Raw genomic sequence first — 55,414 nt, 5'->3', positions numbered from 1 at the left:
CTTGTGCTGCGAGTCGGCGACCGTGACCTCGACCCGCTGGAACTCCTTCAGCTCGCTGTAACCGGTCGTGGCCATCGCCCGCCGCAGCGCTCCGAAGAAGTTCATCGAGCCGTCCGGGATGTGCGACGGGCCCGCCAGGATCTCCTCGATGGTGCCGACGGTGCCGAGGTCGACCTTCTTGCCGCGCGGCAGCTCCTCGTTGACGGCCTCCATACCCCAGTGGTGGCCGCGGCCCGGCGCGTCCGTGGCACGGGCCAGCGGGGAGCCCATCATCACGGCGTCCGCGCCGCAGGCGATCGCCTTGGGGAGGTCGCCGGACCAGCCGACGCCACCGTCGGCGATGACGTGCACGTATCGGCCGCCGGACTCGTCCATGTAGTCCCGGCGGGCCGCGGCCACGTCGGCCACGGCCGTCGCCATCGGGACCTGGATGCCCAGCACATTGCGCGTGGTGTGCGCGGCGCCGCCGCCGAAGCCGACCAGGACGCCCGCCGCGCCGGTGCGCATCAGGTGCAGGGCGGCGGTGTACGTGGCGCAGCCGCCGACGATCACAGGGACGTCGAGCTCGTAGATGAACTGCTTCAGGTTCAGCGGCTCGTGGGAACCGGAGACGTGCTCCGCCGAGACCGTCGTGCCGCGGATGACGAAGATGTCCACGCCCGCGTCCACCACCGCCTTGGAGAACTGCGCCGTGCGCTGCGGGGACAGCGCGGCCGCGGTGACCACACCCGAGTCGCGCACCTCCTTGATGCGCTGCCCGATCAGCTCCTCCTTGATGGGAGCGGCGTAGATCTCCTGCAGGCGCCGGGTCGCGGCGTCCACGTCCAGCCCGGCGATCTCGTCGAGCAGCGGCTGCGGGTCCTCGTACCGCGTCCACAGGCCTTCGAGGTTCAGGACACCGAGGCCGCCGAGTTCTCCTATCCGGATCGCGGTGGCCGGGGAGACGACCGAGTCCATGGGGGCGGCCAGGAAGGGCAGCTCGAAGCGGTAGGCGTCGATCTGCCAGGCGATCGAGACCTCCTTCGGGTCGCGCGTACGACGGCTGGGGACGACGGCGATGTCGTCGAAGGCGTACGCCCGGCGGCCGCGCTTGCCGCGCCCGATCTCGATCTCAGTCACGATGTGTGGCCTTTCCCTGATGCGTTCAGCGTCTTCCAGTATCGCCGACGGGTACGGCGAGGGCGGTCCCGGATGCTCCGGGACCGCCCTCACGCGCGCGTGGCTTTCAGCAAAGGCTCACTTACGGCTGTAGTTCGGCGCCTCGACCGTCATCTGGATGTCGTGCGGGTGGCTCTCCTTGAGGCCCGCCGAGGTGATCCGTACGAAGCGGCCCTTGGACTCCATCTCGTCGATGGTGGCCGCGCCCACGTAGCCCATGGTCTGGCGCAGCCCGCCGACGAGCTGGTGAAGGACGCTGGACAGCGGGCCGCGGTAGGGCACCTGGCCCTCAATGCCCTCGGGCACGAGCTTGTCGTCGGCGGCGACCTCGGCCTGGAAGTAGCGGTCCTTCGAGTACGACTTGCCCTGACCGCGGGACTGCATGGCACCGAGCGAGCCCATGCCGCGGTACGACTTGAACTGCTTGCCGTTGATGAACTGCAGTTCGCCGGGCGACTCCTCGCAGCCCGCGAGCAGCGAGCCCAGCATCACGGTGTCGGCGCCGGCGGCGAGCGCCTTGCCGATGTCGCCGGAGTACTGCAGGCCGCCGTCGCCGATGAGCGGGATGCCCGCGGGACGGGCGGCGAGGGAGGCCTCGTAGATGGCGGTGACCTGCGGGACGCCGATGCCGGCGACCACGCGCGTGGTGCAGATGGAGCCCGGTCCGACACCGACCTTGATGCCGTCGACACCGGCGTCGATCAGTGCCTGGGCGCCGTCACGCGTGGCGACGTTGCCGCCGATCACGTCGACGCCGACGCTCGACTTGATCTTCGCCATCCAGCTGAGGGCGTTGCTGTTGTGGCCGTGCGAGGTGTCCACGACCAGGAAGTCCACACCGGCCTCGGCGAGCGCCTGGGCGCGCTCCAGGGCCTCGGGGCTGGCGCCGACGGCGGCACCGACGAGCAGGCGGCCTTCGGAGTCCTTGGCGGCGCTCGGGTACTTCTCCGCCTTGACGAAGTCCTTGACGGTGATCAGGCCCTTGAGGACACCGGAGTCGTCGACGAGCGGCAGCTTCTCGATCTTGTGCTTGCGCAGCAGGTCCATGGCGTCGGTGCCGGAGATGCCGACCTGGCCGGTGACCAGCGGCATCGGCGTCATGACCTCGCGCACCTGGCGGCTGCGGTCGGACTCGAAGGCCATGTCACGGTTGGTGACGATGCCGAGGAGCTTGCCTGCCGGGTCGGTGACCGGGACGCCGCTGATGCGGAACTTGGCGCACAGGGCGTCGGCCTCGGCGAGGGTCGCCTCCGGGTGCACGGTGATCGGGTCGGTGACCATGCCGGACTCGGACCGCTTCACCAGGTCGACCTGGTTGACCTGGTCCTCGACGGAGAGGTTGCGGTGCAGCACCCCGACGCCACCGAGGCGGGCCATCGCGATGGCCATGCGGGACTCGGTCACCTTGTCCATGGCCGCCGAGAGCAGCGGGATGTTGACCCGGACGTTGCGGGAGATGCGGGACGAGGTGTCGACCGCGTTCGGGAGCACCGCGGACGCGCCCGGCAGCAGCAGCACGTCGTCGTAGGTCAGCCCGAGCGTCGCGAATTTCTCGGGCACTCCGTCGACGTTTGCAGTCATGACACCTTCCCCAAATGGCCTTGATCGGTGCGGATGTCCATGCTAACGGGAAGCAAGGGCGTCACATTCCACGGATTCCACGGTGCGGACCCGCTCCGGGCTTCGTATGTTCGTACGGAAGCGGCGCACCGCCCGTTCAGGAGCGTGCCCTACTGCTCGGCCAGCGCTCGCAGCCTGCTCAGCGCCCGGTGCTGGGCCACACGGACCGCACCGGGTGACATTCCCAACATCTGACCCGTCTCCTCCGCCGTCAACCCCACGGCGATCCGCAGCAGCAGCAGTTCGCGCTGGTTCTCGGGGAGGTTGGCCAGCAGTTTCTTGGCCCATTCGGCGTCGCTGCTGAGCAGCGCCCGCTCCTCGGGGCCGAGCGAGTCGTCGGGCCGCTCCGGCATCTCGTCGGACGGAACCGCCGTCGAACCGGGGTGGCGCATGGCCGCGCGCTGCAGGTCGGCGACCTTGTGCGCGGCGATGGCGAAGACGAACGCCTCGAAGGGGCGCCCGGTGTCGCGATAGCGCGGCAGGGCGAGGAGGACGGCTACGCAGACCTCCTGCGCGAGGTCCTCCACGAAGTGCCGGGCATCACCCGGGAGACGGGACAGCCGGGTGCGGCAGTAGCGCAGGGCCAGCGGATGGACATGGGCGAGCAGGTCGTGCGTGGCCTGCTCGTCCCCCTCCACAGCACTGTGGACGAGCGCACCGATCGCCCCATGGGGATGAGCCGCCTCGTCGTCGCGCATCGGTCCATGGTGCCCTGGCGTCGTTGGATCCGTGGCATCGCGCTGGTTGTTGTGCACCGAAGCGTTATGAGCAGGTGCGCCGGAACTCATACCCTGCGCCCTCCCCTTCCGCTCGACCGACTCGTCCCCGAGAGACTCCACATCTCCAAGGATGCGGCATCCGCCACGAAACAAGCAGCGGGACGTTGAAGGGGCCGCTCGTCCGCGCCCCGTCAGGGGCGCGGGGAACTATGCGACCAGCCACAACAGGCCCGCACCAATACGACGACCGATCCGACCGACCAGGTTCCTAACGAACCAGGCCCCACCGGAATCCGAGCGCCACGGCGTGCGCCCGGTCCGAAGCACCGAGCTTCTTGAACAACCGCCGGGCATGCGTCTTGACGGTGTCCTCGGAGAGAAAGAGCTCACGCCCGATCTCCGCGTTGGAGCGACCGTGACTCATGCCTTCGAGCACCTGGATCTCACGCGCGGTGAGCGTGGGCGCCGCGCCCATCTCCGCCGACCGCAGCCGACGCGGGGCGAGCCGCCAGGTCGGGTCGGCGAGCGCCTGCGTCACGGTGGCGCGCAACTCCGCGCGCGAGGCGTCCTTGTGGAGGTAGCCGCGGGCACCCGCGGCCACCGCGAGGGCGACCCCGTCGAGGTCCTCCGCGACCGTGAGCATGATGATGCGCGCACCGGGGTCCGCGGACAGCAGCCGGCGCACGGTCTCGACGCCGCCCAGACCGGGCATGCGTACGTCCATCAGAATCAGGTCCGAACGGTCCGCGCCCCAGCGGCGGAGGACTTCCTCGCCGTTGGCCGCGGTCGTCACGCGCTCGACGCCGGGCACGGTCGCGACCGCGCGGCGGAGCGCCTCTCGGGCAAGCGGGGAGTCGTCGCAGACGAGGACGGATGTCATGGCCGTCCTCCGCAGCTGATGCACGTCACCTTGAGCCTCCAGGCTGGTACGAAATCGTCACCTGTGCGGTCGACCGACTCGGACGCCTGTCCGAGCGCTTGTGTTTTCAACCGCCTCCGCACTCTCAACGACGGTCACCCGAAAGAGTTACGGGGCTGCGCACTGTCTTCGGCACTCTACGTGAGGGCGCGGACACGGTGCAGACATGCACCGCGGACCCACAACGTTTCATCACAACCCATGCCCCATTCAGACCCTTTTCTTCCCATTTCCTGGTGTCTGAGGCTAGATTCGCAATGAGTCATATTTTCATCTCCTTAGATCGTAGATGTACGGTCGTGGACACCGTATCCGCCCAGAACGGCTACAAGGGGTCACGCAATGGCAGATTTCTCCCGCCTTCCCGGACCGAACGCGGACCTGTGGGACTGGCAGCTTCTGGCCGCCTGTCGCGGGGTGGACAGCTCGCTTTTCTTCCATCCGGAGGGCGAGCGCGGTGCGGCCCGGAGTGCTCGCGAGAACTCGGCCAAGGAGGTCTGCATGAGGTGCCCGGTGCGCGCGCAGTGCGCGGCGCACGCGCTTGCGGTGAGAGAGCCGTACGGCGTGTGGGGCGGGCTTACCGAGGACGAGCGCGAGGAGCTCATGGGGCGGGCGCGGCACCGGCTGGTGTCCGCGTCGTCCGTGGGAAGCGGCGCATCGAACAACTGAAGGAACGTTTCTCCTAGAAGGGCACGCACGCGCGTGCCCTTCCTTGTTTTCCGCGTACCGGCGTACGGGCCTACCGGTCGGCCGCGCGCGCCAGTTGCTCCAGCGTCGCCGCCACCGCAGGGACCCGGGCCAGATCCGGCAGCGTGAGCGCGACGATCTCCCGCCGGACCGCCGGTTCCAGCGTCACCGTGCGCGCACCTCGAGGCCGTACCGACTCGACCGCGAGCTGGGGCAGGACGGCGACACCGAGGCCCGCGCCCACCAGGCCGACGACCGCGGGGTAGTCGTCGGTCGCGAAGTCGATGCGGGGCGTGAAGCCGGCGCCCTCGCACACCTCGACCAACTGGCCGCGGCAGCGCGGGCACCCTGCGATCCACGACTCCCCGGCCAGCTCCCCGATGGACACGGAATCCGCGCGCGCGAGCCGGTGCCGCTCCGGTACGAGGGCGACGAGCCGGTCGGTCAGCAGGGGCCGTACGACGAGGTCGTCCCACTCGTCCCCGCCCCCGGCCCCCTCGTACCGGAAGGCGAGCGCGATGTCGCAGTCGCCCTCCCGCAACAGGCCGACGGACTGCGGTGGTTCGGCCTCCTCCAGAAAGACGCGGGTGCCCGGGTGGGCGGCGCGCAGCGCGGCGAGGGCGGTGGGGACGAGGGTGGAGCTGCCGCTGGGGAAGGAGACCAGCCGGACGCGCCCGGCCCGCAGGCCGGCGATGGCGGCGACCTCCTCCTCCGCCGCCGTCAGCCCCGCCAGGATGCCGGCGGCGTGCCGCACCAGCGCCTCGCCCGCCTGCGTCAGCCGCATCTCGCGTCCGCTGCGGATGAGCAACGGCGTGCCCACGGACGTCTCCAAGGCCTTGATCTGCTGGCTGACGGCGGGCTGGGTGCAGCCCAGTTCACGCCCCGCGGCGGAGAAGGAACCGGTCGCGGCGACGGCGCGCAGAACACGGAGATGTCGGGCCTCGATCACGCTTCGAGGATAAGCCCTGCTTTGATACGGCGCCGAATAATGCATGGCAACTTTGGGTTCCGGTCCCCTACCGTGCCGCCATGGAGCTTCTGTCGGTGAATCTGGGCCGCGCCAGGGCCGTTGCGTACACGGACAACCCGGAGGGTGTCACCGGTATCGACAAGCGGCCCGTCGACGGACCCGTGCGGGTGGCCGCGCCCGGCCCCAAGGGCGTCGGCGGGAGCGCGCTCGCCGGGGACGCGGTGTGCAAGAAGCAGCACCACGGCGGCGACGACCAGGCCGTGTACGCGATGGCGCGCGAGGACCTGGACGAGTGGGAGGGCGAGCTGGGCCGCTCGCTCGCCAACGGCGCCTTCGGCGAGAACCTCACGACGCGGGGCATCGACGTCTCCGGCGCGCTGATCGGCGAGCGCTGGCGCCTCGGCCCCGAGGTGGTGCTCGAGGTCACGAGCGCGCGCATCCCGTGCGGCACCTTCCAGGGCCACATGGACGAGAAGCGGTGGGTGAAGCGGTTCACGCAGAAGGGAGCGCCCGGGGCGTATCTGCGGGTGGTCCGGCCGGGCGAGATCCGGACCGGGGACCCGGTCGAGATCGTGCACCGGCCGGACCACGACGTGACGGTCGCCCTGGCGTTCCGGGCGATGACCACCGAACGGCCGCTCCAGCCAAGGCTGCTGGCGGCGGGTGAGGCACTCCATCCGGAGCTGCGGAAGTGGGCGCTCGAGTATGTGGAGAAGCACGGCGCCTGACGACGTCCGCCGCAAGCGGACGCTGTCGGTCCCGGTCATTAACCTTGCGCCATGACAACGGCATTGATTACGGGATCGACCGCGGGCATCGGTGCCGCGTTCGCGCGCCGGCTGGCGGCTGACGGGCACAACCTGGTGCTGGTGGCCCGCGACACCAAGCGGCTCCAGGAACAGGCGACCGAGCTCCACGACCGCCACGGCATCGAGGCCGAGGTTCTCACCGCCGACCTCGCCACGGACCCCGGCATCGAGGCGGTCGCCGCCCGCCTCCGCGACCGTAAGTCCTCCGTCGACCTCCTCGTCAACAACGCCGGCTTCGGCAACAAGGGCCGCTATCTCGACGTCTCCATGGCCGACGAGCTGAAGATGCTCAAGGTGCACTGCGAGGCGGTGCTGCGGCTGACGTCGGCGGCGACGGAGGCGATGCGGGAGCGGGGGCGCGGGGGTGTCGTGAACGTCGCGTCGGTGGCGGCTTTCGTTCCTCGGGGGACGTACGGCGCCTCGAAGGCGTGGGTCGTGCAGTTCACACAGGGCGCGGCGAGGGATCTGGCGGGGAGCGGGGTCCGTCTGATGGCCCTGTGCCCGGGCTTCGTGCGGACCGAGTTCCACCAGCGGGCCGGGATGGGCACGGACAACATCCCCGGCTGGATGTGGCTCGACCCGGACAAGCTGGTCGCCGCGGCCCTCGGTGACCTGTCCCGCGGCAAGACCCTGTCGATCCCGGATCCGCGCTACAAGGCGCTCATGGGGTTGGTGAAGGTGGCGCCCCGGGGGTTGCTGGGCGGGATCACGTCGAGGACGGGGCGGAAGTACGGGCCGCAGTAGGGTCCGAAAAGGCGGACAATGGTGCTGTTCGAACCGGACCCAGGGGGGCCGGAGGTGATCGCGTATGACGTTCGTACAGCTCATCGACTGCAGGACCAGCCGTTTCGACGAGATGGACCGGCTGATGGACACATGGGTCGAGCAGACCAGGGGAAAGCGGACCGCGACGCATGCGGTGGTCGGCAAGGACCGGTCCGACGCGTCGCACTTCGTCGAGATCGTGGAGTTTCCCTCGTACGAGGAGGCGATGCGGAATTCGGGGCTGCCGGAGACGGGGCGGATCTTCGAGGGCATGGTCGCCCTGTGCGACGAGACGCCCACCTTCATGGATCTGGACGTGGTGCGGGACGAGCAGCTCAACCCGGCGACGTCACGGCAGTTCTTCGAGCGGGCCGGGCGGTCCGACACGGACGCCGTGTTCGAAGGGTTCTCCGACGACTACCTGGAGCATGACCCGGCCAACCCCGGCGACGTGGATCTGGAGGGTTCGCGCCAGGTGTACGAAGGGTGGCGGCAGGCCTTCGACCTCGCCTTCCGGGTCGACGACCAGATCGCCCAGGACGACCGGGTGTGCACCCGCTGGACCCTGGCCGGCCGGCACAAGGGCGATTTCCTCGGGATTCCGGCCACCGGCCAGAACATCACCATGACCGGCACCACCTGGCACCGGTTCCGGGACGGGATGATCTGCGAGGGCTGGTGGCAGTACGACCGGGCCGGGCTGCTGGAACAGCTGGGAGTACTCGGGGAGTGACCCGCGAAGGGGAGGGCCCCGGTCCGGCACTCAGGTGCGGAACGGGGCCCTTTGCGAGCGTGAGCTCAGTGGGAGTGGCCGTGGCCGTGACCACCGGCGGCCGGCTCCTCCTCTTCCTTCTTCTCGACGACCAGGGTCTCGGTCGTCAGGAGGAGGGAGGCGATGGAGGCGGCGTTCTCCAGGGCGGAGCGGGTGACCTTGACCGGGTCGATGACGCCGGCCTTGACCAGGTCGCCGTACTCGCCGGTCGCGGCGTTGAAGCCCTGGCCCTTGTCGAGCTCGGCGACCTTGGCGGTGATGACGTAGCCCTCGAGGCCGGCGTTCTCGGCGATCCAGCGCAGCGGCTCGACGACGGCCTTGCGGACGACGGCGACACCGGTGGCCTCGTCGCCGGTCTTGCCGAGGCCGCCCTCGAGCACCTTGGCGGCGTGGACCAGAGCGGAGCCACCACCGGAGACGATGCCCTCCTCGACCGCGGCGCGGGTCGCGGAGATGGCGTCCTCCAGACGGTGCTTCTTCTCCTTCAGCTCCACCTCGGTGGCGGCGCCGACCTTGATCACGCACACGCCACCGGCGAGCTTCGCGAGGCGCTCCTGGAGCTTCTCGCGGTCCCAGTCGGAGTCGGTGTTCTCGATCTCGGCCTTGATCTGGGCGATGCGGCCCTGGACGGCGGCGGAGTCACCGGCGCCGTCGACGATCGTGGTGTCGTCCTTGGTGACCGTGACACGGCGGGCGGAGCCCAGCACGTCCAGGCCGACCTGGTCGAGCTTGAGGCCGACCTCCTCGGAGATGACCTCGGCGCCGGTCAGCGTCGCCATGTCCTGCAGCATCGCCTTGCGACGGTCACCGAAGCCGGGGGCCTTGACGGCGACCGCGTTGAAGGTGCCGCGGATCTTGTTGACGACCAGGGTCGACAGGGCCTCACCCTCGACGTCCTCGGCGATGATCAGCAGCGGCTTGGAGGCACCCGCCTGGATGACCTTCTCGAGCAGCGGCAGCAGGTCCTGGATCGAGGAGATCTTGCCCTGGTTGATCAGGATGTACGGGTCGTCGAGGACGGCCTCCATACGCTCCTGGTCGGAGACCATGTAGGGCGACAGGTAGCCCTTGTCGAAGGCCATGCCCTCGGTGAAGTCCAGCTCCAGACCGAAGGTGTTGGACTCCTCGACGGTGATGACACCGTCCTTGCCGACCTTGTCCATCGCCTCGGCGATGAGCTCGCCGACCTGGCTGTCCTGGGCGGACAGACCGGCGACGGCGGCGATGTCGGACTTCTCGTCGATCGGGCGGGCGGTCGCGAGGAGCTCCTCGGACACGGCCTTGACCGCGGCGTCGATGCCCTTCTTCAGGGCGGCCGGGGAGGCACCCGCGGCGACGTTCTTCAGGCCCTCGCGGACCAGCGCCTGGGCCAGCACGGTGGCGGTGGTGGTGCCGTCACCCGCGATGTCGTTGGTCTTGGTCGCCACCTCCTTCACCAGCTGGGCGCCGAGGTTCTCGTACGGGTCGTCGATCTCGACCTCACGGGCGATCGTGACACCGTCGTTGGTGATGGTGGGAGCGCCGAACTTCTTGTCGATGACGACGTTGCGGCCCTTGGGGCCGATCGTCACCTTGACCGTGTCGGCAAGCTTGTTGACGCCGCGCTCGAGGGCGCGACGGGCGTCCTCGTCGAACTTCAGGATCTTCGCCATGGGAGCGTGAGCCCTCTCGGAAATCTAGGTGAAAAGAGACTGCGCCCCGGGCGCCCGGCTTGTTAGTGGTCGGGGGGCCAGGGGCGCAGCTCAGAGAAATGCTGGGGTGAATTACTTCTCGATGATCGCGAGCACGTCGCGAGCCGAGAGGACGAGGTACTCCTCGCCGTTGTACTTCACCTCGGTGCCGCCGTACTTGCTGTACAGCACGATGTCGCCGGTCTGGACGTCGAGCGGCAGGCGCTCGCCGTTCTCGAAGCGGCCCGGGCCCACGGCCAGGACGACGCCCTCCTGGGGCTTCTCCTTGGCGGTGTCCGGGATGACCAGGCCAGAGGCGGTGGTCTGCTCGGCGTCGAGCGGCTGGACCACAATGCGGTCCTCGAGCGGCTTGATGGCAACCTTGGAGCTGGTGGTCGTCACGATCCGACCTCCCCCTTCGGAGATCACGGGGTTGACTGTCTGAGGTGGCGACCAGGTGGATCCGTCGTCGCGGGTGCCGGACCTGCCCGTCGCTGTGTTGGCACTCTCCAGGGGGGAGTGCCAGACCCGAGACTATGACCGTGATTAGCACTCGGTCAAGCGGAGTGCCAATTCGCGGCGCGGCTGAGCGGAATTCGGGTGCGCGTGGGTGGGGGTTGCCGTTCTGGGGGCTGCCGCCCCCAGGCCCCCGCTTCGGCCGAAGGGCCTCGTCCTCAAACTCCCCCAGAGGGGGCACCCCCAGACAGGCTGAATTGCTACAGGTAGTCCTCCAAGCGACCCACTGTCAGCCCTCGGCGCTGGATCTCCCGCAGCAATCTCAGGGTCGGGCCCGTCGCCTCTCCCGATGCCACCGAGACGATGTCTCCCGCCCGCAGCGGCCGCTCCGGCGCGCCGCCCTCCGCCGACACGCTCCACAGCACCACCGCCGAGAGTCCGCAGTCCGCCGCCGCGCGCAGGGTCATGCGGTCGTACGTGCCGTAGGGCGGCCGGAACAGCCGCGGCCGGATGCCGAAGCGGGAGCGCACCTTCTCCTGCTGGCCGCAGATCTCGGCGCGCTGGCCGGGGTACGGCAGACCCCGCAGGGCGGGGTGGTCGAGGGTGTGGTTCTGGATGCTCGCGCCGACCGACTGCAGGCGCGCGAAGTGGCCGTACCCGGGGCCGACGACGCTGTCCGTGAGGAACATGGTGACGGGCAGCCGCAGTTCACGGACCATGTCGACGAACCGCGAATCCCTCTCGGCACCGTCGTCGTAGGTGAGGAAGACGACCTTGTCGGACGTCCGGACACGTCTCACGACCGGCGGCAGGCCGCCCCGGCGCACCGACGGGCGCGCCGCCGCGCGCGGGGGCGCCTGCAGCGGGGCCACGAGGCCCCAGTGGCGGTACGGCCGGCCGTCCGCGCCGTCCGGCACCTCCGCCCCGTCCGGCCGGTCCGGCCCCACCCGCTGCGCCGCCTTCTTGCCCAGCCGTTCGATGGGATCGACGGACTGGGCACAGCCGGTGAGCAGGGCGGCCGCAAGCGCCGCGGCGACCAGCACCCGCGCTCTCACAGGTAGTCCTCGAGGCGGGCCACCGCGTACCCCTCGGCCGTGACCCTGTTCAGGAAGCGGCGGACCATGTCGGGCATCGTGCCCTTCCAGTCCCCCCGGCCCCGGAAATGGCTCAGCACGATGTCGCCGGGGTGGAGGTCCTGGTCCTCCTCGCGGTACTCCCAGTGGTCGACGTAGACCTCTTCGTTCCAGATGGGCGCGTACCTGATGCCGCAGGACCTGGCCGCTCGCAGGGTGTCCTCGTTGTAGTTGCCGTAGGGCGGCCGGAAGAGCGTGGGCCGCCTGCCGAACCGCTTCTCGATGACGTCCTGCATCCCGCAGATCTCGCGCTGCTGGCGGGCGTAAGACAGCGCGGGCAGGAAGGGGTGGTGGAGCGTGTGGTTGTTCAGTACGACCCCGGTGTCCCGCATCCTCGCGAAGTAGGCGTAGTCGTCCTTGATCAGGTAGTCGCTGAGGAAGGCGGTGTACGGGATCTTCAGCTCGCTCATCATCCGCAGGAACGCGGGGTCCTTCTCGGCGCCGTCGTCGATGGTGAGGAAGACGATCTTCTGCTCGGTGGGAACCGTGGTGAAGACCGGCGGCAGCCCCTTCTGCTCATGGCCGTCGACCTCGAAGCCGGGGCGGGTGGTGATGCGGGGCTTGGTCGCGGGCGCCAGTGGGGCCGTCAGCGGGACCCTCGTCAGGCCCCAGCGTCTGGCGGCGGCGATCCGGGCCTGCTCGGCGCGGAGTCGGGCGGCCCGGATGCGGGTCTTGTCGGCCTGGAGGTCGGCGGCGGGGGCCGGGGGTGCGTGGAGGGGCCGCTGCGGCCGTGCGCCGGTGCCGGCCGGGTCGGCGCAGCCGGAGACCAGGGCGGCCACCGCCAGGAGGACGAGGCCGCCACGGATCGACACCGACACCACCAACGCCCCATTTTTATACTTTTGTCCTACTGTTCCCATGGGGATGGATCCTCGCAGGTCACGGCCTCGCACCCGGGCCGACACCGCCGCCGGAAGCGGACCGTCCACCGACTGGCCCACAATGACCCGGTGAACGACCTCGCCCCCCTCCTCACCCCCGAAGGCCGTGCCCTCCTCGACGAGGTGCGCGGCACCGCCCCCGCCGACGAACTCGCCGTCGCCACCCGGCTGCGCCGCGGGCATCCCGCCGGACTCGTCTCCGCGGCGCTCGGCCAGGCCCGGTTGCGGCAGCGGGCGGCGGCCAAGTTCGGGGCCGAGGACGCGGAGCGGATGTTCTTCACGCCGAACGGCGTCGAGCAGTCGACCCGGGCGAGCGTGGCGGCGTACCGCGCGGAGCGCCTGCGGGCCCTGGGCGTCACCTCCGTCGCCGACCTGTGCTGCGGGATCGGCGGGGACGCGATCGCGCTGGCCCGGGCCGGCATCCGGGTCCTCGCGGTCGACCGGGATCCGCTGACGGCGGCGGCCGCGCGGGCGAACGCGGACGCGCTGGGGCTCGCCGGCCTGATCGACGTACGGGAGGCGGACGTCACGGAGGTCGACACGGCCCCGTACGACGCCGTGTTCGTGGATCCGGCGAGGCGGGGCGGGCGGGGCCGCATCTTCGATCCGGAGGCCTACTCGCCGCCCCTGTCGTGGGCCGTCCGGGCGGCTCTCGAGGCCCCGCACGCCGCGCTGAAGGTCGCGCCCGGCATTCCGCACGAGGCGGTTCCGGCGGAGGCCGAGGCGGAGTGGATCTCCGACGGCGGGGACGTGAAGGAGGCGGTGCTGTGGTTCGGCACCGCGCCGGGGGCCGTGCGGGCCACGCTGCTGCCGGGACCGCGGACCCTGCTCGGCCGGGGGCTCCCCGACCCCGAAGTCCGTTCCGTGGGGCGGTACTTGTACGAGCCGGACGGCGCCGTCATCCGGGCCCATCTGGTGGCCGAGGCGGCCGGGGAGCTCGACGGCGGGCTGATCGACCCCACGATCGCCTACGTCACCGCGGACACACTGCGCGAGACCCCGTATGCCACGGCGTACGAGATCACCGACCAACTCCCCTTCGGTGTCAAGAAGTTGAAGGCGCTGCTGCGGGAGCGGGAGGTCGGGATCCTGACCGTGAAGAAGCGCGGGTCGGCCGTCGAGCCGGAGGAACTGCGCCGCAAGGCCCTTCCGAAACCGCAGGGTCCGCACTCCGTGACGGTGTTCCTGACCCGGGTCGCGGGGGCGCCGACCATGCTGATCGGCGCCCCCGCGAGGGCCGTCACCGGTGCTGGAGCGTCCTGAGCGGCTCCGGGTGCGGGTCGGCACCGACCGGGCCCGGCCGCGCCGTGGTGGCGGACCGGCCGTCGCCGACGCGCAGGGCCCGGCTGCTCGTCCGAGTGCTCGCAGGGTCGTCGCCCTCGTACGCCGTGTCGAAGACCTGTCCGCTGTTCGCGGCGATCGAGGCGCCCCGCGGAGTGCCGCCGTGCCGCGGTGCTCGCCGCGTTCGGCGACAAGTCACTGACCGCACTCCCGCGCCCGCTCCAGCAGCAGTTCGCGCTCGCGTTCGTTGCGGGTGAGCGCGGCCGCCCGCTCGAACTCGGCCCGCGCCTGCGTCGTACGTCCGAGGCGGGCCAGGAGATCGCCCCGCACGCTCGGCAGCAGGTGGTATTCGTTCAGGGCGGGTTCGTCGGTGAGGGCGTCGACGATCTCCAGGGCCGGGCCCGGTCCCTCGGCCATCGAGACGGCGACCGCGCGGTTGAGTTCGACGACCGGGGAGGGGGCGCGGGCGGCGAGCAGGGCGTAGAGGGTGGCGATGGCCGGCCAGTCGGTCTCCTCGTAGGTGTACGCGTGCGCGTGGCAGGCGGCGATGGCGGCCTGGAGGACGTAGGGGCCGGGGGCGCCCGCGGCCGTGGTGTCCGCGCGGCCCAGGGCCTTGATGCCGCGGGCGATGAGCATGCGGTTCCAGCGGCTGCGGTTCTGGTCCTTGAGCAGGACCGGCTCGCCGCGCGGTCCGGTGCGGGCGGCCGTGCGGGAGGCCTGGAACTCCAACAGGGCGGCCAAGCCGTGTACTTCGGGTTCCTTGGGCATGAGGGCGGACAGCAGACGGGCCAGCCGCAGGGCGTCCTCGCACAGGGAGGGGCGCAGCCAGTCGTCGCCCGCCGTGGCCGCGTATCCCTCGTTGAAGATCAGGTAGATGACGTCCAGGACGGAACCGAGGCGGGCCTCGCGGTCGGGGCCGTAGGGCACCTCGAAGGCGATGTTCTTCGTGGCGAGGGTCCGCTTGGCGCGCACGATGCGCTGGGCGACGGTCGCCTCCGGGACCAGGAAGGCGCGGGCGATCTCGGGGGTGGTCAGGCCGCCGAGCAGCCTCAGGGTGAGGGCGGTGCGGGCCTCGGCGGACAGCACCGGGTGACAGGTGGTGAAGACGAGCCTGAGCAGGTCGTCGTCGATGTCCTCGGGGTCGGACGGCTCCTCCGGCGGGGCGGTCTCCGACAGGTCCCGGCCGATCTCTGCCAGCTTGCGGGCGTAGTTCTCCCGGCGCCGGACCAGGTCCACGGCCCGTCTGCGCGCGATGGCCATGAGCCAGGCGCCCGGGTTGTCGGGGACGCCGTCGCGCGGCCACTGCTCGAGTGCCGCGACCAGGGCGTCCTGGGCGAGCTCCTCGGCGATGCCGACGTCCCGGACGACACGGGTGACGCCGGCGATGATGCGCGGCGACTCCATGCGGAAGACGGTCTCCACGACGGTCTCCACGGAGGAGCGTGCGTCGGTGGTGGGGGGCTGTGAGGTCACAACCCCCCATTCGACACCCGTACGGTCCCGCAGCCAAGGAAGCGGGCTCAGCCCTCCGCGATCTCCCGCACCTCGCAGGTGACCGTCCAGTGCTCCTCGTGCACCTTCAGGAAGCGCTTGGTCCACTCGATCGCCTCGGCCATGTCCTTGGCCTGGACGATGGCGTACCCCCCGACGACCTCCTTCGCCTCGGTGAAGGGGCCGTCGGTCACCGACAGCTGCCCCTTCTCCCAGCGCACCCGGGCCCCCTGCGCGGTCGGCGTGAGCCCGGCGGTGTCGAGCAGTACCCCGGCCTTCGTCATCTCCTCGATCAGCTCGCCCATGCGCTGCATCAGGGCGTCGCTGGGGCCCTCGGCGGGGGCGGTCTTCTCGTCGATCTGGACCATCGACAGGTAACGCGGCATGGTGACTCCTCGGTCGCTACGGGGCCGGTCCTTCCCGGCCTCTCACCACAGCGTCGATCGGGAGAGGCCGGGATCGACAGACTCCGCGGATTTCTTCGGAGATTTTTTCCAGGGCCCCGAAACGGGGTCCTGACCTGCTACGACAGCACCCCGCCGAACCACGCCTTGGCGGACGGCGCCCCGATCGTCACCGGGCCGAAGGTGAACGCCGCGTCCGTCACGATGCCGGTCGGACGCCCCCGCAGCGACCAGACCGCGCCGTCGCCGGAGTTCTCGCGGGGCGCGGCCGCCGCGAGGTCCGCGTAGCCGTTGCCGTTGATGTCGAGGAGGCTGACCGAGCCGCCGAAGTTGTCGCTCGACTCCGCTGCACCGGGGACGCCGTCGGTGTCCTGGGTGAAGCCCTGGGCGGCATTGCCGGTCAGGCCGTCGTGGCTGCCGTAGAGGACGTTGACCATGCCCGCCCCGCCCTTGTCGCCGAGCGCCTCGCCGGGCGCGCCCACAGCCACATCGGCGTAGCCGTCGCCGTTGACGTCACCGGCGGCCACCGCGTCGCCGAAGCGGTCCTCCTCCTCCGTGGCGCCGGGGACCCCCTCGGTGTCCTGGCTGTACGACTTCCAGGTCGACGCCGGCTTCAGACCGGCGGCCGAGCCGAGGGCCACGGTGACCGTGGAGTCGTTCGGGACGCCCCGGACGACGTCTTCGAAACCGTCGCCGTTGACGTCACCGAAGGCCACCTGGCCGCTGCCCTCGGGGGCGGCGGCAAAGGTGAAGGCGCCTCCGGAGGGGTTGGCCAGGTAGAACTGCGACCCGATGCCGCCGTCGCCGAGGTAGACGGTCAGCGCAAGGTCGTCGCGACCGTCGCCGTTGACGTCCCCGGCGGCGGCGTACATCACGTCGTAGGGCTCCACCTTGGTCGAGCCGAAGTCCTGCGTGGCGGCCGGCTTCCCGGCCCTGGAGACCGGGCCCCGCCAGACGGTGGCCTCGGTGCCGAGCGGGTCGTCGCCCGGGGCACGGCCACCGCGGAACAGGACCAGGTCCTGCTTGCCGTCGCCGTCGAAGTCGCCGGCCTGGGTGGTCGCGGCCGGCACGGACACCCCACCGGACAGGCCGCCCTGGCCGCCCCAGACGACGACCGCGTCCCGGGTCGAGGAGGCCTGCCCGATGATCAGGTCGGTGCGCCTGTCGCCGTCCAGGTCCCCCGTGGACAGCTGGTAGCCGAAGTTCTCGCCCGCGGCGGGATCGCCCGGGATGCCGCTGGTGGAACGGCTGATGATCGTGCGGTGGTCCTTGGTCAGACCGTGCGGGCCGCCGTACATGACGGTGACGTATCCCGCCCCCTGCTTGCCGCCGACCGTGGCGATCGGAGCGCCGACGGCGAGGTCCTTGTAGCCGTCGCCGTTGAAGTCGTCCACGACGTCGTGGACGGACTTCGGGGCGGCCGCGGCGGCGGTGCCCGCCAGGGCGGGTATCCCGCCGAGCGCGAGCACTCCGGCGATCAGTGGCACGGACCAGGCTTTGTACGAACGCGAGTTGGACATCGGTGATCCCCCTGGTTACTGCAATGTGGTCACCGCAACAGACATCACTGGACGCCCGATGGTTGCAACCGTCGTCCCGTGTTTCAGCGCAGCGACTCCCACAGCTCACTCGCCGCCGGTTCCTTCGCCACCACGCGGTTGGGGTTCGAGGGCGCGGTCACGACCGGCATGGTCACCGTCTTCGCTTCGTCGCTCGACAGGCCCCTCAGGCTCTCGCCGAGGCTCATCAGCTCGGTCAGGGAGTCGAGGCCGGTGTCGGTGGTGAGACTGCCGGTGATCGCGTCGGCGACGGAGTACAGCTTGGTGGGGCTGGTCAGCAGGTTCGTCGAGGAGATCTGCTCCAGCAGGGCCTTCACCAGCTTCTGCTGGAGGCCTATGCGGCCCAGGTCGCTGCCGTCGCCTATGCCGTGCCGGGTGCGGGCGAACGCGAGGGCCTGCGCGCCGTTCAGGTGGTGGGTGCCCGCCTTCAGGGTGAGGTGGCTGTCGTCGTCGTCGATGTCCTCGTCCGTGGTCACCGTGACCCCGCCGAGCGCGTCCACCAGCTTCGCGAAGCCCGAGAAGTCGATCTCGACGTAGTGATCCATGCGGACGTTCGTGATCGACTCGACCGTCTTGACCGCGCACACCGGACCACCCACCGAGTAGGCGCTGTTGAACATCGCGCCGTACGCCGCCGACGTGGAGCCCCCGCTCGCGAGGGGGCACGACGGGCGGGTGACGAGGGTGTCGCGCGGGATGCTGACGACCGTCGCCGTGGTGCGGCCCGCGTCGATGTGCACGACCATCGCGGTGTCGGACCGGGCGCCGGTGCTGCTGCCGCCCCCGAGCGCCTGGTTCGCCTTGCCGCTGCGCGAGTCGGAGCCCAGGACCAGGATGTTCACCGCCTCCGTGGGCAGCGGTGCCTCCTGCGAGGCGGAAGGGGTCGGCGTCACCTTCGCGGGACGGTCGTCCCCGAGCGCGCTGTCGATGTCGACGCTCTTGATGTTGCTGTTGAGGTGCCAGTACGCCCAGCCCGCCGCCGCGCATCCCAGGACCAGCGTGCCCGCGAGCGCGAGGCCGACGGCCTTCAGTACTCTCGGCCGCCGACCTGCTCGTCTGTCCTCGTCGTCTCCCGTCACGGGGAGGAACGTACGTCCGAATTATTACGTGGAAGGCTTCCTGGGCGGCTTTCTTCGGAAAATCTCAGACTTCTCATTCCAGCGTCACTGCCGGTGGCGGATTGCTGCCGCTCCACGAGGCGTTGAATCCGAAGGTCACCGAACCGCCGTCCGGCACGGTCCCGTTGTAGGCGGCGTTCGAGCAACTGACCGCGGTCCCCGACTGGATGCAGGTCGCGTTCCAGGCCTGGGTGATCCGCTGCCCGGCGCCGTACGTCCAGGCGACCTTCCACGACGACAGCGCGGCACCCGAGCAGGAGATCCTCACCTGTCCCGTGAAGCCGGTGTCCCACTGACTGGTCACGCTGTAGGCCGCGCTGCACGCGCCGGTCGGCGGCGGCGTGGTCGTGCCGCCGAGCGCCTCCGCGATCGCGTAGTACGCCGGTTTCGGCGCGTAGTTCTCGTCGTACGGCGTCGCCGCGCCCTCCCCCGGGAAGGTGCTCGGGATCCAGGAGTCGGAGTCGGTGAAGCCCCAGACGGTGACGCCGGCGCAGCGGGCGACCGCCACGCACGCGTTCATGACGGCCCTGTAGTCGGCGGCCTGCTGCGTGAGCTTCGTGCTGTCGGAGGGCAGGGTCATCCGGATGTCGAGCTCGGTGATCGTCACGTCGACTCCGAGGTCGGCGAAGCGCTGGATGTTCTGCTGGAGGGTGGAGGGCACCTGGCCGACGATCAGATGGGCCTGGAGCCCGACCCCGTCGATCGGGACGCCCTGCTCCTTCAGTGACTTGACCAGGTTGTACAGGGCCGTGGACTTCGCGTTGACACCCTCGACGTTGTAGTCGTTGATGTACAGCCTGGCGGCCGGGTCGGCGGCGCGGGCCGCGGTGAGGGCCTGGGCGATGTAGCCGGTGCCGAGGCCGTCGTACCAGAGGGTCTGGCGGTAGGTGCCGTCCTCGTTGAAGGGCTCGTTGACGACGTCCCAGGCCTTGAGGCGGCCCTTGTAGCGGCCGACCTCCAGGGCTATGTGGTCGTTCATCAACTGGCTGAGCTGGGCCCCGGTCCAGGTGCCGTTCGTCAGCCAGCCCGGGTTCTGGTTGTGCCAGAGCAGGGTGTGGCCGCGCACCTGCTGGCCGTGGGCCTCGGCGAAGTTCACGATCTGGTCGGCCTCGGCCCAGTTGTAGTTGCCCCGGGTCGGCTCGACCGAGCCCCACTTCATGGCGTTGCCGGGGGTCAGCGAGTTGAACTGCGTCCCGGCGAGGTCGCCGTAGGTGCCGGTGAGCTTGGAGCCGGTGACGGCCGTGCCCATGACCTTGCCCTTGGCGGCGGCGAGGTCGCGCAGGGGGACGTCGGCGGCGCTCGCCGTGGGGGCCAGGGCGAGCAGCGCGAGGCCGCTCAGGAGGGACACAAGGGATAAGCCGGTTCTCAGAGATCTCATTGCGGGTGCCTCCGAAAGTTTCGGTCGTGCAACCGATTGGCTTCGGAGGAGTGTGGGCGCAGGCACCCCACCCGTCAATAGCTCACCCCTCGGCCTCAGCGGTACTGCTGCGCACCACCAGGCTCGTCGCCAGCTCCACCCGGGTCGCCGCCGGGCTGCCGCCGTCCCGCCCCAGGTCCAGCACCAGCTTCGCCGCGGCCTCGGCCATCTCGGTCAGCGGCTGCCGTACGGTCGTCAGCGGCGGCCCAACCCAGGGCGCCACCGGAAGGTCGTCGAACCCGACCACGCTCAGATCCTCCGGGATGCGCAGGCCCAGCTCGCGGGCCGCCTCGTACAGACCGAGCGCCTGGAGGTCGTTGCCGGCGAAGACCGCGGTGGGCCGGTCGGGGCGGCGCAGGAGTGCCAGGCCCTGGCGGTAGCCGGTCTCGTGGTGGAAGTCGCCGGCCATGATCAGCCCGGGGTCGACGGGCAGCCCCGCGGTCTCCAGGGCGGCCCGGTAGCCGTCGATGCGGGCGCGGCTGCACATCATGCGGGAGGGGCCGGTGATCGCCCCGATCCTGCGGTGCCCGAGTTCGACGAGGTGCCGGGTCGCGGCGAGCCCGCCCTGCCAGTTGGTCGCGCCGATGGAGGGCACGTCTGCGCCCGGATCGCCCGCCGGGTCCATCACCACGAACGGGATCGACCTGCTGTTCAGCAGCGCGCGCTGGGACTCGTCGAGCCCGGAGAGCACGAGGATCACGCCGTAGGGGCGGCGGGCGGCCACCTGGTCGGCCCAGGTGCGCCCGGGGGTGAGCCGCCCCGCGCTCTCGCTCAGCACGACGCTGAGCCCGGCGTCCCGGGCCACGTTCTCCACGCCCCGGATGACCTCCATCGCCCACGCGCTCTCCAGTTCGTGGAAGACCAGGTCGATCAGGGGCGAACGGCTCGCCTCGGCGCGCCGGCGCCGGTAGCCGTGCGCGCGCAGGAGGCCTTCGACGCGGGCACGGGTCGCGGGAGCGACGTCGGCCCGTCCGTTGAGGACCTTCGAAACTGTCGGCGCCGAAACGCCGGCCTCCCGTGCGATCTCGGCGAGCGTGGCGGTCTGCGGCGACCGTCCCGCCGTCGGGGATGTCGGGGAAGTCGTCCGGGTTTCTGCGGGCTCCGGGGGTGTCATGGCGGCGATCGTATCCCTGCGCGACCTCTTGACGAACCCTCGCGGCGGCCCTAGGTTCCCAAAACATTCGGATTACACTTCGAAACATTCGTGAAGGTCGGCCCGACAGTCGAGCCCGACAGGAGTTACATGACCACCGCGCCCTGGCGTGACCCCGCCCTGACCGCCTCCGCCCGCGTCGACGACCTCCTCTCCCGGATGACCCTTCAGGAGAAGACCGCCCAGCTCTACGGCGTGTGGGTGGGCGCCAGCACGGACGGGGACGGAGTCGCCCCGCTCCAGCGCGAGATGACCGCCGACTACGACTGGGACGAGCTGATCACCCGGGGCCTGGGCCAGCTCACCCGCCCCTTCGGCACCGCCCCCGTGGACCCGGCGCTGGGCGCGCAGGCACTGGCCCGCGCCCAGCGCCGTATCGCCGAGGCGGGCCGTTTCGGCATCCCGGCGCTGGCCCACGAGGAGTGCCTGGCCGGCTTCACCACCTGGCGGGCCACCGCCTATCCGGTCCCGCTCGCCTGGGGCGCGAGCTGGGACGCCGATCTGGTCGAGGAGATGGCCGGTGCCATCGGCCGCGACCTGCGCGCGGTCGGTGTCCACCAGGGTCTGGCCCCCGTTCTGGACGTCGTCCGCGACCCGCGCTGGGGACGGGTCGAGGAGACGATCGGCGAGGACCCGTACCTGGTGGGCACGATCGGCGCCGCGTACGTGCGGGGTCTGGAGTCGGCGGGGATCGTCGCCACGCTCAAGCACTTCGCGGGGTACGCCTCCTCGGCCGGCGCCCGCAACCTCGCGCCCGTGCGCGCGGGCGTGCGGGAGTTCGCCGACATCACCCTGCCGCCCTTCGAGTTCGCCCTGCGCGAGGGCGGGGCCCGCTCGGTGATGGCCGCGTACACCGACACGGACGGCGTCCCGGCCTCCGCCGATCCCGGACTGCTGACCGAACTCCTGCGCGAGGAGTGGGGGTTCACCGGCACGGTGGTCGCCGACTACTTCGGCGTCGGCTTCCTCCAGACCCAGCACCGGATCGCCGGCACCGAGGCGGGGGCGGCCCACGCGGCCCTCGCGGCGGGCCTCGACGTCGAACTGCCCACCCTCAAGTGCTACGGCACCCCGCTGATCGAGGCCGTCCTCGCGGGCGAGGTCCCCGAGTCGCTGATCGACCGGGCGGCCCGCCGGGTCCTGCTCCAGAAGTGCGAGCTGGGCCTCCTGGACGAGGACTGGAACCCGGAACCCGCCGAGCGGATCGACCTGGACTCGACGGCGAACCGCACCCTGGCCCGCCGCCTCGCCGAGGAGTCGGTGGTGCTCCTGGACAACCCGGACGGCCTGCTCCCGCTGGCGCCCGACACCCGGATCGCGGTCGTCGGCCCCCGTGCCGCCGACGCCCTCGCCATGCTGGGCTGCTACTCCTTCCCCTCCCACGTCCTCACCCACCACCCCGACGTCCCGATGGGCATCGGGATCCCCACGGTCCTGGAGGCGCTGCGCTCCGAACTCCCCGACGCCAAGGTGACATTCACCGAGGGCTGCGGGGTCGACGAGCCGGACACCGGGGGTTTCGAGGAGGCGGTGGCCCGGACGGCGGAGGCGGACGTCTGCGTAGCGGTGCTCGGCGACCGGGCGGGCCTCTTCGGCCGGGGCACCTCGGGCGAGGGCTGCGACGTGACGGACCTGCGCCTGCCGGGGGTCCAGGGAGAGTTGCTGGACTCGCTGGTCGCGACCGGTGTCCCGGTCGTGCTGGTCCTGCTGACCGGCCGCCCCTACGCGCTCGGCCGCTGGCAGGGCCGGCTCGGCGCGGTCGTCCAGGCGTTCTTCCCCGGCGAGGAGGGCGGCCCGGCCGTCGCCGGAGTGCTGTCGGGCCGGGTCAACCCCTCGGGCCGCCTCCCGGTGAGCGTCCCGCAAGTGCCCGGCGGCCAGCCGTGGACCTACCTCCAGCCGCCGCTCGGCCTCGCGGGCGAGGTCAGCAACCTGGACCCGACCCCGCTGTACGCCTTCGGACACGGGCGCTCCTACACGGAGTTCGTGTGGGAGGACTTCACGGGCGGCGGGGCACGGGAGGAGATCGGCACGGACGGCACCCACGACGTGTCGTTGACCGTGCGCAACGCGGGGGACCGAGCGGGCGCCGAGGTCGTCCAGCTGTATCTGCACGACCCGGTCGCCTCGGTGACCCGCCCGGACGTCCGCCTGATCGGCTATCGGCGGCTGGAGCTGGAGCCGGGCGAGTCCCGTCGCGTGACCTTCCGCTTCCACGCCGAACTGTCGGCGTTCACCGACCGCACGGGCCGCCGCGTCGTCGAACCGGGCGACCTGGAACTGCGGCTGGCGGCGTCGAGCGCGGAGGTCCGCCACTCGGCGCCGCTGCGCCTCACGGGCCCGCTACGGGAGTTGGGCCCGAACCGCCGCCTGCGCTGCGAGACGGAGGTGTCGCAGACGGAGTAACTCGGCCCACGCCCAGCGACTCGAACCGCCGTCGGCCTCAGGGAGTTCGGGAAGCCGGGCGTCGTAGGCCGCGTCATGGCTGCATTGGGCCCGGCCCGTCGGCTGCGCGCCGCGAGACGGAGGTGTCGCCGACGGAGCGCCTCCGACCAACCCGTTCCCGGGCTCGGAGAGTTCGGTGAGCTGGGCGTCATGGACCGCGTCACCGCAGTGGGGCCCGGACCGTCGACTGCGTTGCAAGATGGACTGAGCTCAGTCCACGCCCAACGACTCGAACCGCCACCGGTGCACCGGCCGGGCGACCAAACCGCCCTCGATGTCCGGGAGTTCGGTGAGCTGGGCGTCGTGGGCCGCGTCACCGCAGTGGGGCCCCGACCGTCGACTGCGTTGCAAGATGGACTGAGCTCAGTCCACGCCCAACGACTCGAACCGCCACCGGTGCACCGGCCGGGTCACCAACCCGTCGTCGATGTCGGGGAGTTCGGGGAACCGGACGTCATGGACCGCTCACCGCAGTGGGACCCGGACCGTCGGCCGCGTTGCCGGACGAACCGAGCTCAGTCCGCGCCCAACGACTCGAACCGCCACCGGTGCACCGGCCGGGTCACCAACCCGCCGTCGGGCTCGGGGAGTTCGGGGAGCTGGGCGTCGTAGGCCGCCTCCCACCACGTGACGACCAGGACGCGGTCCTGCGGTGCCCGGAAGGTCTCGCGCCGCAACGGCCGTAGGGGAAGCTCCTGTCGGCGGGCCCAGGCGAGCAGATCCTCGCCCCGGCCCTCGGCCGCCCGGGCCTCCCACATCAGCGTGACCGTCACGAGTAGAGGTTCTCCTTGCTGACCTCGTGCACATGGTCGTGACCCGGCACATGGGGGTCGGTCACCGGGAGGGAGGAGTCGGCGGAGAGGTCCCAGCTGGAGGCGGGGCGGTTACGGGCGACCATCTCGGCGCCGAGCGCGGCGACCATCGCGCCGTTGTCCGTGCACAGCTTGGGCCGCGGTACCCGCAGCCGGATCCCGGCGGCCTCGCAGCGCTCCTGGGCGAGGACCCGCAGCCGGGAGTTGGCGGCCACACCGCCGCCGATCATCAGGTGGTCGACGCCCTGGTCCTTGCAGGCCCGCACGGCCTTGCGGGTCAGCACGTCCACCACCGCCTCCTGGAAGGAGGCCGCCACGTCACGCACCGGCACCTCCTCGCCCGCGGCCCGCTTCGCCTCGATCCAGCGGGCGACCGCCGTCTTGAGGCCGGAGAAGGAGAAGTCGTACGCCGGGTCGCGCGGCCCGGTCAGACCGCGCGGGAACGCGATCGCCGACGGGTCGCCCTCGCGCGCGTACCGGTCGATGACCGGGCCGCCGGGGAAGCCCAGGTTCAGCACCCGGGCGATCTTGTCGAAGGCCTCGCCGGCCGCGTCGTCGATGGTCGCGCCCATCGGCCGTACGTCGGAGGTGATGTCGCTCGACAGCAGCAGCGAGGAGTGCCCGCCGGAGACGAGCAGCGCCATCGTCGGCTCGGGCAGCGCACCGTGCTCCAGCTGGTCCACGCAGATGTGGGAGGCGAGGTGGTTGACGCCGTAGAGGGGCTTGCCGAGGGCGTAGGCGTACGCCTTCGCCGCGGAGACCCCGACGAGCAGCGCGCCGGCGAGTCCGGGACCGGCGGTGACGGCGATCCCGTCCAGGTCACGCGCGCTCACCCCGGCTTCCTTCAGGGCGCGCTCGATGGTCGGCACCATCGCCTCGAGGTGTGCCCTGCTGGCCACCTCCGGCACCACACCGCCGAACCGGGCGTGCTCGTCGACGCTGGACGCGATGGCGTCGGCCAGCAGGGTGGTTCCCCGGACGATGCCGACGCCGGTCTCGTCACAGGAGGTCTCGATGCCCAGGACCAGAGGTTCGTCAGCCATTGATCTCGGTTCCTCGTTCGGATGTCGACACCGCGGCGGAGCCGCTGTCGGATGCTGTGGTCAGTCGCATGACCAGGGCGTCCACATTGCCCGGCTGGTAGTAGCCGCGGCGGAACCCGATGGCCTCGAAGCCGAAGCGCTCGTAGAGCTTCTGGGCGCGGACGTTGTCGATCCGGCACTCCAGCATCACTTCGGCGCACTCGAAGGCGGTCGCGGCCCGCAGCAGCTCGGCCAGCAGCACCGAGCCGAGTCCGGTGCCCCAGTGGTCACGGGCGACGGCGATCGTCTGGACGTCGGCAAGCTCGCCGGCGGAGGCTAGTCCGGCGTATCCGACGAGCCGCTCCCCCTCCTCGGCCACCACGTACCGCCGGGTGGCCTCGGGTCCGCGGGAGTGCGCGAGCTCGGACCAGAACATGCCCCGGGACCAGGCGTCCTCCGGGAAGAGGTCCTTCTCCAGTTCCAGGACGGAATCGATGTCCCACCAGCGCATCTCGCGGAGAACGGGAATCTCGGGTGTGGTCACTTGGGGGTGACCACCTTGTAGTTCTTGGGAACCTGGGCGTCGGGCCGCCGCAGATACAGCGGCCGCGGCGCGGGCAGTTCCTCCCCGGCCCGGATCCGCTCGGCGGCCAGGGAGGCGAGGGCGGCGGCGGAGACGTACTCGGGCTCGCGGGCGTCGGGGAAGGTGTCGGGGTAGAGCAGCGCCCCGGCGCCGACGGCGGGCAGGCCCTGGACCTGCTCGGCGATGTCGGCGGGCCGGTCGACGGCGGGTTCACCGGTCCGGGTACGGGAGTTCTCGTACCGCGCCCAGTACACCTCCTTGCGCCGCGCGTCGGTCGCCACGACGAAGGGCCCCTCGCCGGGGTCGGCCGCGTACGCGAGCCCGTCCAGGGTGCACATCCCGTGCACGGGGACCCCGAGGGCGAGCCCGAAGGTGTCGGCGGTCATGAGCCCGACGCGCAGCCCGGTGTAGGGCCCGGGTCCGGTCCCGACGACGATCCCGGTGACCGCGTCCAGCTTCACCCCCGCGTCCGCGAGCACCCGGTCGACGGCCGGCAACAACAGCTCCCCGTGCCGACGCGCGTCCACCTGGCTGAACGAGGCGACGACGTCACGCCCGTCGTGCAGGGCGGCGGTCACGGCGGGGGTGGCGGTATCCAGAGCGAGCAAGAGCACGCAAACAGCCTACGGCTCCGGGGAGCCCGAGGCGGCCGCAGGCCGCACAGGGACGGGTCCGGGGCGGTACCGACATGCGGTTCTGGCGCGCGGACGGGAGCGGCCGCAGCGGCGCCGTACGGGCCCGGCGACCTGCTACCGTCACCACAAATTAGGACTAAATACTCAAGAGGTAACCGGTGGCACCCAGCAGCGCAGGCTTCGTAACCGCCCTCACCGCAGCGGCCCTCGCAACGGTCGGCTTCCTCGGCTACCAGGCCTACGCGACGGCCCCGGCCCACCTCACCAAGGCCCGCACGAACGGCACCCCGGCGATCACCACCTCGAAGGGCCCGGGGGGAAAGAGGAACGCCACCCTGCTGCCGCCGGGCTCCGGCACGGGCGCCCGCGTCGTGTACTCCCTGAGGGGCCACCGCGTCTGGCTGGTCGGTCTCGGCGACAAGGTGATCCGCACCTTCGAGGTCACTCCGGGCAACATCGCCCCGGCCCCCGGCGTCTACGCGGTCACCTCCCGCTCCAACGCCGTGACCGGATCCGACGGCACCCCCATCGAACACGTGGTCCGCTTCACCAGCGTCGACGGCGTGGCGATCGGCTTCAGCGCGGCCGTGCGGAACGCGACGCCTCCCGCCGACTCCACCACGACCACCGTGCGCACGGGCGGCATCCGGGAGTCCCGTGCGGACGGCGACGCGATGTGGACCTTCGCGACGATCGGCGCGACGGTCGCGGTGATCCCCTGAGCCCGCTCAGGCCGCTTTCGGACGCTCCGCGACCGCCCGCACGGTCTCCGGGTCGGGCATCCGCGGCGGTGTCGAGACGGCCTCCGCCGCCGCACAGGACGCCAGCAGATCACGCATGGACACACCGCCGACGAGCACGTACGGCTGGTGGGAGGGCCGGTTCTCGGTGGCCGACATGGACGCCTCCTGAAGTTCGGGGGCGGCGTAGTTAGGTACACCTAACTACGAGCTGGGTACCATGTGACCACGCACAAGACGGCCGACGCAACATCTTGCCGACGGTTTGTCGGAACGTTCACAGAAACGGCCGCAGGAGGGTGCGGCGGGCTCTCAGGCCGTGAGCACGCTGAGGTCGGCCGCGGTCCACCGCTCGCCGACCGGCGTCAGCGTCACGTGCCGCACCTCGTCGGTCGTGTCACCGACCGCGCGGTGGATCTGCACCTGGAGCCGGTCGTCGGTCAGTTCCTCGACCTTGCCCTCGCCCCACTCCACGACGATCACCGACTCCGGCAGCGACACGTCGAGATCGAGGTCCTCCATCTCGTCGAGCCCACCGCCCAGGCGGTACGCGTCCACGTGGACGAGCGGCGGACCGTCCCCCAGGGACGGATGCACCCGGGCGATCACGAAGGTCGGCGAGGTCACGGCCCCCCGCACCCCGAGTCCCTCGCCGAGACCCCGGGTCAGCGTCGTCTTGCCCGCGCCGAGCTCTCCGCTGAGCATCACCAGATCGCCGGCGCGCAGCAGCTTGGCGAGCTTCAGGCCCAGCTCGCGCATCTGCTCGGGGGAGGTGACGGTCAGCTCGGTCTCAACCGGGTTGCGCGGTGCTTCCATAACCGCCAACGGTAGCCCCTGCGGGCACCGCGCCCGCGCGGGTGAGGAGGTCGGCGAGGCGGTCGGTGACCACTTCCGGGTGCTCCAGCATGACCAGGTGCCCGGCGTCCGGGACCAGCACCAGCTCCGCCTCCGGCAGCAGGGAGGCGATCGCCTCGCTGTGCTCGCTGGGCGTGACCATGTCCCCCACCCCGGCCAGCACGAGCACCGGCTTGTCCGCGAAGTGGGCGAGGGCGGCGGTCTTGTCGTGGTTGTCGAACGCCGGGTAGTACTCGGCGACCACGTCGATCGGGGTGCCCTCGATCATCCGCTCGGCGAACCGGACGACGGCCGGGTCGACGTCCCGGGACGCGAAGGAGTAGCGCTTGATGATCCCGGCGAACAGGTCGGCGGTGGCCCGCCGCCCCTTCTCCACCAGGTCGGCCCGCTGCCCCAGCGCCTTGAGGACGCCCGGCAGCACCCGCCGTACGACGTTGACGCCGGCGACGGGCAGCCCGAAGTTGACCTCGCCGAGCCGTCCGGACGACGTGCCGACCAGGGCCACCGCCACCACCCGGTCGCGGATCAGCTCGGGGTACTGGTCGGCCAGCGCCATGATGGTCATGCCGCCCATGGAGTGGCCGACGAGCACGATCTGACCCTCGGGGACGGTCGCGTCGATGACGGCTTTCAGGTCGCGCCCGAGCTGCTCGATGTCGACCGGCACCCCGTCATTCACCTGCCGCGCGCCCCGCCCGGACCGTCCGTGGCTGCGCTGGTCCCAGTGCACGGTCCGTACGACGCCCCTGAGCGCGGCGCGCTGGAAGTGCCAGGAGTCCTGGCTGAGGCAGTAGCCGTGGCTGAAGACGACGGTGACGGGAGCGGGGGCCTTGCGTCCGAAGAGCCGGCGCCGGCGCGGCGACAGGGCGGGCGCGGCTTCCGGGTCGACGTCGTCGACCTCGTAGTACAGCTCGGTGCCGTCGTCGGCCTGCGCCTTGCCGGGGGTGCCGCGCAGCGAGCCGTACGGTCCGGTGGAGTCGAGGGCGAGCCGTGCCTTCTGCCGCATCCCGCGCCCGACGGTGAGCCGCTCGACGGCCACACCGGCCGCGGCGCCCGCGGCGATCACGCCTATCGCGGCGCCGGCGATGCCGGTCGCCCGGCGCCAGCCGGCGCCCGCCCCCGTCGCGGAGGCGAGGGCCACCGAAGCGGCGGCGTCGACGACGGCCTCCGCACTGCTCTCGCTCACGTTCCGCTCCTGTTCGCTGGGTCGGGTGATACCGGTGTGACGGGACTCGTTGTTCTTGCGCGCACTGTGCGGTTACCCCGCTTGTTCCTCATTCACATAGACGCGGGGAACGCGCGTTCCGATGCGGGTCACGATTTCGTACGCGATGGTGCCCGCGGCCTGCGCCCAGTCCTCGGCGGTGGGCTCGCCCCGGTCGCCGGGACCGAAGAGGACGGCCCGGGTGCCGGTGGCGGGCTCGTCGCCGCCGAGATCGACGACGAACTGGTCCATGGCGATCCGTCCGGCGACCGTGCGCCACTTGCCGTCGACCAGCACCGGTCCGGCGCCGGAGGCGTGCCGCGGGATCCCGTCTGCGTATCCGACGGGCACCAGGCCGAGGGTCGTGGCGCCCGGGGTGACGTAGTGATGGCCGTAACTGACGCCATGGCCGCCCGGAACATGCTTGACCAGCGCGAGCGACGCCGACAGCGTCATCACCGGACGCAGTCCGAAGTCGGCGGGGACGCCGAGCTCGGGGCTGGGCGAGATGCCGTAGAGCGCGATCCCGGTCCGGACGAGGTCGAAATGGCTCTCCGGAAGCGTGAGCGTGGCGGGTGAGTTGGCGATGTGCCGCACCTCTGGGCGCACGCCCTGTCCCTCGGCGTACGCCAGCATCTCCCGGAAGCGGGTGAGCTGGGCGGCGATGGAGGGATGCCCCGGCTCGTCGGCGCAGGCGAAGTGCGACCAGAGGCCGGTGACGCGCAGGAGGCCTTCGGACTGGGCGCGCAGGGCCTCGGCGACCAGCTCGGCCCAGTCCTCGCCCGGCTGGCAGCCGCCCCGCCCGAGGCCGGTGTCGGCCTTGAGCTGCACGCGCGCGGGAAGGCCGGCCTCGCGGGCCGCGGCGACGAGCTCCCGCAGCGCCCACGTCCCGCCGACGGACACGTCGAGGTCGGCCTCGATCGCCTCCCGCCAGGGGCCGCCGGGCGTCCACAGCCAGCACATGATCCGCCCCGGCAGTCCCGCCTTCCGCAGCGCGAGGGCCTCCTCCGGTGTGGCGGTCCCGAGCCAGCGCGCGCCCGCCTCGACCGCGGCGCGGGCGCACGGCACCGCGCCGTGGCCGTACGCGTCGGACTTGACCACGGCCATGACGGCGGCTCCCGGCGCGTGGGCGCGCAGGGCCCGCACGTTGGCCCGCAGCGCGGCGAGGTCGATCTCGGCACGGGCGCGCAGTGGTGCGGTCGGGGCAGTTGCTGTCTCGTTCATGGCGCCCCCAGTGTCTCAGAGGCGACTGACACCGCCGATGAGCGCGTCCCCCCAGGGACGCGCACGCGCACGCGTGTCAGAGGCTCAGACCGTGCCGGGCCAGGTATTTCACCGGGTCGATGTCCGAGCCGTACGGGCGGCGGGAGCGGACCTCGAAGTGCAGATGAGGGCCGGTGGCGCGCCCGGTGGCGCCGCTGCTGCCTATGCGGGTGCCGGCCTTGACCTTGGCACCGCGCGCGACCGAGATCCGCGAGAGATGGGCGTAGAGCACATAGCGGGAATCGCTCATCTTGATCGTCACGGCCTTTCCGTACGACCCCGACCAACTGGCCAGGACGACGACGCCGGTGCCCACCGCGTAGACCGGGGTTCCCTTCGGCACGGCAAGATCCACTCCGGTGTGGTAGCCGACCTGCCAGTTTCCCCGCACCCGGTAACGCATCGTCACCCTGGCCCGTTTTCGAATGGGTCGGCACCACTTGGCGGCGAGGGAGCGGTCGTCGATCTCGACGTCCTCGGCGGCCTCGAACAGCTCCTCGAATTCCGCGTCGTAGTCGCTGCCGCAGTTCCCGTCGGGCTCGTGCTCCGCCGGTTCCGGGGTGTCCTCGCGGAAACCGAGAACGGGACTCCCCAGAACGACTGCCGCTCCGCCCAGCAACTCGCGCCGGGTGGTGCCTCGTATATTTGGCTCATCCATGCGGCCAGCGAAACATCGCCCTTTCAGCTCCGCATATTCGGCCGACCGGTATTGGTCCCATCAGGTAGTAGTTCGCGGTTACGCGTCGGTATACTGGCTTTCCGTCACCCGTACGCCTGCTGATCCGCGGTCAGGCGTCCGTCACATCCCTCACGTCCCGCCAGGCCGCCGGTACGGCCTCGGCCACGTCGTGCGCCCCCACCGGTGCCCCGTCCGCCGCGAACCGCCCGGCCAGCCCGTGCAGATACGCACCCACGCTGCCGGCGTCCAGGGCGCTCAGCCCGGACGCCAGCAGGGACCCGGCGAGACCGGACAGGACGTCCCCGCTGCCGGCGGTGGCCAGCCACGCCGTCCCGGTCGGGTTCACGCGTACGGACCCGGCGTCGGCGACGAGCGTGGTCGAGCCCTTGAGCAGCACGGTCGCGTCGTAGCGCCCGGCGAGTTCCCGCGCCGACGCCAGCCGGGCCCCCTCCACCTCCTCGCGCGGCACCCCGAGGAGCGCGGCGGCCTCTCCGGCGTGCGGGGTCATGAGGGTCGGCGCGGTACGCGCGCGTACGGCGTCCCGGTCGGCGAGCCGCAGTCCGTCCGCGTCGATGAGGACCGGCACGTCGGACGCCAGCACCTCTCCGACGGCAGAGGCGTCGTCCCCGGCCCCCGGCCCGACGACCCATGCCTGCACGCGTCCGGCGTGCTTGGGCCCCCGATCGGAGACGAGCGTCTCGGGGAAGCGGGCGATCACGGCGTCCCCGGCGGGCCCGACGTACCGCACGGCCCCGGCGCCGCCCCGCAGCGCCCCGTACACGGCGAGCACGGCGGCCCCCGGATACCGCGCGGACCCGGCGGCGATCCCGACGACCCCTCGCCGGTACTTGTCGCTCTCCCCGGTCGGCACGGGCAGCAGCCGCCGTGCATCGGCGTGTTGGAGGGCTTCCAGTTCGGCCCGCGGAGGAAGGGACAGCCCGATGTCGACGAGCCGCACCGACCCGGCGTACTCCCGCGCGGGATCGATCAGCAGGCCGGGCTTGTGCGTCCCGAACGTGACGGTCAGATCGGCCCGCACGGCTGCCCCGGTCACCTGACCCGTGTCCGCGTCCACCCCGCTCGGCAGGTCGACGGCGACGACGGCGGCGCGGGACCGCTCGGCGACCTCGGCCAGCCGGGCCGCGTCGGGCCGCAGCCCGCCCTTGCCGCCGATCCCGACGATCCCGTCGAGGACGAGGTCGGCCCGCTCGACGAGTTCCTCGGCGCCACCCGGAGCCACCGTCCGGCCTCCCGCCCGCCGCAGCGCCGCGAGCCCCCCGGCATGGGCCCGCTCGGGCGCGAGCAGGACGGCGGTGACACCGGCCCCGCGCCTCGCGAGCCGCGCGCCCGCGTAGAGGGCGTCGCCGCCGTTGTCCCCACTGCCGACGAGCAGCACGACCCGACGGCCGTACACCCGCCCCAGCAGGTCCGCGCAGGCGGCGGCGAGCCCAGCCGCGGCCCGCTGCATGAGCGCGCCCTCCGGCAGCCGAGCCATCAACTCCCGCTCGGCCGTCCTGACCGTTTCCACGCTGTACGCAGTACGCATGTGATCGAGTCTGCCGCAGCGCTGCCGTGAAGCGCGAAGGGGCGCAAACGGTCCGCCCATTGGCGTCTCGCCGTGGTCACCCCGTCACTGCTGTTCCATGCGACGGCTACGAGTGCGTCCCGCCCGTTCGGCTTGCCATGCCCCGAACCCGTTTCCGCATACGAGCCGGAATCGGTCCTACCCCTTTACCGCTCTCCACGCCCGGATAACATGACAAATACTCATCTTCCCCCTCCGCGAGAGAGGGGAATGATCAATTCCCGGCCAGCAGGCTCACCGCTTGGATGTCCAGAAGTGCACGACCTCCCAGGTCGGACATTCATCCATCGATCCGAGCCGGTCACTTCCAGCCAAATTTGATACCGTTCCGCAGGCGCGGAGGAAGCGCTTACCAGGCACGATCGGGCATTTTCTGGCATATGCCCAAACCTGAAGGTGACTCAGATATCCCGTCTGTCACAGAACCCCCCTGTGCACGGCCCTTCACAAAACGCACACTGAGGCCGTTCGGCGAGCGCTGCCGCATCCGCGGGCGTCGCCCATCCCGTGGAGGACCTTCCCGCGATGACCGATCCGGACAGATCCGTCTGGTCCCTTGCCCTGGCCGTCCGCTGGGCCGGGCGCCTGCTGTGCTGGAGCCTGGGCGCCGGCATGGCCACGGCCGCCGTCGACCTCACCGTCGCCCCGCGCGCCTCCTGGTGGCAGCCCCTGTGGCCGCTGCCCTGGTACATCACGGTCGCCTCCGCCCTGCTCTGGGCCGTGCTGCGAGCCCGCGAGAAGTACGTCCTCAGCGGCGGTGACGACGACCCCCAGACCAACGAGGAGGTCTACGCCGAGTGGGACCAGGCCGCGTGAACACAGGCGCCCGCGCCCGCCACGACAATCCGGCCTGAGCAAACGCCCGCCGCCCCACGCCCGTTCGTCACCCCTCCGCGATCACCACCGCCGACGCCACCCCCGCGTCATGACTGAGCGACACGTGCCAGGACCGCACCCCGAGTTCCGCCGCCCGCGCCGCGACGGTCCCGGTCACCCGCAGCCGGGGCTGCCCGCTGTCCTCGACGTAGACCTCGGCGTCCGTCCAGTGCAGGCCCGCGGGGGCTCCGAGCGCCTTCGCCAGGGCCTCCTTGGCGGCGAACCGCGCCGCCAGCGAGGCGACACCCCGCCGCTCCCCGCCGGGCAGCAGCAACTCGTCGTCCCGGAAGAGCCGTTGGGCCAGACCGGGCGTCCGCTCCAGGGAGGCCGCGAACCGGTCGATCTCCGCCACGTCGATACCGACACCGATGATGCTCATCCGGGCACTTTACGATCCGCCCGGCGCCGGTCACGCGATCGGCTTGTCGGCGCTTCCCTCTTCGTCGAACAGGTCCTCGGCCCGCTCGACCGTGCGGGAACGCTCCAGCCAGGTGTCCATGCGATCGAGATCGGTGCAGCTGATGATGCGCTCACGCACACTGTCGGTCACGGGGATGCCGCGTACCTCCAGCACGGAGAGGATCCCTTTGGCCTCGCCTTCCGTCCTTCCTTCCGTCTTGCCTTCCAGGTAGGCCGTCTCACGAACGGTTCCCCGGCCGGGGAAGTAGCTGACGAACGACATGATCCGATTCCATTTCTCTCCGGCTGGGGTCTTGCCCAGGGTGACTTCCAGGAGCCCTGTGTTGAGGAGATCGCTCACAGAGGAGCCTGCGATGACCGGCACAGCCACCCGTTACCTCTACCTCGCCCGGCACGGCGAGGCGTTGCCGGACGAGAGCGGGTTGACGCAGGTCGGCCGGCAGCAGGCCACATTGCTCGGCCGACGGCTCCAGGACATCCCCTTCACGGCCATTCACCACGGTCCGCTGCCGCGGGCGGCACAGACCGCTCGCCTGATCCACGGCCAACGGAGGAACGTCCCCCTGCTCGACTCGGAAGTCGCGGGCGATTACGTGCCCTACGTACCCGAGCGCGATGAACTCCCGCCCGAATCAGCCGACTTATACCTCCGCTTCCTCGCCGACACCACCGACGACGAGCGGGAGCAGGGCGCCGCGCTGGCCCTCCAGGCACTCGACCTGTTCACCGGACCGGTGGACGGCGAAGCGAACCGGCACGAACTGGTCGTCACCCACAACTTCCTCGTCGCCTGGCTCGTCCGGGACGCCATGCACGCCCCGAAGTGGCGCTGGCTCGGCCTCAACCACGCGAACGCGGCGCTCACCGTCATCCGTTACGCGCCCGGCCGAGCGGCCTCCGTCCTCGTCTCCAACGACATGCGGCACCTGCCCGCCGAACTGCGCTGGACCGGTTTCCCTCCCGAGGCCCACATCTGACCGCGCCCGTCAGGCCGCCGCCAGCTCGCACCACACGTACTTCCCCCGGTTGCCGTGTCTGGCCAACGGCTGCCATCCCCACAGATCCGCGCAGGCCCGCACCAGCGCCAGCCCCCTGCCCTCCTCCTCCAGCGCCCCCAACTCGCCTGGCGGCTCAGGAGGTTCGGGGTCCGCGTCCCACGCCCCGATCCGCAGCACCCCCGCCGACCAGCGCACCCGCAGCGCGGCCGGCCCCTTCGTATGGCGTACGGCGTTCGAGACCAGCTCGGCCGCGAGGAGCTCTGCGGTGTCGGTCAGGCGGATCAAGCCGTGCATCGTGAGGATCAGGCGGAGGGTGCGGCGGGCGACGGTGACGGCGCGGAGGTCGTTCGGGATGTACAGGGTGTACTCCCAGGGTTCTTTTTCGGGCATGCGTCAACTCCGTTCACTTGGAGGGGGATTGGCTGCGGTGGCAGTGCCGCGATCGCCATGGCAGGGCGGAGCGGTGCGCTTCCGCAGGGTGTTCGTTGCGTCACCGACAGTAGGGGTAACATGTATGTCGGAGCAAGGTGATCGCGTAATCCGACCCCGAACGAGGAGCAGTAGATGGTCCAGAGGCGCGAACCAACCGCACGTCAGATGCGCCTGGGAGTCGAACTCCGAAGGCTCCGTGAAGCTGCGGGGCTGACCACCATCGAGGCCGCGGCACTGCTAGGGGTGAACCGGGTTCAGATCACCCACATCGAATCCGGCATCACCGGCGTGAGCGAGCAGCGGGTGCGCCGCCTCGCCTCCCACTACGCCTGCACCGACCAGGAGTTCATCGAAGCCCTGATCTCCATGGCCACCGACCGGACACGTGGCTGGTGGGAGGAGTACCGGGGCCTGCTGCCCACGCCCTTCCTCGACTTGTCGGAGCTGGAGCACCATGCCCGGTTCCTGCACCACGTAGCCGTCCTGTATGTGCCGGGCCTGTTGCAGACGGAGGGCTACGCCCGCGCCGTCTTCTCGTCCAGGCTGCCCGAACTCCCTCATGAAGAGCTTGAGCTGCGCATCCAGCACCGCAAGGCGCGCCAGAAGATCGCCATCCCCTACCAGGCACTGGTCCATGAGGCGGCGCTTCGCATCAGGGTCAAAGATCGTGCCACCTCAAAGGCCCAGCTCGCACGGCTCCTTGAGCTCTCCGAAGCAGAGCACGTCACCTTGCGAGCCATTCCGTTCGATCTGGACGACTTTGCCGCTTCCAGCACGATGACGTACGCAGGTGGCCCTCTGCCCAAGCTGGACACCGTGGTACGAGACGCGCCTCATGGCTCGGTCCTCATCGACTCCGAGGCGCAACTCAACATTTACCGAACTCGCTTCCATATGGTGGAGGCCGTATCACTCGAACCGAACGAGTCCCGCGACTTCATCCACAGACTGGCAAAGGAGCTGTGAGCCCTCCATGGACCACTGGCAGAAGTCCTCATACTCGGGCGAGGGCGACGGCAACGAATGCGTCGAGATAGCCAACTCCCCGACCCACACATCCATCCGCGACTCCAAAGCCCCCACCCGAGCCACCCTCACCCTCCCCACCCCCACCTTCACGGCCTTCCTCAACGCCCTCAAGACGGGCCCCGAATCTAAGTAACCCCGCGTAACCCCTCCTGCTAGCCTGCGCAGCACCGCGTCGACTCGGCCAGGGGGACCGTCGTATGGGCGAAAGTGCTGTCGGCGGGGCCAGACCACCGGTGACCGACCCGTTCGACGCGGTGCCCGAACTCGCCCCGCTGCGCACCGCCGCCTGGGACGGAGACTGGGAAGCCACGCGGGCCTTCTTCGAGAAGATCCCCTCCGCCGAAGACGTCTCCTTCGCGGCAGCGCTCCTCGCCGGTGTCGAGCGGACCGAGAGGCGCCGACTGGGCGGGCCTCACGCCGGCCTCCGATTCTCGCCGTCCGGGGTTGGGAACTGCTGCCGCTGGACTTAGCAGGAGTGACTTCTGGTGATCGCGGGTGAGCGCCTGTACTGGATGCGGTGGTTCATCTGCGCGACAGGAGGCTCTTGCGCGACAGGAGGCTCTGCTGATGTGGGTGTGCTGCCTGCGGTTCGGGAGGGAACGCGAGTTCGCGGGTCGAATGAGTGACCTTTGCGGATGCTGCTCGTTGACTGGCGTGGACGGGGATCTTCCGCAGGGCGGAGGTGTACGAGTGGGCACACTGAGGGAGGTGGAGGCGTCGTTCGTGGTGCCCGGCCCCGCCGGGGTGGCGATCCGGGACCGGCTGCGAGTATCTGAGGCGGACGCGGCGGTGCTCACCGAGGTCGGCGTCTACTTGGGGTCGCTGGCGGCCGGGGATCTCGCGGAGCGCTCCCGGCAGGGGCTGGGTCATGATGCGGCCTCGTGGGCGGTGCGCAAAAGGTCGCTGACGGGGAGGTCGTCGGCTCGGTGGGCGGGCAGTATCACCAAGGCCACCCATGATCAGTGGGCGCTGGCCCGGCGCGGGCAGGCCGCCCACATGGCCCGGCTGCGGGGGCATATCGCGTCCATCGAGGCGCGGCTGGCCCGGCCGCTCGGTGCCAAGGCGGACAAGCGGGAAGGGCTGGTGCGCGGGTACGGCTCGCGCGGTGAGTGGCATGCCAAGTCCCGCCGTCTGCAGACGCTCAAGGACCGGCTCGCGGTGGTGGAGGCGGACCGGGCTGCGGGCCGGGTGCGGGTGGTGCGCGGCGGCAAACGCCTCGCGAACACCCGCCACCACCTGCAAGCGGCCGGACTGGATGAGCAGGCGTGGCGGGAGCGGTGGCGGTCGGAGCGGATGTTCCTGGCCGCCGACGGGGAGACGGGCAAACGCTTCGGCAACGAGACGATCCGCGTCACCGACACCGGCCAGTTATCGCTCAAGCTCCCGGCTCCGCTGGCCCGCCTGGCCAACGCCCCGCACGGCCGGTATCTGCTGGATGCGACTGTGGCCTTTCGGCACCGGAGTCAGGAGTGGTGTGACCGGGTCACCGCGAACCGGGCGGTGGCCTACCGCATCCACCACGATGTGATGCGCGGCCGCTGGTATGTCACCGCCTCCTGGCAGCGCGCAGCCGCTCCCGTCCTGCCGCTTCAGGCGGCGCTGGCGCGGGGCGTGGTGGGGGTGGACATGAACGACGACCACCTCGCCGCCTGGCACCTGGATGTACACGGCAACCCCGTCGGCGAACCGCAGCGCTTCTTCTACGACCTCACCGGCACCGCCCAGCACCGGAACGCGCAGATCCGGCACGCCCTGACCCGGCTGCTGCACCACGCCCGGCGCTGCGGGGCCGCCGCGATCGCGATTGAGGACCTCGACTTCAGCGACGGCACCAGCCGCGAGAAGCACGGCCGCAACAAGCGTTTCCGCCGCCTCATCTCCCGCTTCCCCACCGCGAAGCTCAAAGCCCGGCTGGTGTCGATGGCCGCCGAACAGGACATCGCCGTCGTCGCGGTCGACCCCGCCTACACCAGCCGCTGGGGCGCCCAGCACTGGCAAAAACCGCTCACCACCCCTACCCGCACGATTTCCCGGCACGATGCGGCAAGCATCGCGATCGGGCGACGCGCCCTCGGCCACCCGATCCGGCGACGGACGACACCGCCCCCGCATCACCGGAGTGATGGTGCGGGGCATCGGATCGTCCAGGCCCGACCGGAGATTCGTCGGCGTGAGGAAACCCGCCCCCACGTTCCCGGACCGCGCACCGGATGCGCGCCGCCGGGCCGTGGAGCGAAAGCGGGCGACCAGGGTGCCCAACACCGTTCGGGACACCCGGCTGAGCACGAGTCCTGGCAACAGGACTCACTCCCACTCAGTCTTTAGGAACGGTCTCCGGCACCCTGCATCCGTCCCTGGAGGACGACGACGTCACGCTGATCATCGGGGAGGCGGGCGTGACGCTGTCGACGCCGGGCGGCCTGGTCACCGTGCGGTACGACGCCTGTGCCGCGATGACCACCCGACCCGACGGGGCCCGGTGTCTGACCGGCCTCGACGGCTTCGGGGTGGCCGTGGAGCCGACCCTGTACGGGGAAGTCACGGCCGAGCGGATCGCCGTACTGGACAAGGCCGTTCCCGCCGCCGCGGTCGTACCCCTTCCGGCCCGCCCGGCCGAGGAGATCCCTCAGCCGCGCGAACGGACGGCCCCCGCCCCGTGGACCCCGGCGGACGAGTCCAGGCGCACCGAACGCGAGGGGGCGTCCGGGCGGGTGTCGGGCCACTTCGTCTTCGTGACCGCGCTGGCCACGCTGTGGCCCGTGCTCCTCGTCACCCTCGTCGTCAACGGAATCCACGAACCCTCTATCGGATTCGCCGCGATCCCCGGGTTCGCGCTGGAGTTCTGGCTGCTCCACGCCGCCCGCAACCTGTACCGGACCGGGCAGCCGACTACTCCACCGTGACTACTCCACCGTGACCGACTTCGCCAGGTTCCTCGGCTGGTCCACCTCGTTGCCGCGGGCCGTGGCCAGCTCACACGCGAACACCTGCAGCGGCACGGTCGCCACCAGCGGCTGCAGCAGGGTCGGCGTGGCCGGAATCCGGATCAGGTGATCGGCGTACGGCACCACCGCCTCGTCCCCCTCCTCCGCGATCACGATCGTCCGCGCTCCCCGGGCCCTGATCTCCTGGATGTTGGACACGATCTTGTCGTGGATCACCGACCGCCCCCGGGGCGAGGGCACGACCACCACGACCGGCAGGTCCTCCTCAATGAGCGCGATGGGCCCGTGCTTCAGCTCCCCCGCCGCGAAGCCCTCGGCGTGCATGTAGGCGAGTTCCTTGAGCTTCAGCGCGCCCTCCAGCGCGACGGGATACCCGACGTGCCGCCCGAGGAACAGCACGGTCTTCTTGTCGGCCAGCGACCGCGCCAGCGCCCGCACCGGCTTCATCGTCTCCAGCACGCGCTCGACCTCACCGGAGATGTGCGACAGGTCCCGGACGACGGCGGAGATCTCGTCACCCCACTTGGTCCCGCGCACCTGCCCCAGGTACAGCGCCACCAGGTAACACGCCACGAGCTGCGTCAGAAACGCCTTCGTCGACGCTACGGCGACCTCGGGCCCCGCATGTGTGTACAGCACCGCGTCCGACTCCCGGGGGATCGTCGAACCGTTGGTGTTGCAGATCGCCAGGACCTTGGAACCCTGCTCGCGGGCGTGCCGCAGCGCCATGAGCGTGTCCATGGTCTCCCCGGACTGGGAGATGGCGATCACGAGGGACCGCGGGCCCAGGATCGGGTCCCGGTAGCGGAACTCGCTCGCCAGCTCTACCTCGCAGGGGATACGGGTCCAGTGCTCGATGGCGTACTTGGCGATCATCCCCGCGTGAAAGGCCGTACCGCAGGCCACGATGACGACCTTGTCGACCTCCCGCAGCTCGGCGGCGGAGATCCGGACCTCGTCCAGCCTCAGGGACCCGGCCGCGTCGATACGACCGAGCAGCGTGTCGGCGACCGCCTTGGGCTGCTCGGCGATCTCCTTGAGCATGAAGTAGTCGTAGCCGCCCTTCTCCGCGGCGGAGGCGTCCCAGTCGACGTGGTACGGCTGAGCGTCGGCGGGGCGGCCGTCGAAGCCCGTCACCGTCACGCCGTCGCGCCGCAGTTCGACGACCTGGTCCTGGCCCAGCTCGATCGCGGAGCGGGTGTGGGAGATGAAGGCCGCCACATCGGACGCCAGAAACGCCTCGCCCTCGCCGACGCCGACCACCAGCGGCGAGTTCCGCCGGGCGCCCACGACGACGTCCGGTTCATCGGCGTGTACGGCCACCAGCGTGAACGCCCCCTCCAGCCGCCGGCACACCAGCCGCATCGCCTCCGCGAGGTCGGCCGTCACCGAGAACTCCTCGGCGAGCAGGTGCGCGACGACCTCGGTGTCGGTCTCGGAGGCGAGCGTGTGCCCCCGCTCCTCCAACTCGGTCCGCAGCGCGGCGAAGTTCTCGATGATGCCGTTGTGGACGACCGACACCCGGCCGGCGTTGTCCAGATGAGGGTGCGCGTTGGCGTCGGTCGGCCCGCCGTGCGTGGCCCAGCGTGTGTGCCCGATACCGGTGAGCCCTGTCGGCAACGGCCGTTCCACCAGCTCCTTCTCCAGATTGACCAGCTTCCCGGCCTTCTTGGCCGCCGCCAGCCCGCCGTCCGCGAGCACGGCGACACCTGCCGAGTCGTACCCCCGGTACTCCAGTCGCTTCAGTCCGGCCATCACGACATCGAGCGCCGACTGCGACCCCACGTATCCCACGATTCCGCACATGCGCGGCAGCCTAGGGGCCATGAGGCGTCGAAACACGGCACTTCGTGCCCGATTCCGGATATTGCGGCGGGGGCGGAACCGAGCAACTCGCCACGCCGCGCAGCGGAAAGCCCTTGCCGGCCCCCCTCCCAGGACCTCTGCCTAAAGTACCTGCGCTTGACGACACCCGTACCGCCCCGACTTCGCGGACGCGGCGCGGGAACTGCTCGACCAGTACGTCCGGCGGGCGGCGGACGACGCCTGACAGGCCTCGCGACGAACGACCAGCGAACCGAGGAACAAGTGGCACATGACTGAACCCGAATTCGACCTGCCCCCCAAGGCCTCCCCGGAAGTCGTCGCCGAGCGTGACGCGCTGGCTGACGAGGTGTGCCGGGAACTGGCCCGGACCGGGCTCCCGGTGCACCGCGGCGACCTCGACGACGGCGCGGAAAGGAAACCTGGGGCACGTGTGCATGTCGCGCCGTTCGTCGAAGGCGGGGTGTATGTGAACTGGACGACGGACGCGGAGCTGAGGGAGACGGCCCTCGATCTCTTCGCGCAGGGAATCGACTACGCCGACCCGCCTCCGGTCGTCCGTCACTACAACAGCGTGCTCCGGCACATGCGGGCCGCCCTGTCGGAATTCTTGGCCTCGGCGGGATTCGAGGTCGCGGAACCGGACCGGCACGGGCACGGGAGCATGATCCAGGTAAAGGGCTTCCGGCTCTGATCAGCCGCTGCACAGGCCCCGCCGAATCCAAGCTGTCACCGGCTTCGGCGGAGCCTGCCCCATTCGTAGGAGCCAAGTGAGTTACAGCTTGTACCTCTGCCGCTTCGCCGGCGGACAACCCGCCCCCATGGACGAGACCGCGATACGCGACGTCCTCGGCCCCGTCACCGTCGGCGGCATGCCACCCACCGGCCTCCCGGACTCCTGGGACCTTGAAGCCGAGGACGGCGGCGAATCCGAGGTCTACGGCGACGCCCTCGGCCTCACGTTCAACCGCTTCTCTCCCGGGCGGATCCTGGACCGCGTAGCGGAACTCGCCCGCCGCACCGGTGCCGCCGTCCTGCCCCTCGAGTGCCCGGTGATCCTCACGAACCAGGCCGACCGGAGACACCTCCCGAAGACCCTCCGCGCGGAAGCGATCGTGCTGGCGCCCGCCGCTCTCACCGGCAGCGCGATCCAGCTCCTGATCTCCCCGCAGCCGGAGCCCCGCCAACGCCCCGCCCTTCCCCAATTCCCGTACCACCCGAACCCGGTCGCCACCGGCTCCGTCACCCCCTCCGACGCCCCCTGCGTGTGCTGCGGACAGGAACGCGGCTGGGTGTACACCGGCCCCGTCCACGCCGCCGACGCCCCGGACAGCGGCATCTGCCCGTACTGCATCGCCTTCGGCAAGGCCGCCGAGCGCTACGACGCCACCTTCACCGACGGCATCGAGGGGGACGTACCGAAAGACGTCGTGACGGCCATCCTCAGGCGCACCCCCGGGTTCGTCGCCTGGCAGTCCCCGACCTGGCTCACGCACTGCGGCGACGGCGCCGAGTTCCTCGGCCTCGCCGGGGCGAAGGAGCTCGAGAGGTACCCGGACGCCGTCGACGACCTCCGCCGCCGATGCGCCGAGTGGACCTGGCCGCCGGACGAGGTCGAGGAATTCCTCGGTTCGCTCGACAAGGACGACCAGCCCACCGCGTACCTCTTCCGCTGCCGGGCCTGCGCGACCCACCTCGCCTACGCGGACTTCACGTGAACCGGGCCCGACGTGACCCACCCCACCCCCCACCCCGTTCAAACTCCGTTAACAATGGACTGTGATCTCTCCGGTCTCCCCGATGCCCCGGAGCGCCCACCGGCACAAGCCGGAGGCGACTCCTTACGTCGACCTCACCCGCGCCGAGTGGAGCGCGCTGCGCGAGAAGACGCCGCTCCCGCTGAACGCCGAAGAGGTCGAGAAGCTGCGCGGCCTCGGTGACGTCATCGACCTCGACGAGGTGCGGGACATCTACCTCCCGCTCTCCCGGCTCCTCAACCTCTACGTCGGCGCCACGGACGGCCTCCGAGGCGCCCTGAACACCTTCCTGGGCGAACAGGGCTCTCAATCGGGCACCCCGTTCGTCATAGGGGTCGCGGGTTCGGTCGCCGTCGGGAAGTCCACCGTCGCCCGTCTCCTCCAGGCCCTGCTCTCCCGCTGGCCCGAGCACCCGCGTGTGGAGCTGGTGACCACCGACGGTTTCCTGCTGCCGACCAGGGAGCTGGAAGCCCGCGGGCTCATGTCGCGCAAGGGCTTCCCGGAGTCGTACGACCGTCGGGCGCTGACCCGTTTCGTCGCCGACATCAAGGCGGGCAAGGACGAGGTCACCGCCCCCGTCTACTCCCACCTGATCTACGACATCGTCCCGGACCAGCGGCTCACCGTCCGCCGCCCCGACATCCTGATCGTCGAGGGCCTCAACGTCCTGCAGCCCGCTCTGCCCGGCACGGACGGCCGCACCCGCGTCGGTCTCGCCGACTACTTCGACTTCAGCGTGTACGTCGACGCGAGCGCCGAGGACATCGAGCGCTGGTATCTCAGCCGGTTCAAGAAGCTCCGCCGGACCGCCTTCCAGAACCCCGACTCGTACTTCAGGAAGTACACCCAGGTCTCGGAGGAGGAGGCGGTCGACTACGCCCGCACCCTCTGGCGCACCATCAACAAGCCCAACCTGGTGGAGAACATCGCCCCCACCCGCGGCCGCGCCACCCTCGTCATCCGCAAGGGCCAGGACCACAAGGTGCGCAAGCTCAGCCTCCGCAAGCTCTAGAAACCCGCGCCTGTTAAATAGGCGCCATGCTGCACCTGCGCCTGATCACCCCGGCCGAGAAGACCGACGACGTGGTCCGCCTGATCGAGAAGACGGTCGGCGCCACGCACCTCGTCGTGATGCCGGGCGCCGCCCGCAGCCCCGCCGGCGACGTCGTGACGTGCGACGTGGCCCGCGAGGCGGGCGACGAACTCATCGGTGAGCTGCGGAAGTTGGATCTCGACAAGACAGGCTCCATCGCCGTCGAAAACATCGACCTGTCGCTCTCCGAGCGCGCCGACAAGGCCGAGGACGACGCACCCGGCGAAGGTGTGGACGCGGTCCTGTGGGAGCAACTGACGGACGCGACGCACGAGGAGTCGACCCTCTCCGTCACCTATCTCGCGTTCATCACCCTGGCCACGATGATCGCGGCCTGCGGTGTCGTGCTGGACAACGCGATCCTGATCGTGGGCGCGATGGCGGTGGGCCCGGAGTTCGGCCCCCTGGCGGCCTTCAGTACGGCGATCGTCCAGCGCCATCCCCGCCTGGCGCTGCGCTCGCTGAACGCCATCCTGGTGGGCTTCGCGGTGGCGATGCTCGTCACCGTCGGCTTCAGCTACTTCATGGACTCCGTGAGCCTGTTCAGCGACGAGCAGTTGGACGCCCTGCGCCCCAACACCAACTTCATCTACCGCCCCGACTGGTTCTCCTTCGTCGTGGCCGTCCTCGCCGGCTGCGCGGGCACGCTGTCCCTGACCTCGGCCAAGTCGGGTGCCCTGGTGGGCGTCGCCATCTCGGTGACCACGGTCCCGGCAGCCGCCAACGCCGCGGTCGCCTTCAGCTACAACGAGTACCAGCAGGCCTGGGGTTCAACAGAACAGCTCCTGCTGAACCTCCTGGGCATCGTCCTGGCGGGCACCCTCACCCTGCTCTTCCAGAAGTGGTTCTGGCGAAAGCGCCCCTGAAAGCGCGGGGAACAACACCCCAGCGCCGACTTTCACCCCAACGCCGACTTCACCCCAACGCCGACTTCACCCCAACGCCGACTTCACCCCAGCGCGGACTTCACCGCATCGGCAAGCCGCCCCGCAACCGTCCGAGCCTGATCGATGTCCGCCGCCTCGACCATCACCCGCACCAGCGGCTCGGTCCCCGACGGCCGCAACAACACCCGTCCGGTGGCGCCCAGTTCACGCTCGGCCTCAGCCACCGCCGCCGCCAGCTCCCCGGACGTCGAAACCTTCGACCGGTCCACGTCGGGCACATTGATCAGCACCTGCGGCAGCCGCTCCATCACGGAAGCCAGCTCCTTCAGCGATCGCCCGCTCTCCGCGACGCGAGCCGCCAGCATCAGCCCGGTCAGCGTCCCGTCCCCGGTCGTGGCGTGATCCAGAATGATGACGTGCCCGGACTGCTCTCCCCCGAGGGCGTACCCGTGCTCCTTCATCTCCTCGAGCACATACCGGTCCCCCACGGCGGTCTGGACGAGCCGGAGCCCCTCGCGCTCCAGCGCCAGTTTGAACCCCAGGTTCGACATGACCGTCGCGACGACGGTGTCGGACCGCAGCGCCTGTCGATCCCTCATCGCGAGCGCGAGCACGGCCATGATCTGGTCGCCGTCCACCTCCTCACCGGTGTGGTCGACGGCGAGGCACCGGTCCGCGTCCCCGTCGTGCGCGACGCCGAAATCCGCGCCGTGCTCGACGACGGCGGCCTTCAGCAGTCCGAGATGCGTGGAGCCGCAACCGTCGTTGATGTTGAGGCCGTCGGGCTGGGCACCGATGGTGATCACCTCGGCACCGGCGCGCGAGAACGCCTCCGGCGACACCCAGGAGGCAGCGCCGTGCGCCTCGTCGAGGACGATCTTCAGCCCGTCGAGCCGGTTCGGCAGAACGGCGATCAGATGGGCGACGTACTTGTCGAAGCCCTCGGTGTACTCACGGACCCGGCCGACACCGCCGCCGGTCGGCCGCTCCCAGGGCTCACCGCCCTTGTGCTCCTCGTAGACGGCCTCGATCCGCTCCTCCAGCTCGTCATCGAGCTTGTGCCCTCCGCGCGCGAGGAACTTGATGCCGTTGTCGGGCATGGCGTTGTGGCTGGCGGAGAGCATGACGCCGAGGTCGGCGCCGAGCACGCCCGTGAGATACGCCACCGCGGGGGTGGGCAGCACACCGACCCTCAGCACGTCCACGCCGGCGCTCGCGAGGCCCGCGACCACGGCGGCCTCCAGGAACTCCCCGGACGCGCGCGGGTCCCGTCCGACCACGGCCGTCGGCCGGTGGCCCTGGAACGTGCCCGCCTCGGCCAGCACATGCGCCGCCGCGACCGACAGACCGAGCGCCAGCTCGGCCGTCAGATCCGCGTTGGCGACACCGCGCACGCCGTCCGTGCCGAAGAGTCGTCCCACTTGTCCTCCTGAGGAAGCGTCAGTCACGGAGATCATCCGATCACATGAGCCTTTGAGCGTCTTGTGTCGTTATACGCCCAAGGTAGTGATAAACGAACGCCCCGGCGGCACTGTGGCGTGCCGCCGGGGCGAACGTACGTACTGCTGACTCGCAGGAACGAGCAGGTACGAAGCAGAACAGGCAGCGAAGATTAACGCTTGCTGTACTGCGGGGCCTTACGGGCCTTCTTGAGACCGGCCTTCTTGCGCTCGACCGCACGGTCGTCGCGACGGAGGAAGCCGGCCTTCTTGAGGGCGCCGCGGTTGTTGTCCACGTCGGCCTCGTTCAGCGCGCGGGCGACACCGAGACGGAGCGCACCGGCCTGGCCGGAGACGCCGCCACCCGCGATGCGGGCGATGATGTCGTAGCGGCCCTCAAGCTCGAGCACCTTGAAGGGCTCGTTGACTTCCTGCTGGTGCACCTTGTTGGGGAAGTAGTCCTCAAGGGTGCGACCGTTGATCTTCCACTTGCCGGTGCCCGGGACGATCCGGACGCGGGCGATGGCGTTCTTGCGACGGCCCAGGCCGGCGGCCGGCTGCGGGTCGCCGAAGCGGCCGGCAAGCGACTCCGAGGTGTACTCACCCTCGACGGGGACCTCGGACTCGGTGGTGTAGCTGTCGATGTCGACGAGCTCGGTCTCGGTCTCTTCGACCGGCTGCTCAACAGTGGTCTCGGCCACGATGCTCCTCAGATTCTTTTCTGTCTTAGGGGGTGGCCGGAACTACTGCGCGACCTGGGTGATCTCGAACGGCACCGGCTGCTGTGCAGCGTGCGGGTGCTGGTCGCCCGAGTAGACCTTCAGCTTGGTGAGCATCTGACGGCCCAGGGAGTTCTTGGGGATCATGCCCTTGATGGCCTTCTCGACGGCCTTCTCGGGGTTCTTCGCCAGCAGCTCGTCGTAGCGGACGGAGCGCAGACCACCCGGGTAGCCGGAGTGGCGGTACGCCAGCTTCTGGGTCTTCTTGTTGCCGGACAGGTGAACCTTGTCGGCGTTGATGATGATGACGAAGTCGCCCATGTCCATGTGCGGGGCATAGGTCGGCTTGTGCTTGCCACGGAGGAGGTTCGCAGCGGTGGTAGCCAGACGGCCCAGGACGATGTCCTGAGCGTCAATGACGTGCCACTGGCGAGTCACATCGCCGGGCTTGGGGCTGTACGTACGCACTTCGCAGCCTTCTTCTTCAGTGGATGGGTGCTGACACATGGCATCACTGAAGCGATCGTGCAGCTGGGGACGACAGTGCCGGGGACGCTGCCCGTATGCCGCCCACTGGTAACTGCTCCAGGGAACCTACGTAAGGGCCTCTCGCGTGAGAACGACCAAGCCGATACGCATAACAAACCGCAAGGTTACCCGCGCAGCCCCGGACGGGTCAAAACGAGTCCGCCGCGGCACGCATCACAGCACCTCGGGGACCGAGATGTACACCCCTGCCGGAATGGTCCCCGGGAGCCCTGCGAGAGGCACACCAGCACCTCCCGTCCCCCGTCTAAGATGCGCCCCATGAGCTTTGGGCAGCAGGGGGGACCCCCGTCCCAGTGGGATCCCTGGAAACCGCAGTCGCAGCAGCCATGGGGCAGCGACGGGGGCGAGCAGACTCCGGACTGGGCCGCGCTCGCCGAGGCGTCCGAGATCCGCAACAGGCGCCGTCGGCTGTTCTTCATCGTCGGGGGCGCGGTCGCCACGGTCGCGATAGGCACCGCCGTGGCCATGGCCGTCGTATCGGCGAACGGCGACGACGAGGCGAACAAGCCGACCTCGTCGCTGCCGGCGACGGCCGACATCCCGAGCGCGACCGGGACCACGCCGTCGTTCGCGCCGACCAGCGCCCCGCCGCCGCTGGACCCGAAGGACTTCATCGCCAGCAAGGCCAAGGACACGGCCCCGCTCAGCGCGCAGATCCTCTTCCCGGGCACCCAGCTGACCATGGGGTCGACCGTGTACAAGAAGGGGACGACGGCCGACACGAAGAACTGCGCCGCCGGTGACACGGTCCAGCCCAGCCTCGGAAAGGTCCTGAAGGCCAACAGCTGCACCCAGTTCATGCGGGTCAGCTACACCAAGGACGGCGTCTCGGTGACGGTCGGCGTGGCCGTCTTCGACACCGAGGCCCAGGCGGCGAAGGCGAAGAGCCAGGTCAACACCAAGAAGGACATCGTCAAGTCGCTGTCCGGCGGAGCGGTCAAGGCCTTCTGCAACTCCGCGATCTGCCGCACGACCTCGAACTCCTACGGCCGCTACGCGTACTTCACCATCGCCGGCTTCGCCAGCGGCAAGAACGTCACGGAGAAGGACACCGCGGTCTTCGGCATCGGCGACAACCTGGCCGAGTTCACCTTCCGCCAGATCCACCGCCGCGGCGAGGCTCAGGCGTCCACGGCTGCGAGCGAATGACCCGGCGCGCCGAGGCGCGCCGGGTCAGGTTCGTTCAGGTCCGCTCCCAGGAGCCGCTGGAGCCGCTCAGGACGGGCTCGGGATACGGCACGACGGGTTCCGGCAGGCTGCCGGCCGTCTCCCGGCTCCCGGCCGTCCTGAAGACCCAGGTGCGGTAGGACCAGAAGCGGAACAGGGTCGCCACGCCGATGCCGAGGAACTTGCTGACGTTGGTGGCGAGCGTGCCGTCCCAGCCGAACCCGTAGGTGGTCACGTAGAGCACCGAGTTCTCTATGACCAGGCCGATCGCGCTGAAGAACAGGAAGAGGGTCAGCTCCTTCCTGCGGCTGTTGCGGTCCGCCTGCTCCTGGTTGCGGTACGCGAAGTACCGCAGCCCGAGATAGTTGCTGAGAATGGCGACGACCGTGGCCAGGACGCTCGCCCGGACGGTCTGCCAGTCCGTGACGGTCCTGACGAGGTTGAAGACCGCGAGATTGACGACGAAGCCCGAGGCCCCCACCATGCCGAACTTCGCGATCTCGCGGTACAGCCTCCCCCACCGGGAGGGAAGCGCGTGACGTCCGCTGCTCACCGTCGCGCTCAGCCCCGTCGGTTGCGCAGTCGCAGCCGTACCGGCATCACCGCCGACTCGATCTGCGTCGAGAGGTTCATCTTGGAGACGCCCTCGGTGCGCTCCTCGAAGCGGATCGGGATCTCCACGGCGCTGTGCCCGGCCCGGACGGCCTTGAACTTCAGCTCGACCTGGAAGCTGTAGCCGGCGCTGTCCAGGGTCGCGAGGTCGATGTCCCGCAGGGTGGCCGCCGACCACAGGTTGAAGCCCGCGGTGATGTCCCGGATCTTGGTGCCGAGCACGGTCCGGGCGTACCGGTTGGCGAATCGCGACAGCAGGACGCGGTGCCTGCCCCACTCCTCGTCCAGCGAGCCGCCCTCCACGTACCGGCTGCCGACGACCAGGCCGACCCCGGACGCCATGGCCGTACCGAGCATGCGTGGGACCGCTTCCACCGGGTGGCTGCCGTCGGCGTCCATCTGGACGACGTACTCGGCACCCTCGTCCAGAGCGGCGCTCATGCCGGCGACGTAGGCGCGCCCGAGCCCGTCCTTCTCGGTCCGGTGCAGCACGCTCATCCGGCGCCGCCCGTCCCAGTTGTGCTTCTCGGCGAGCTCCTCGGCGATCTGCCCGGTACCGTCCGGGCTGGAGTCGTCGACGATCTTCAGATGCAGCCCGTCGATCGGCAGGCCGAGGACCAGCTCTGCCATACGGGGCAGGTTCGGCGCTTCGTTGTACGTCGGCATCACGACGGTAACCGGTACACCCGGGTATCTGTCGAGGCTCGTCATGTCGTTCTCTTCCCTCCCAAGAGACCCCTCAGGGGCCTCTCCCCAGCGGGCGCGGGTCTGCCCAACGCCCGGAAGTGCCAGCCCGCCGCGGCCCAACGCTCCCCGTCGAGCGCCCCCCGGCCGTCCACGATCCGTGGGCGGGCCACCAGTCGCGCGGCCCGCTCCGGATCGATCTCCCGGAACTGCGGCCACTCGGTCAGATGCAGCACGAGGTCGGCTCCCCGCAGGGCTTCCTCGGCCGATATCGCGTAACCGAGAAGCGGGTACGCCTTGCGGGCGTTGTCCAGCGCCTCGGGGTCGTAGACCGTGACATCGGCGCCGTCCAGACGCAGCCGGGCGGCCACGTTCAGTGCGGGCGAGTCACGGATGTCGTCGGAGTCGGGCTTGAAGGCCGCTCCCAGTACGGCGATACGGGCCCCCAGGACCGCACCCCCGCACAGCTCCCGCGCCAGGGCGACGACCTTGTCGCGGCGGCGCATGTTGATCGCGTCGACCTCGCGCAGGAACGCCAGCGAGACGTCCAGCTCATCGGCGCGGTGCGCGAAGGCGCGGATGTCCTTGGGCAGACAGCCGCCGCCGAAGCCGACACCGGCGCGCAGGAACTTCTTCCCGATCCGGTCGTCGTACCCGATCGCCTCGGCGAGGACGCCGACGTCGCCGCCCGCGGCCTCGCAGACCTCGGCCATCGCGTTGATGAAGGAGATCTTGGTGGCGAGGAAGGCGTTGGCAGCCGTCTTGACCAGTTCGGCGGTCGGGAAGTCTGCGGTGACGACGGGAGTGCCCGCGTCGAGAACCGGGGCGTACACCTTACGGAGGGTCGTTTCCGCATGTGAAGACCGCACGCCGAACACCAGCCGGTCCGGACGCAGCGTGTCCTCGATGGCGAAGCCCTCCCGCAGGAACTCCGGGTTCCAGGCGACCTCGGCGCCTTCGAACAGGGAGGCCAGCCGCTCGGCCGTGCCCACCGGCACGGTCGACTTGCCGACCAGCAGCGAGCCCTCCGCCGCGTGCGCGGCGATCGCCGCGAAGGCGGCATCGACATAGGTCAGGTCGGCGCCCTCGGACCCCTTGCGCTGCGGGGTGCCGACGCACACGAAGTGCACCTCGCCGAAGGTCCCGGCCTCCGCGTAGTCGGTGGTGAAGCGGAGCCGCCCGCTCGCCGTGTGTTTCTGGATCAGCTCGGGCAGACCCGGCTCGTGGAACGGCACCTGGCCGGCCCGCAGCGCTGCGATCTTGTCGGGGTCCACGTCGACCCCGAGCACCTCGTGTCCGAGCTCCGCCATGCAGGCGGCATGGGTGGCACCGAGATAGCCGGTACCGATGACTGTGAGCCGCATCCAGCGGCCTCCTTCACAACTCCGTTGTCGGTCGCTACTTGCGCTCGAGAACCCGCACCACGATGTGGTTCAGCTTCACCGTGCGACCGGCCTTGAAGGACTTCTCGATCGCCGCCGCGGTCTTCTCGTTCATGCCGGTGAGCGGCGGACGCCCGTCGCTGACAGTGGAGATCAGCCAGATCCGGTCGGTGCCCTTGAGACAGCTCGCCGGTTTACGGCACTCGGTGGCGCCGTAGGACCCGTTCTCCTGCGGGGTGTACTCCATGAGCACGTCCTTGGGGGCCTTACGGTCCCGCAGTTCGTACGCCATGGCCCGGCGCTCCGACATCCCGCCGTTGAAGATCATTCCGTCGCCGGACTTCTCGCCCGCCGCGACGACGTTCGCCGCGCCCCGGAAGTCCGGTTCCATCGGCAGGTCCTTCTTGGCGTCTCCGATCGCCGGCCACGCCACGAAGGCGTACCCGGCCGCGACGGCCGCGACCAGCAGCCCGCTCAGGACCTGTGCGCCGGTCCCCCGGCGGGCCTCGGGATCGAGTCTGCCGACGAGGCGGGTGAGCGCGGCGGCCACCAGCAGCGTCCAGGCCGGGATGGTGAACAGCAGATACCGCGGCAGGAAGAGGTGCAGCTGGTTGGCGGTCACGAAGGTGAGGACCGGCGGCAGTACGGCCCAGGCGGCAAGCAGCACCGAGTACCGCCCGGCGACCATGAGACCGACCACACCGAGGGCCATCACCGCTCCGCCGGTGATCCAGGACCCGAACAGAGTGTCCGGGAACTGGGTCAGGTCCTTGGTCGTGGTGACGTTCCAGGCGATCTGCCCGCTCTGCCCGGTGCCCTGCGCCACCATCGGGAAGGTGATGGAAAGCCCCAGCAGGGCCGCGCCGGCGAAGGCGTAGTGGGCGATGCGGTCGCCCCGCTTCTTGGCCAGGAAGACGAGCCACACATGCCCGGCGAGCACCGCCATCGCCACCAGGTGGCTGAATCCCGTGGCCGCGATGGCGAGCCCGTACAGCGTCCAGTTGCGCAGACTCGGCTTGTCCAGCGCCCGGATCAGCCACAGGGTGGCCAGCAGCGCGAACATCGTCGCGAAGGCGTACGGCCGGGCCTCCTGACCGTATCGGGTGATCATCGGCACCACCGCGAACAGCAGTCCGGCCAGTACCCCGGTGCGCACCGCGAACATCCGGCGTCCCAGCAGCCCGATCAGACCGGCCGAGACCGCCATGGCGAGCGCCTCCGGCAGCCGCAGCATCGCCGCCGAGTCCCCGGCGACGTCGATCCACAGATGCATCGCCGCGTAGTACGGCGCGATCACGACGTCGATGCTGCCGATCAGCCGTCCGAGGTCGTGCCACGAGATCGTGGACGCCCACCAGGTGGCGTGTTCGTCGCGCCACAGCTGGCGCCCGCCGAGCCCCGGCACAACGCAGGCAGCCGCGACCAGCGCCGGCAGCAAGAAGGCGAGCCACGCCGAGCCCCTGCCGGCACCGTCGGCGGACCGGCGGTGATCGGAGGACGCATCGTCCTCGGGTTCCTGGGCGGCCGTTTCGTCGACCGATGGTGTGTATGCCGTCATCGCTTCACCCAGATCCGGTACGGCTCCTGTCCGCCGTCCTTGTCGGAGGGCCGCAGCAGGGCCAGCAGCCGGTAGTCGGCGTTGCCGCGCAGCGCCTCGGGAACGGAGTCGGCGCGCAGCACGATCGCGTCGTAGGAGCCCCTCTTCACGGCGGCCGACAAGGCCGGCCCGCGCTCGGCCTGGTGCCACTGGGCGGGCTTCGTGTGCGTCCGCAGGTAGTAGGCGGAGATCTCCGGGTCGTCCGTCAGGTACTCGCCCTTGGTGTCCACGACCTCGCGCAGGGCACCGATCATGGCGGCCGAGTCCGGCGGCCGGTACAGCTCGCGGGTCTGCGCCATGCCGATCACCAGGGTGGCGACGTAGATCATGATGCCGATCTGCGGGTACCGGAAGTGGGCACCCATCATCCGCGAGACGCCGAGGCCCGCCATCGGCACCGCGAAGAGCAGTCCGAAGCCGACGTGGACGTACAGCGAGCTGCCGTTACCCAGCCAGGCCTGGTAGAGCGGTGCGAGCAGAGCGGTGGCACACAGGGTCAGGCCGAGCAGGGAGCGCCGGATGGCACCAGGCGCGGTGCCCTCGGCCCACGGCATCTCGCCCATCCGGGCCCGCCGGATGAAGCCGACGGCACCGATCACCGCGACCAGCAGGACGACTCCGCCCCACTGGGCGCTTTCCTTCAGCAGTTCCAGGGCGCTGTCGCTGCTCTGAACGTTCCAACCGCTCGGCGTGCCGGCGAGCTGGACTCCGGCAAAGCACAGTGCGCCGGTGGCCGCCGCGAACAGCGCGCCCCGCACGAAGGCGCCCGCGCCGCGGAACCGGTAGGCGGTCAGCACGGCGAGCACGGTCAGCGTGGGCAGGTACAGGGCGGCCGCGTACGCGGCGAACGGCGCGAGGGCCGCGAAGGGCGCCGCGAGCAACACGGCCGCGGGGCTCGCCTGGCGGGTCCTGGCCAGCAGCCACAGGGCGGCGGCGAGCAGGAACAGCGACAGGGAGTGCAGGGAGGCGTACCGGCCGGTGAAGGCGGTCGACTCCAGCACGGAGTACATGGCGGCGGCCGCGAGACCGGCCCGCGCGTTGAACAGCAGCCGGGTGGCGCCGAACAGCAGTGCCGTGGCTCCGAGCGCCCAAGCCAGGCTCAGCGCCCGGGCCCCGGCGAGGCCGAGCTGAGAGACCAGCCCTGACAGCTCGCCGTCGGACATCAGGAACTTCGCCTCTTGAGGGAAGGCGCTGCCGTCGAGCCGGAAGGACAGCCCTGCCTGCACGAGCAGGATCAGGACCAGGGCGCCTCGGCTGATCCATGCCGAGCGGCTGTTGTCGACCGACCAGGCCGACACCGCGACCTCGGGGAGCACATAGCCCGGCTCGGGCTCCGGCTCGGGTTCGACGACCGTGTACTCCGGAACGTAGTACTCGACGTCGGGGCCGACCGTGTGGGGACGCGCGTAGTACTGCTGCGCGGGGCTCGGCTGCTGGGGGATGTGCTGCTGCCCGGCATAGGGCTGCTGATAGCCGTACGCCTGCTGATCACCGCAGGTCTGCTGCTGTTCGTGGGCCTGCTGGTCGCCGTAGCCCTGCTGATGCTGGTCGGTGTGGGGCGGGTAGTGCTGCTGCCAGTCGTCCTGGTGCGGGCCGGGCTCCGACCAGCCGCCGTCCTGTTGCTGCGTCGTCATGAACGCGGCACCTCGAATCCGAAGTCGTCGTCCGCGATGAGGCGCTTGAACTCGGCCAGCGCGAGCGGGCTGCTCTGGATGCGCCAGTCGGCCCGCTTGGGGATGTTGAACCACAGGAAGCCGATGACGTCCTTGTCCTTCTTCACACCCGCGAGCAGGTCGCGCACATCGGCGCGCCGCCGCTCCCCGGGCTCCGACGAGGTCTCGCTGATCAGCACCGGCTTGTCGGTGAACGCGTCGATCTGGCTGCGCGTCGGGCCGTACAGGGTCTCGAAGGTGTGAGCGCCGGTCTGCGTCCAGTAGCCGACGACGCCGACCCAGTCGACGTAGGCGTCACCGGGCCAGTACGGCTTCAGTTTCACGGAACGCACGGGGTTGATGACGTTCGGGCTCCACACCCAGATCACGTTGGTGGCGCCGACGTCCTGGAAGACGTCGTGAATGTGCCGCCACGCCTTCACGAAGGTCTCAGGGGTGGTGTCCTTGGTGCCCCACGGATACCAGTGGCCGTTCATCTCGTGCCCGAAGCTGATCGCCACGGGCACGTCCGTCTTGCGCACACTGTCCG

Annotated in this window: 59 protein-coding genes (2 of these 59 cut by a window edge); 19 read left to right on the top strand and 40 right to left on the bottom strand. The window is 70.4% G+C overall.

The window, feature by feature from the left end:
• The 4 genes from BFN33_RS27850 to BFN33_RS27835 form a co-directional block, all read right to left on the bottom strand.
• Positions 1-1,119, bottom strand: partial view of a GuaB3 family IMP dehydrogenase-related protein gene (locus BFN33_RS27850; protein WP_069762868.1) — the 5' portion only. 6 nt of this gene lie to the left of the window's left edge; only the first 1,119 of its 1,125 coding nucleotides appear in the window; the start codon lies at positions 1,117-1,119; its stop codon lies beyond the left edge, outside the window.
• 117 nt (positions 1,120-1,236) lie between these two features.
• Positions 1,237-2,739 carry an IMP dehydrogenase gene (gene guaB / locus BFN33_RS27845; protein ID WP_069762867.1) on the bottom strand — a complete coding sequence of 501 codons (1,503 nt, stop codon included), beginning with the start codon at positions 2,737-2,739 and terminating at the stop codon, positions 1,237-1,239.
• Positions 2,740-2,888: 149 nt separating this feature from the next.
• Entirely contained in the window at positions 2,889-3,476 is a 588-nt protein-coding gene (locus tag BFN33_RS27840; protein WP_007384137.1) for a sigma-70 family RNA polymerase sigma factor, read from the bottom strand.
• A gap of 289 nt (positions 3,477-3,765) precedes the next feature.
• Positions 3,766-4,377: a response regulator transcription factor gene (locus BFN33_RS27835; protein ID WP_003948568.1), complete on the bottom strand. Its 612-nt coding sequence runs from the start codon at positions 4,375-4,377 to the stop codon at positions 3,766-3,768.
• Between the two features lie 381 nt (positions 4,378-4,758).
• Between BFN33_RS27835 and BFN33_RS27830 the strand changes: the two genes are divergently transcribed.
• On the top strand, positions 4,759-5,085 hold the full coding sequence (locus BFN33_RS27830) for a WhiB family transcriptional regulator (RefSeq protein WP_007384136.1): 327 nt from the start codon (positions 4,759-4,761) through the stop codon (positions 5,083-5,085).
• 70 nt (positions 5,086-5,155) lie between these two features.
• Here the strand turns inward: BFN33_RS27830 and BFN33_RS27825 are convergent, their stop codons facing one another.
• Positions 5,156-6,052 carry a LysR family transcriptional regulator gene (locus BFN33_RS27825; protein ID WP_069762866.1) on the bottom strand — a complete coding sequence of 299 codons (897 nt, stop codon included), beginning with the start codon at positions 6,050-6,052 and terminating at the stop codon, positions 5,156-5,158.
• A gap of 80 nt (positions 6,053-6,132) precedes the next feature.
• Between BFN33_RS27825 and BFN33_RS27820 the strand changes: the two genes are divergently transcribed.
• The 3 genes from BFN33_RS27820 to BFN33_RS27810 all read left to right on the top strand — a co-directional run bounded on the left by BFN33_RS27820 (position 6,133) and on the right by BFN33_RS27810 (position 8,380).
• The gene (locus tag BFN33_RS27820) at positions 6,133-6,801 is read left to right on the top strand and encodes an MOSC domain-containing protein (protein ID WP_069762865.1); all 669 of its coding nucleotides are present in this window, start codon (positions 6,133-6,135) and stop codon (positions 6,799-6,801) included.
• Between the two features lie 51 nt (positions 6,802-6,852).
• Complete coding sequence (locus BFN33_RS27815; protein ID WP_069762864.1) at positions 6,853-7,626, top strand: SDR family oxidoreductase; 774 nt, start codon at positions 6,853-6,855, stop codon at positions 7,624-7,626.
• A 64-nt stretch (positions 7,627-7,690) separates the two neighbouring features.
• The gene (locus BFN33_RS27810; protein WP_069762863.1) at positions 7,691-8,380 is read left to right on the top strand and encodes an ester cyclase; all 690 of its coding nucleotides are present in this window, start codon (positions 7,691-7,693) and stop codon (positions 8,378-8,380) included.
• A 65-nt stretch (positions 8,381-8,445) separates the two neighbouring features.
• On the opposite strand, the gene groL is transcribed toward BFN33_RS27810, so the two are convergent.
• The 4 genes from groL to BFN33_RS27790 all read right to left on the bottom strand — a co-directional run bounded on the left by groL (position 8,446) and on the right by BFN33_RS27790 (position 12,538).
• The gene (gene groL / locus BFN33_RS27805) at positions 8,446-10,071 is read right to left on the bottom strand and encodes a chaperonin GroEL (protein ID WP_069762862.1); all 1,626 of its coding nucleotides are present in this window, start codon (positions 10,069-10,071) and stop codon (positions 8,446-8,448) included.
• Between the two features lie 111 nt (positions 10,072-10,182).
• The gene (groES, locus tag BFN33_RS27800; RefSeq protein ID WP_028807844.1) at positions 10,183-10,491 is read right to left on the bottom strand and encodes a co-chaperone GroES; all 309 of its coding nucleotides are present in this window, start codon (positions 10,489-10,491) and stop codon (positions 10,183-10,185) included.
• A 314-nt stretch (positions 10,492-10,805) separates the two neighbouring features.
• A complete protein-coding gene (locus tag BFN33_RS27795; RefSeq protein WP_069762861.1) occupies positions 10,806-11,600 on the bottom strand; it encodes a polysaccharide deacetylase family protein in 795 nt (264 codons plus the stop codon).
• Entirely contained in the window at positions 11,597-12,538 is a 942-nt protein-coding gene (locus BFN33_RS27790; protein WP_069762860.1) for a polysaccharide deacetylase family protein, read from the bottom strand. The genes BFN33_RS27795 and BFN33_RS27790 overlap by 4 nt, the downstream gene beginning before the upstream one ends.
• A gap of 90 nt (positions 12,539-12,628) precedes the next feature.
• Here BFN33_RS27790 and BFN33_RS27785 point away from each other — a divergent pair, with 90 nt between their 5' ends.
• Entirely contained in the window at positions 12,629-13,822 is a 1,194-nt protein-coding gene (locus BFN33_RS27785) for a methyltransferase domain-containing protein (RefSeq protein ID WP_069762859.1), read from the top strand.
• On the opposite strand, the gene BFN33_RS52710 is transcribed toward BFN33_RS27785, so the two are convergent.
• The 7 genes from BFN33_RS52710 to BFN33_RS27755 form a co-directional block, all read right to left on the bottom strand.
• On the bottom strand, positions 13,800-14,039 hold the full coding sequence (locus tag BFN33_RS52710; protein ID WP_141757998.1) for a hypothetical protein: 240 nt from the start codon (positions 14,037-14,039) through the stop codon (positions 13,800-13,802). The two genes, BFN33_RS27785 and BFN33_RS52710, sit on opposite strands and share 23 nt — an antisense overlap.
• Positions 14,036-15,313: a sigma-70 family RNA polymerase sigma factor gene (locus tag BFN33_RS27780; protein ID WP_069762858.1), complete on the bottom strand. Its 1,278-nt coding sequence runs from the start codon at positions 15,311-15,313 to the stop codon at positions 14,036-14,038. Before BFN33_RS27780 ends, BFN33_RS52710 begins: the two co-directional genes overlap by 4 nt.
• A gap of 47 nt (positions 15,314-15,360) precedes the next feature.
• Entirely contained in the window at positions 15,361-15,717 is a 357-nt protein-coding gene (locus BFN33_RS27775) for a YciI family protein (RefSeq protein ID WP_037719081.1), read from the bottom strand.
• Positions 15,718-15,854: 137 nt separating this feature from the next.
• Positions 15,855-17,255, bottom strand: coding sequence for an FG-GAP and VCBS repeat-containing protein (locus BFN33_RS27770; protein ID WP_069762857.1), 1,401 nt, complete (start codon positions 17,253-17,255; stop codon positions 15,855-15,857).
• Between the two features lie 83 nt (positions 17,256-17,338).
• Positions 17,339-18,373: an LCP family protein gene (locus BFN33_RS27765; RefSeq protein WP_069762856.1), complete on the bottom strand. Its 1,035-nt coding sequence runs from the start codon at positions 18,371-18,373 to the stop codon at positions 17,339-17,341.
• A gap of 73 nt (positions 18,374-18,446) precedes the next feature.
• The gene (locus BFN33_RS27760) at positions 18,447-19,790 is read right to left on the bottom strand and encodes an endo-1,4-beta-xylanase (RefSeq protein WP_069762855.1); all 1,344 of its coding nucleotides are present in this window, start codon (positions 19,788-19,790) and stop codon (positions 18,447-18,449) included.
• A gap of 82 nt (positions 19,791-19,872) precedes the next feature.
• Positions 19,873-20,943, bottom strand: a complete 1,071-nt coding sequence (locus BFN33_RS27755; RefSeq protein WP_069762854.1) for a LacI family DNA-binding transcriptional regulator — start codon at positions 20,941-20,943, stop codon at positions 19,873-19,875.
• 129 nt (positions 20,944-21,072) lie between these two features.
• Between BFN33_RS27755 and BFN33_RS27750 the strand changes: the two genes are divergently transcribed.
• On the top strand, positions 21,073-23,385 hold the full coding sequence (locus BFN33_RS27750; protein ID WP_069762853.1) for a glycoside hydrolase family 3 N-terminal domain-containing protein: 2,313 nt from the start codon (positions 21,073-21,075) through the stop codon (positions 23,383-23,385).
• Between the two features lie 249 nt (positions 23,386-23,634).
• Here the strand turns inward: BFN33_RS27750 and BFN33_RS53275 are convergent, their stop codons facing one another.
• From BFN33_RS53275 to tsaB, 5 genes are all read right to left on the bottom strand, one after another.
• The gene (locus BFN33_RS53275) at positions 23,635-23,775 is read right to left on the bottom strand and encodes a hypothetical protein (protein WP_176742471.1); all 141 of its coding nucleotides are present in this window, start codon (positions 23,773-23,775) and stop codon (positions 23,635-23,637) included.
• Between the two features lie 164 nt (positions 23,776-23,939).
• The gene (locus tag BFN33_RS27745; protein ID WP_069762852.1) at positions 23,940-24,197 is read right to left on the bottom strand and encodes a hypothetical protein; all 258 of its coding nucleotides are present in this window, start codon (positions 24,195-24,197) and stop codon (positions 23,940-23,942) included.
• Positions 24,194-25,279: a tRNA (adenosine(37)-N6)-threonylcarbamoyltransferase complex transferase subunit TsaD gene (gene tsaD, locus BFN33_RS27740; RefSeq protein WP_069762851.1), complete on the bottom strand. Its 1,086-nt coding sequence runs from the start codon at positions 25,277-25,279 to the stop codon at positions 24,194-24,196. Before tsaD ends, BFN33_RS27745 begins: the two co-directional genes overlap by 4 nt.
• Entirely contained in the window at positions 25,272-25,802 is a 531-nt protein-coding gene (gene rimI / locus BFN33_RS27735) for a ribosomal protein S18-alanine N-acetyltransferase (protein ID WP_069762850.1), read from the bottom strand. The genes tsaD and rimI overlap by 8 nt, the downstream gene beginning before the upstream one ends.
• Positions 25,799-26,455 (bottom strand): tRNA (adenosine(37)-N6)-threonylcarbamoyltransferase complex dimerization subunit type 1 TsaB, encoded by a 657-nt coding sequence (tsaB, locus tag BFN33_RS27730; protein WP_069762849.1) that lies wholly within the window; start codon positions 26,453-26,455, stop codon positions 25,799-25,801. Before tsaB ends, rimI begins: the two co-directional genes overlap by 4 nt.
• Before the next feature lie 179 nt (positions 26,456-26,634).
• On the opposite strand from tsaB, the gene BFN33_RS27725 reads away from it, so the two are divergent.
• Positions 26,635-27,198 carry a hypothetical protein gene (locus tag BFN33_RS27725; protein ID WP_069762848.1) on the top strand — a complete coding sequence of 188 codons (564 nt, stop codon included), beginning with the start codon at positions 26,635-26,637 and terminating at the stop codon, positions 27,196-27,198.
• A gap of 6 nt (positions 27,199-27,204) precedes the next feature.
• Here BFN33_RS27725 and BFN33_RS53270 read toward each other — a convergent pair whose 3' ends face one another.
• The 6 genes from BFN33_RS53270 to BFN33_RS27700 form a co-directional block, all read right to left on the bottom strand.
• Positions 27,205-27,375, bottom strand: coding sequence for a hypothetical protein (locus BFN33_RS53270; protein WP_176742483.1), 171 nt, complete (start codon positions 27,373-27,375; stop codon positions 27,205-27,207).
• Between the two features lie 153 nt (positions 27,376-27,528).
• A complete protein-coding gene (tsaE, locus tag BFN33_RS27720; RefSeq protein ID WP_069762847.1) occupies positions 27,529-28,032 on the bottom strand; it encodes a tRNA (adenosine(37)-N6)-threonylcarbamoyltransferase complex ATPase subunit type 1 TsaE in 504 nt (167 codons plus the stop codon).
• Positions 28,007-29,257, bottom strand: coding sequence for an alpha/beta fold hydrolase (locus BFN33_RS27715; RefSeq protein ID WP_069762846.1), 1,251 nt, complete (start codon positions 29,255-29,257; stop codon positions 28,007-28,009). Before BFN33_RS27715 ends, tsaE begins: the two co-directional genes overlap by 26 nt.
• 72 nt (positions 29,258-29,329) lie before the next feature.
• Positions 29,330-30,499, bottom strand: coding sequence for an alanine racemase (gene alr / locus BFN33_RS27710; protein ID WP_069762845.1), 1,170 nt, complete (start codon positions 30,497-30,499; stop codon positions 29,330-29,332).
• A 76-nt stretch (positions 30,500-30,575) separates the two neighbouring features.
• A complete protein-coding gene (locus BFN33_RS27705; RefSeq protein ID WP_069762844.1) occupies positions 30,576-31,196 on the bottom strand; it encodes a M23 family metallopeptidase in 621 nt (206 codons plus the stop codon).
• 130 nt (positions 31,197-31,326) lie between these two features.
• Entirely contained in the window at positions 31,327-32,763 is a 1,437-nt protein-coding gene (locus BFN33_RS27700; RefSeq protein ID WP_079141037.1) for an NAD(P)H-hydrate dehydratase, read from the bottom strand.
• 564 nt (positions 32,764-33,327) lie between these two features.
• On the opposite strand from BFN33_RS27700, the gene BFN33_RS27695 reads away from it, so the two are divergent.
• The gene (locus BFN33_RS27695) at positions 33,328-33,618 is read left to right on the top strand and encodes a hypothetical protein (RefSeq protein ID WP_069762842.1); all 291 of its coding nucleotides are present in this window, start codon (positions 33,328-33,330) and stop codon (positions 33,616-33,618) included.
• A gap of 67 nt (positions 33,619-33,685) precedes the next feature.
• Here BFN33_RS27695 and BFN33_RS27690 read toward each other — a convergent pair whose 3' ends face one another.
• Both BFN33_RS27690 and BFN33_RS27685 read right to left on the bottom strand, forming a co-directional pair.
• Positions 33,686-34,057 carry a holo-ACP synthase gene (locus tag BFN33_RS27690; RefSeq protein ID WP_057607882.1) on the bottom strand — a complete coding sequence of 124 codons (372 nt, stop codon included), beginning with the start codon at positions 34,055-34,057 and terminating at the stop codon, positions 33,686-33,688.
• Positions 34,058-34,087: 30 nt separating this feature from the next.
• The gene (locus BFN33_RS27685) at positions 34,088-34,438 is read right to left on the bottom strand and encodes a hypothetical protein (protein WP_256122887.1); all 351 of its coding nucleotides are present in this window, start codon (positions 34,436-34,438) and stop codon (positions 34,088-34,090) included.
• A gap of 13 nt (positions 34,439-34,451) precedes the next feature.
• Between BFN33_RS27685 and BFN33_RS27680 the strand changes: the two genes are divergently transcribed.
• Entirely contained in the window at positions 34,452-35,075 is a 624-nt protein-coding gene (locus BFN33_RS27680; protein WP_069762840.1) for a histidine phosphatase family protein, read from the top strand.
• A 9-nt stretch (positions 35,076-35,084) separates the two neighbouring features.
• On the opposite strand, the gene BFN33_RS27675 is transcribed toward BFN33_RS27680, so the two are convergent.
• The gene (locus tag BFN33_RS27675; RefSeq protein ID WP_069762839.1) at positions 35,085-35,486 is read right to left on the bottom strand and encodes an ATP-binding protein; all 402 of its coding nucleotides are present in this window, start codon (positions 35,484-35,486) and stop codon (positions 35,085-35,087) included.
• Positions 35,487-35,660: 174 nt separating this feature from the next.
• Between BFN33_RS27675 and BFN33_RS27670 the strand changes: the two genes are divergently transcribed.
• The 5 genes from BFN33_RS27670 (at position 35,661) to BFN33_RS27650 (ending at position 39,460) form a co-directional block, all read left to right on the top strand.
• Positions 35,661-36,494, top strand: coding sequence for a helix-turn-helix transcriptional regulator (locus tag BFN33_RS27670; RefSeq protein WP_069762838.1), 834 nt, complete (start codon positions 35,661-35,663; stop codon positions 36,492-36,494).
• A 7-nt stretch (positions 36,495-36,501) separates the two neighbouring features.
• Positions 36,502-36,690, top strand: a complete 189-nt coding sequence (locus BFN33_RS27665; RefSeq protein ID WP_069762837.1) for a DUF397 domain-containing protein — start codon at positions 36,502-36,504, stop codon at positions 36,688-36,690.
• Between the two features lie 64 nt (positions 36,691-36,754).
• On the top strand, positions 36,755-37,027 hold the full coding sequence (locus BFN33_RS27660; RefSeq protein WP_256122886.1) for a hypothetical protein: 273 nt from the start codon (positions 36,755-36,757) through the stop codon (positions 37,025-37,027).
• Between the two features lie 220 nt (positions 37,028-37,247).
• Positions 37,248-38,882 (top strand): IS200/IS605 family element transposase accessory protein TnpB, encoded by a 1,635-nt coding sequence (locus tag BFN33_RS27655; RefSeq protein ID WP_069762835.1) that lies wholly within the window; start codon positions 37,248-37,250, stop codon positions 38,880-38,882.
• Between the two features lie 71 nt (positions 38,883-38,953).
• Positions 38,954-39,460: a hypothetical protein gene (locus tag BFN33_RS27650; RefSeq protein WP_069762834.1), complete on the top strand. Its 507-nt coding sequence runs from the start codon at positions 38,954-38,956 to the stop codon at positions 39,458-39,460.
• Here BFN33_RS27650 and glmS read toward each other — a convergent pair whose 3' ends face one another.
• On the bottom strand, positions 39,461-41,308 hold the full coding sequence (gene glmS, locus BFN33_RS27645; RefSeq protein WP_079141036.1) for a glutamine--fructose-6-phosphate transaminase (isomerizing): 1,848 nt from the start codon (positions 41,306-41,308) through the stop codon (positions 39,461-39,463).
• A 289-nt stretch (positions 41,309-41,597) separates the two neighbouring features.
• Here glmS and BFN33_RS27640 point away from each other — a divergent pair, with 289 nt between their 5' ends.
• The 4 genes from BFN33_RS27640 to BFN33_RS27625 all read left to right on the top strand — a co-directional run bounded on the left by BFN33_RS27640 (position 41,598) and on the right by BFN33_RS27625 (position 45,042).
• Positions 41,598-42,020: a hypothetical protein gene (locus tag BFN33_RS27640; RefSeq protein WP_069762833.1), complete on the top strand. Its 423-nt coding sequence runs from the start codon at positions 41,598-41,600 to the stop codon at positions 42,018-42,020.
• Between the two features lie 76 nt (positions 42,021-42,096).
• On the top strand, positions 42,097-43,044 hold the full coding sequence (locus BFN33_RS27635) for a CbrC family protein (protein WP_256122885.1): 948 nt from the start codon (positions 42,097-42,099) through the stop codon (positions 43,042-43,044).
• Positions 43,045-43,126: 82 nt separating this feature from the next.
• Positions 43,127-44,095 carry a type I pantothenate kinase gene (coaA, locus tag BFN33_RS27630; protein WP_167363041.1) on the top strand — a complete coding sequence of 323 codons (969 nt, stop codon included), beginning with the start codon at positions 43,127-43,129 and terminating at the stop codon, positions 44,093-44,095.
• 26 nt (positions 44,096-44,121) lie between these two features.
• Positions 44,122-45,042 (top strand): DUF389 domain-containing protein, encoded by a 921-nt coding sequence (locus tag BFN33_RS27625; protein ID WP_069762832.1) that lies wholly within the window; start codon positions 44,122-44,124, stop codon positions 45,040-45,042.
• 83 nt (positions 45,043-45,125) lie between these two features.
• On the opposite strand, the gene glmM is transcribed toward BFN33_RS27625, so the two are convergent.
• The 3 genes from glmM to rplM all read right to left on the bottom strand — a co-directional run bounded on the left by glmM (position 45,126) and on the right by rplM (position 47,689).
• Entirely contained in the window at positions 45,126-46,484 is a 1,359-nt protein-coding gene (gene glmM / locus BFN33_RS27620; protein WP_069762831.1) for a phosphoglucosamine mutase, read from the bottom strand.
• 191 nt (positions 46,485-46,675) lie between these two features.
• Positions 46,676-47,203, bottom strand: coding sequence for a 30S ribosomal protein S9 (gene rpsI, locus BFN33_RS27615; RefSeq protein ID WP_062047667.1), 528 nt, complete (start codon positions 47,201-47,203; stop codon positions 46,676-46,678).
• Positions 47,204-47,245: 42 nt separating this feature from the next.
• Complete coding sequence (gene rplM / locus BFN33_RS27610) at positions 47,246-47,689, bottom strand: 50S ribosomal protein L13 (protein ID WP_062047669.1); 444 nt, start codon at positions 47,687-47,689, stop codon at positions 47,246-47,248.
• Between the two features lie 339 nt (positions 47,690-48,028).
• Between rplM and BFN33_RS27605 the strand changes: the two genes are divergently transcribed.
• On the top strand, positions 48,029-48,919 hold the full coding sequence (locus tag BFN33_RS27605) for a hypothetical protein (RefSeq protein WP_069762830.1): 891 nt from the start codon (positions 48,029-48,031) through the stop codon (positions 48,917-48,919).
• A gap of 34 nt (positions 48,920-48,953) precedes the next feature.
• On the opposite strand, the gene BFN33_RS27600 is transcribed toward BFN33_RS27605, so the two are convergent.
• The 6 genes in view from BFN33_RS27600 to BFN33_RS27575 are tightly spaced (at most 34 nt apart) and all read right to left on the bottom strand, a layout consistent with a single transcriptional unit that may run on beyond the window.
• Positions 48,954-49,490 (bottom strand): GtrA family protein, encoded by a 537-nt coding sequence (locus tag BFN33_RS27600; protein ID WP_079141035.1) that lies wholly within the window; start codon positions 49,488-49,490, stop codon positions 48,954-48,956.
• Between the two features lie 8 nt (positions 49,491-49,498).
• Complete coding sequence (locus BFN33_RS27595) at positions 49,499-50,260, bottom strand: polyprenol monophosphomannose synthase (RefSeq protein WP_069762829.1); 762 nt, start codon at positions 50,258-50,260, stop codon at positions 49,499-49,501.
• Positions 50,257-51,597 carry a UDP-glucose/GDP-mannose dehydrogenase family protein gene (locus tag BFN33_RS27590; protein ID WP_069762828.1) on the bottom strand — a complete coding sequence of 447 codons (1,341 nt, stop codon included), beginning with the start codon at positions 51,595-51,597 and terminating at the stop codon, positions 50,257-50,259. Before BFN33_RS27590 ends, BFN33_RS27595 begins: the two co-directional genes overlap by 4 nt.
• Positions 51,598-51,631: 34 nt before the next feature.
• A complete protein-coding gene (locus BFN33_RS27585; protein ID WP_069762827.1) occupies positions 51,632-53,173 on the bottom strand; it encodes a glycosyltransferase family 39 protein in 1,542 nt (513 codons plus the stop codon).
• Positions 53,170-54,846, bottom strand: a complete 1,677-nt coding sequence (locus tag BFN33_RS27580; protein WP_088245407.1) for a hypothetical protein — start codon at positions 54,844-54,846, stop codon at positions 53,170-53,172. The genes BFN33_RS27585 and BFN33_RS27580 overlap by 4 nt, the downstream gene beginning before the upstream one ends.
• A protein-coding gene (locus tag BFN33_RS27575; protein ID WP_069762826.1) for a glycoside hydrolase family 26 protein crosses the window boundary here: on the bottom strand, positions 54,843-55,414 show its 3' portion. The gene runs 436 nt beyond the window's last position; 572 of the gene's 1,008 nt are visible here — the last part of the coding sequence; its start codon lies off the right edge, out of view; it ends in the stop codon at positions 54,843-54,845. Before BFN33_RS27575 ends, BFN33_RS27580 begins: the two co-directional genes overlap by 4 nt.

The sequence above is a fragment of the Streptomyces sp. LUP47B genome (assembly GCF_001746295.1).
In the GTDB taxonomy this organism is placed as follows: domain Bacteria; phylum Actinomycetota; class Actinomycetes; order Streptomycetales; family Streptomycetaceae; genus Streptomyces.
This window is presented reverse-complemented; position numbering and strand designations above follow the sequence as displayed.

What these genes read in the sequence shown, in the direction of transcription:
- guaB (WP_069762867.1), bottom strand. Translation starts at nt 2,739, where the DNA reads ATGACTGCAAACGTCGACGGAGTGCCCGAGAAATTCGCGACGCTCGGG.
- BFN33_RS27840 (WP_007384137.1), bottom strand. Translation starts at nt 3,476, where the DNA reads ATGCGCGACGACGAGGCGGCTCATCCCCATGGGGCGATCGGTGCGCTC.
- BFN33_RS27835 (WP_003948568.1), bottom strand. Translation starts at nt 4,377, where the DNA reads ATGACATCCGTCCTCGTCTGCGACGACTCCCCGCTTGCCCGAGAGGCG.
- BFN33_RS27830 (WP_007384136.1), top strand. Translation starts at nt 4,759, where the DNA reads ATGGCAGATTTCTCCCGCCTTCCCGGACCGAACGCGGACCTGTGGGAC.
- BFN33_RS27820 (WP_069762865.1), top strand. Translation starts at nt 6,133, where the DNA reads ATGGAGCTTCTGTCGGTGAATCTGGGCCGCGCCAGGGCCGTTGCGTAC.
- BFN33_RS27815 (WP_069762864.1), top strand. Translation starts at nt 6,853, where the DNA reads ATGACAACGGCATTGATTACGGGATCGACCGCGGGCATCGGTGCCGCG.
- BFN33_RS27810 (WP_069762863.1), top strand. Translation starts at nt 7,691, where the DNA reads ATGACGTTCGTACAGCTCATCGACTGCAGGACCAGCCGTTTCGACGAG.
- groL (WP_069762862.1), bottom strand. Translation starts at nt 10,071, where the DNA reads ATGGCGAAGATCCTGAAGTTCGACGAGGACGCCCGTCGCGCCCTCGAG.
- BFN33_RS27790 (WP_069762860.1), bottom strand. Translation starts at nt 12,538, where the DNA reads ATGGGAACAGTAGGACAAAAGTATAAAAATGGGGCGTTGGTGGTGTCG.
- BFN33_RS27775 (WP_037719081.1), bottom strand. Translation starts at nt 15,717, where the DNA reads ATGCCGCGTTACCTGTCGATGGTCCAGATCGACGAGAAGACCGCCCCC.
- BFN33_RS27770 (WP_069762857.1), bottom strand. Translation starts at nt 17,255, where the DNA reads ATGTCCAACTCGCGTTCGTACAAAGCCTGGTCCGTGCCACTGATCGCC.
- BFN33_RS27760 (WP_069762855.1), bottom strand. Translation starts at nt 19,790, where the DNA reads ATGAGATCTCTGAGAACCGGCTTATCCCTTGTGTCCCTCCTGAGCGGC.
- BFN33_RS27755 (WP_069762854.1), bottom strand. Translation starts at nt 20,943, where the DNA reads ATGACACCCCCGGAGCCCGCAGAAACCCGGACGACTTCCCCGACATCC.
- BFN33_RS27750 (WP_069762853.1), top strand. Translation starts at nt 21,073, where the DNA reads ATGACCACCGCGCCCTGGCGTGACCCCGCCCTGACCGCCTCCGCCCGC.
- tsaD (WP_069762851.1), bottom strand. Translation starts at nt 25,279, where the DNA reads ATGGCTGACGAACCTCTGGTCCTGGGCATCGAGACCTCCTGTGACGAG.
- BFN33_RS53270 (WP_176742483.1), bottom strand. Translation starts at nt 27,375, where the DNA reads ATGTCGGCCACCGAGAACCGGCCCTCCCACCAGCCGTACGTGCTCGTC.
- tsaE (WP_069762847.1), bottom strand. Translation starts at nt 28,032, where the DNA reads ATGGAAGCACCGCGCAACCCGGTTGAGACCGAGCTGACCGTCACCTCC.
- alr (WP_069762845.1), bottom strand. Translation starts at nt 30,499, where the DNA reads ATGAACGAGACAGCAACTGCCCCGACCGCACCACTGCGCGCCCGTGCC.
- BFN33_RS27705 (WP_069762844.1), bottom strand. Translation starts at nt 31,196, where the DNA reads ATGGATGAGCCAAATATACGAGGCACCACCCGGCGCGAGTTGCTGGGC.
- BFN33_RS27700 (WP_079141037.1), bottom strand. Translation starts at nt 32,763, where the DNA reads ATGCGTACTGCGTACAGCGTGGAAACGGTCAGGACGGCCGAGCGGGAG.
- BFN33_RS27695 (WP_069762842.1), top strand. Translation starts at nt 33,328, where the DNA reads ATGACCGATCCGGACAGATCCGTCTGGTCCCTTGCCCTGGCCGTCCGC.
- BFN33_RS27690 (WP_057607882.1), bottom strand. Translation starts at nt 34,057, where the DNA reads ATGAGCATCATCGGTGTCGGTATCGACGTGGCGGAGATCGACCGGTTC.
- BFN33_RS27680 (WP_069762840.1), top strand. Translation starts at nt 34,452, where the DNA reads ATGACCGGCACAGCCACCCGTTACCTCTACCTCGCCCGGCACGGCGAG.
- BFN33_RS27675 (WP_069762839.1), bottom strand. Translation starts at nt 35,486, where the DNA reads ATGCCCGAAAAAGAACCCTGGGAGTACACCCTGTACATCCCGAACGAC.
- BFN33_RS27670 (WP_069762838.1), top strand. Translation starts at nt 35,661, where the DNA reads ATGGTCCAGAGGCGCGAACCAACCGCACGTCAGATGCGCCTGGGAGTC.
- BFN33_RS27665 (WP_069762837.1), top strand. Translation starts at nt 36,502, where the DNA reads ATGGACCACTGGCAGAAGTCCTCATACTCGGGCGAGGGCGACGGCAAC.
- BFN33_RS27660 (WP_256122886.1), top strand. Translation starts at nt 36,755, where the DNA reads ATGGGCGAAAGTGCTGTCGGCGGGGCCAGACCACCGGTGACCGACCCG.
- glmS (WP_079141036.1), bottom strand. Translation starts at nt 41,308, where the DNA reads ATGTGCGGAATCGTGGGATACGTGGGGTCGCAGTCGGCGCTCGATGTC.
- BFN33_RS27640 (WP_069762833.1), top strand. Translation starts at nt 41,598, where the DNA reads ATGACTGAACCCGAATTCGACCTGCCCCCCAAGGCCTCCCCGGAAGTC.
- coaA (WP_167363041.1), top strand. Translation starts at nt 43,127, where the DNA reads ATGCCCCGGAGCGCCCACCGGCACAAGCCGGAGGCGACTCCTTACGTC.
- BFN33_RS27625 (WP_069762832.1), top strand. Translation starts at nt 44,122, where the DNA reads ATGCTGCACCTGCGCCTGATCACCCCGGCCGAGAAGACCGACGACGTG.
- BFN33_RS27605 (WP_069762830.1), top strand. Translation starts at nt 48,029, where the DNA reads ATGAGCTTTGGGCAGCAGGGGGGACCCCCGTCCCAGTGGGATCCCTGG.
- BFN33_RS27595 (WP_069762829.1), bottom strand. Translation starts at nt 50,260, where the DNA reads ATGACGAGCCTCGACAGATACCCGGGTGTACCGGTTACCGTCGTGATG.
- BFN33_RS27590 (WP_069762828.1), bottom strand. Translation starts at nt 51,597, where the DNA reads ATGCGGCTCACAGTCATCGGTACCGGCTATCTCGGTGCCACCCATGCC.
- BFN33_RS27585 (WP_069762827.1), bottom strand. Translation starts at nt 53,173, where the DNA reads ATGACGGCATACACACCATCGGTCGACGAAACGGCCGCCCAGGAACCC.
- BFN33_RS27580 (WP_088245407.1), bottom strand. Translation starts at nt 54,846, where the DNA reads ATGACGACGCAGCAACAGGACGGCGGCTGGTCGGAGCCCGGCCCGCAC.